This window comes from Citrobacter sp. CK199 (assembly GCF_030333285.1).
Classification (GTDB): domain Bacteria; phylum Pseudomonadota; class Gammaproteobacteria; order Enterobacterales; family Enterobacteriaceae; genus Citrobacter_B; species Citrobacter_B koseri.
The window spans coordinates 302,004-359,674 of record NZ_JAOWGF010000028.1 but is presented as its reverse complement, the minus strand read 5'-3'; the positions used below and the strand labels follow the sequence as shown (position 1 = coordinate 359,674).

Here is a 57,671-nt window from a genome sequence, read left to right as displayed (position 1 = left end):
GATCAGAATGCGTTTTCCCGCCAGTTGCAGATACCAGGAGGAATGGCCCAGCCAGATGAGCGTGTCCCGATCGCGCGGTACGCTGGCGAGATCGGTGTTTACCAGCGGCAACGGTTGGGCAGGCCGCGCGTTTTCACGTTTAGCGACCAGAAACTCCCACCATGCGGCGAGCATCCCCTTATCCCCGGTGTAACCGGGAGTGGGTAACTGATTATGAAACTGTCCATCACGATAGTGTGGAGACTGTTCCACCAGGCTCAGTTGAGCGCCCTGCGGCACCTGACCAAACCCGGCGTTAAGGACAAACGGCAGACTCGCTGTAGAAGCAATAAGCATAATAACAACCACACAAATTGTGAGACGCTTCATATCCTGATCCGAAAACGCGCCCCTTTCCGCTGGTTTGCGCGACTGTCACTTGATTATGAGTGAGTAAGCACTCATTATAGAAAGCGAAGGAATCTCGTCAAGATGATTTTCAATCTTTGACATTCACCGTTGCGGCGCTGCAAAGAGCGTGTTTCAATCATGTTTTTTACATCATTAAGGGTAAAGTGTAGTGGCTCGTCCGAAGAGTGAAGACAAAAAACTGGCGTTACTGGAAGCCGCAACAAAAGCGATCGCGCAATCCGGCATTGCCGCCTCCACCGCCGTCATTGCTCGCAACGCAGGTGTTGCTGAGGGAACATTGTTTCGCTATTTCGCGACAAAAGATGACTTAATCAACGAGCTTTATCTGCATTTGAAGCAGGATCTCTGCCAGTCGATGATGGCGAATCTGGACCGTTCAATCACCGACACCAGAACCATGACGCACTTCATCTGGAACAGCTACATCAACTGGGGCCTGAACAACACTAACGGACACCGCACCATCCGCCAGCTTGCGGTTAGTGAGAAAATCACGAAAGAAACCGAGCAACTGGCGGACGATATGTTCCCGGAACTGCGCGATCTCTGCCATCGCTCGGTTCTGCCCATTTTCATGTCTGACGAATACCGCGCCTTTGGCGATGCCCTGTTCCTCACCCTGGCGGAAACCACGATGGAATTTGCCGCCCGCGATCCGGCCCACGCAAATGAGTACATCTCGCTGGGTTTTGAAGCAATGTGGCGCGCCCTCACCCGCGAGGAAAAATAATGGACGGCCAGACGCTGCATCATTGTGCGAAACGCATCGCGCTCGAACTGCCTTTCACCGAACACTGCTGGCCGTTCGGCCCGGAGTTCGATGTCTTTAAAGTCGGCGGCAAGATATTCATGATCGTTTCTGAACAACGCGGCCGTCGGTTTGTGAACCTGAAGTCCGATCCACAGAAATCCCTGTTAAATCAGCAGATTTACCGCAGTATTGAACCCGGTTACCACATGAACAAAAAACACTGGATTTCCGTTTACGCAGGAGACGATATCACACCGTCGCTGCTTGCCGACCTGATCGGCGACTCCTGGAATCTGGTGGTGGATGGTCTGGCTAAAAAAGATCAAAAGCGTCTGCGCCCCGCCTGATTTATCGTTGATATCGATAAGTGTTTTCGCACTTTTCTCTCTTATCTTTTATGCGCTAACCCTGTACCCTGCTGGCACGAAAACGCACCCGCAGGGTATTAAAAAACATCAGGAGTATTTATGGATATCGTTTCTGTCGCCTTAAAACGCTACTCCACTAAGGCGTTCGATCCCAGCAAACAACTGACCGCAGACGAAGCGGAAAAACTCAAAACATTGCTGCAATATAGCCCTTCCAGCACCAACTCTCAGCCGTGGCATTTCATCGTCGCCAGTACCGAAGAAGGGAAAGCGCGCGTTGCGAAATCCGCCGCCGGTAATTTCGTATTTAACGAGCGCAAAATGCTGGATGCTTCCCATGTCGTCGTGTTTTGCGCAAAAACCGCAATGGATGACGCCTGGCTGGATCGCGTTGTCGATCAGGAAGATGCCGATGGCCGTTTTGCCACGCCGGAAGCCAAAGCGGCAAATAACAAAGGCCGTCGCTTTTTCGCGGATCTGCACCGCCGCGACCTGAAAGATGACGATCAGTGGATGGCGAAACAGGTATACCTGAACGTTGGCAACTTCCTGCTGGGCGTCGCCGCGATGGGTCTGGACGCCGTACCGATTGAAGGCTTCGACGCCGCGGTTCTTGACGCTGAATTTGGCCTGAAAGAGAAAGGTTATACCAGCCTGGTCGTGGTGCCTGTCGGCCATCACAGCGTAGAAGATTTTAACGCTGCGCTGCCGAAATCCCGCCTGCCGCAGGAAACCACCCTGACGGAAGTCTGATTTCTTGTTATGCCGGATGGCGGCTGCGCCTTATCCGGCCTACGGAGCACACGTTATTGTAGGCCCGGTAAGCGCAGCGCCACCGGGCATATCGCCTTATCCGGCCTACGGAGCATACGTTATCGTAGGCCCGGTAAGCGTAGCGCCACCGGGCATTTTACTGCTTATCCAGCCACGCCAGCGCCTGTTCTCCGGCCTCATCCATCGGTAAATACACCAACAACCGGGAGCCGTTACGCGGTGCGGAATACCAGTACATCTGCTGCAAACTAAAACGCCCTAACCGGGGATGGAGAAAATTCTTCACCTGGTTTTCCACGCCACGCACCTCATAACGCTGATGCCATAACGCTTCAAACTCAGAAGATGCGGCGAAAAAGCGCGCCAGTTTATTTTCCCACCCCGGATCGCCACGGTGTTCCGCCATTGCCGCACGAAAATAAGAGACAAACGTCGGCAGCACGTCGCGGTTTTCTATGCGGCTGCGCCAGGTTTCGTTGGTGAGGTAGAGGTAAATACAGTTGCGATCGTCATCCGGGATCGTGGCAAAATCCACGCCCATCAGCCGACAAAAACTCTCATTCCACGCCACAATATCAAAATTAGGTTTCTGAATGCTGGCTGGCTGCGGCATCAGGCTGTCAAGCATACGGCGGGTTCCCGCACTGATCCCCTCGCACACGGTGATCTGCGTCGATTCCGGCGGCGTCAGCCCGGCCAGTACAAACAGGTGTCGGGTTTCCAGCGGGCTGCATTGCAGCGCATTCGCAACGCCAACCAGTACCGACTCAGAGGGATTCACCTCCCGCCCCTGTTCCAGCCAGGTGTACCAGGTCACGCCAACTTCCGCCAGCATCGCCACCTCTTCGCGGCGCAGACCAGGCGTTCGCCGCCGACCGACGCGCGGCAGCCCCATACGTTGTGGATCGAGGCTTTCCCGCCGGGCGCGTAAAAATGCGCCGAGCTGCTTCCGGTTGTCTGCGGGTTGCATCACCGTGGGCTCACGTCGCGTCATCACCGTCATATTACCTCCAGCATGGTAGTACCAATACCAGTATAACCAGGAACTGGTACCCGTTTAATTCTTCAGTAATGCTACGTCCATCTGTTGAATGACGCAATGGAGTTACCATGAATACGTCAGTCGTTTCACTCAGTCGCACCGGGCTATCGCTCTTGCTGACAGGCCAAATGCTGCCGCTTATTGATACATCGATTACCAACGTCGCCCTGGAGTCCATTACCCGCTCTTTGCAGGCGACGACGACGCAACTGGAGTTAATTGTCGCCCTCTATGGGATAACGTTCGCGGTCTGTCTGGCGCTGGGGAGCAAGCTCGGCGATAACTACGGTCGCCGCCGCCTGTTTATGTGGGGAGTCGCATTCTTTGGCGTCGCCTCCCTGCTCTGCGGTCTGGCGAACTCTATTCACATGCTGCTGGGCGCCCGTATTTTGCAGGGGGCTGGCGCGGCGTTGATCGTGCCGCAAATTCTCGCCACGCTTCACGTCACGCTAAAAGGAAGCGCGCACGCAAAGGCCATCAGTTTATATGGCGGTATTGGCGGCATTGCCTTTATCGTCGGTCAAATGGGCGGTGGCTGGCTGGTCTCGGCGGATATCGCCGGGCTTGGCTGGCGCAACGCATTTTTTATTAATGTCCCGGTCTGCCTTCTGGTACTGGCATTCAGCCGCCGCCACGTTCCCGAAACGGCCAGCGAAACCCGCGCCGACATCGACTGGTTGGGCACCGTCTGTCTGGCCGCCATCCTCTGCTGCCTGCTTTTTCCTATGGCGCTGGGGCCAGAAACCGGCTGGCCCTGGCAGGCTCAGGCGGCGCTATTTGCCATTCTCCCGCTGGGATGGTGGATGCGTAAAAATGCGCTCCGGCAGGAGCTGCGCCACCAGCACCCGCTTCTGCCGCCGCGCCTGTTACGGCTGACCAGCATCCGTTTCGGCATTCTGATCGCATTGCTGTTTTTTAGCGCATGGTCGGGTTTTATGTTCTGTATGGCGCTGACTCTGCAAATGGGTCTGGGGATGGCGCCGTGGGAATCCGGCAACAGCTTTATCGCCCTCGGCGCGACCTATTTCATCTCGGCCTGCTACGCACCGCGATTGATTGCGCGCTACAGCATGGGGCGTATTCTGTTGATGGGTCTGGCGATTCAGATAGTCGGCTTAGCCGGGTTAATGATGACCTTCTGGCATTCGGGCATGCAAACATCCACCTTCGCGCTGGCGCCGGCAACGGCCCTGATAGGTTATGGACAGGCGCTGATCGTGAACAGCTTTTATCGTATCGGCATGCGCGATATCAGCACGCAGGATGCCGGAGCCGGAAGCGCCATTTTAAGCACGTTGCAGCAAGCCACATTGGGGCTTGGCCCGGCGGTGCTGGGGGCGTTATTTTTGCATCTGCAACACAATAGTCACGGCGATTATACGCAGTCGGTGATCGGTTTTCTGGCCGTCGAAGCCGCCATGATGCTCAGTCTGGTTCTGGCGACATTATGGTTTCGCCGCGCATTGAATATCAATGCAGCCCGCCCCTGTATGGCGTCAAAATAGCAAACCTGCATCGTGCAATTTGCATAATATCCGCACAGCGGTCATCATAGACCGCTGTTTATAAAGGAGACGTTATGCAGGAATTAATATCTCAGGTAGAAGAACTCGGGATCGAAATGAATCACACCACTTCGCTGGTGATGATTTTTGGCATTATTTTTCTCACTGCCATCATTGTGCATATTATTTTGCATTGGGTGGTGCTGCGAGCCTTTGAAAAGCGCGCCAGCGCCAGTTCACGCCTGTGGCTGCAAATCATTACCCAGAATAAATTATTTCACCGCCTGGCGTTTACGCTCCAGGGGATTATCGTCAATATTCAGGCTGTGCTCTGGCTACAAAAGGGGACTGAGGCAGCTGAGATATTAACCACCTGCGCACAGCTGTGGATCATGATGTATGCCCTGTTATCCGTCTTTTCATTACTGGATGTTATTCTCAACCTGTCGCAAAAATTCCCGGCGGCGTCTCAGCTTCCGCTGAAAGGGATATTCCAGGGCATCAAGCTCATCGGCGCCATTATCATCGGTATTCTGATGATCTCCCTGCTGATAGGTCAGTCTCCGGCTATTCTCATTAGCGGTCTCGGCGCGATGGCCGCCGTCTTAATGCTGGTGTTTAAAGACCCCATTCTCGGTCTGGTCGCGGGTATACAGCTTTCAGCGAACGATATGCTGAAGCTGGGCGACTGGCTGGAAATGCCGAAATACGGCGCGGACGGCGCGGTGATCGATATCGGCTTAACCACCGTGAAAGTGCGTAACTGGGATAATACCATTACCACCATCCCCACCTGGTCCCTGGTTTCGGACTCTTTCAAAAACTGGAGCGGCATGTCCGCCTCTGGCGGTCGCCGAATTAAACGCAGCATCAGTATCGACGCCACCAGCATTCATTTTCTTGATGAGGATGAGCAGCAGCGTTTATATAAAGCGCATTTGTTAAAGCCCTATTTAACCACCCGCCATCAGGAAATCCAGGAATGGAACCAACAGCAGACTGCGCCGGAATCCGTACTCAATCATCGTCGGATGACCAATATTGGCACTTTCCGCGCCTACCTGAATGAATATTTACGCCACCATCCGCGTATCCGCAAAGATATGACCATGATGGTACGCCAGCTTGCGCCGGACGATCAGGGTTTACCCATTGAGATTTACGCGTTTACCAATACCGTGGTGTGGCTGGAATATGAAAGTATTCAGGCCGATATTTTCGACCACATTTTTGCCGTGGTCGAAGAGTTTGGCTTACGGATTCACCAGTCCCCTACAGGAAACGATATTCGCGCGCTGTCCGGGGCGTTTCAGCGCTAATATTCAGGTACTGGCGCGGGAAATATAGCGCCAGTCCATCATCACCCTTTCGGTTGACGCATCCGGGTGTTCAATCCGGTTCAGCAGCAGCCCGACCGCTTTACGGCCAATATCGCGGGAAGGCTGCTCGATAGTGGTCAGTTGCGGGGAGACCATCTCCGCCAGTTCCGTACCGTCAAAACCCACGACGGCGATATCCTGCGGGATGCGCAATCCGGCGTTGGCAATAGCGCGCATGGCCCCTGCCGCCAGGGTATCCGATACCGCAAAAACCGCATCCGGGCGCGTTTCGGCCGCCAGCAAAACGTCCATCGCCGCCATTCCGGCGCTGGAACTCAGTTCGCTGGCATACTCTACCGCCTGATAATCCAGAGACCAGGCATGAAGCGCCGCCTTATACCCCCGCTCCCTCAGACGCGCATATTTATAGCTTAAGTCATGGTTGATCAGCGCAATCCGCTGATACCCCTTTTCGACCAGATGGGAGATGACCGACTGTGCGGCATCAACGTCATTGATCCCCACACAGGAGACCGCGCCTTTATCGGCGTATTCCGCGCACTGCACCCACGGCGCATCGCCGATCATGGTGGTCAGCTCCGGTAATTTTGAAAACGCGTCCATAGTGATAATGCCATCGACAATTTTCCCCGAGAGCAGTTTCAGCGCCGATTTTGAACGCGCCATATCCGATCCTGAATTACACAGCAGAATGCGATACCCGTTTTTCTCCGCCTCTTCTTCAATGCCCTTCACCACTTCTGCGCAAAAAGGGTTCGCAATATTTGAAACCATCACCAGAATCATTGAGCTGCGCGCGGTGCGAAGCTGGCGCGCCAGCAGGTTGGGCTGATAGTTACTTTCCTTGATGGCTTGCAGCACGCGCTCGCGGTTTTTGGCTTTGACGGTATCACTGTTATTGAGCACGCGTGATACCGTCGCCACCGACACACCGGCGAGCTGGGCGATTTTTTGAATAGACATAACGGCGACACATCCTGCGGTTTGCGCTTTGTGTTGAGGCTACCATAAAATCGCCCTCCGGCGAACCGGGCGAAGGTTTACCGCATCACGCTCACCCACCGCTGGTGTTGATGGCTTTTCACAATGGCGTCAATGATATACATCACGTCAGCACCGTCCGCGAACGAGGCAAAACGACGCACCTCCGGCGCGGGCATTTTTCCTGCCTGCACCGCAAGATAAAACTGCTGCATCATGTTTTTAAAGGCATCCGGCCAGCCCTCAATATGCCCACCGGGAAAGTGCGCGCTGCCAGCCACATCCGCGTTCATTAATCCGGGGTCGTCCGTCAGGATCTGATTCGCCTGCTGCCGGTGGCCGATCCACAACTGCTGCGGCACTTCCTGATCCCAGGCCAGCGAACAGTGACTGCCGTTAATCTCAAATGTCAGCTGGTTTTTCCGCCCGGCGCTCACCTGTGAAACGCTGAAACAGCCTTTGCTGCCGTCATCAAAACGCACCAGCACCGCACCTCTGTCTTCCGTGCTGACCGGTTTATCTACCCACTGGCGTTCCGTGAGCGGCTGAGTAAACGTCGAGCCCCCTTCCACGCTGGCCTTACGCGTTGGCCAGACCGTGGCAAGATCCGCCATCACCTCCACAATCCGCTTTCCAGTAACAAACTGCACCGTGTCGCACCAGTGTGAACCGATATCCGCCACCGCGCGTGAGCTCCCGCCAAGCGCGGGGTCTACGCGCCAGTTATAGTCGGTTTCCAGCAGCATCCAGTCCTGCAAATAACTGCCCTGCACGGAAAACTGCCGCCCGACGCTCCCGGCGCGTACCATGCTGGCGGCCTGCTGCACCATCGCAAACTGCCGGTAGACAAAACTCACGCCATGCACCACCCCCGCCTGCTCCGCCAGCGCGGCCAGTTCACGCGCTTCATCCGGCGTCATGCAGAGCGGTTTTTCGGAGAACACAGACAACCCCGCCCGCAACGCCTGGCGATTAATGTCGGCATGAAGATAGTTCGGCGTGCAGTTGTGTACCACCTGCAATCCCGGATGCGCCAGTAATGCCTCCACGCTGCCGTAAGCGTGCGGAACGTTTAGCGCCCGGGCTTTCTCCTGCGCCTTCTCCAGCGAACTGTCGCAAAGCGCAACCACCGATACGTTTCCCGGTCGGCGCAAGGCTTCAATATGCGCAGGGCCAATAAACCCGGTTCCGATAATACCAACCTGAATCATTTACGTACCTCATCACCCGCAGCGAAATCATCAAACGCATGCTCAGAAACCGGAATAATATGACGGCGAATAAATTCACTGCCCTCACGCGCGCCGGTGGCGGCTTCTTTCAGGCAGCACTCCCACTCCAGTACCGCCCAGCCGGGGTAATCATATTGGGCGAACTTGCTGAACAGCGTTTTGAAATCCACCTGTCCGTCGCCCGGCGAACGAAACCGCCCGGCCCGTTCAATCCAGGGTTGATACCCGCCGTATACGCCGCTACGGCTGCTGGCGCGATACTCGGCATCTTTCACATGAAACGCTTTAATGCGCGAGTGGTACACATCCACAAAGCCCAGATAATCCATCTGTTGCAGCAGCAGGTGGCTGGGATCGTACAGAATATGGCAACGCGGATGATCGTCGACCAGCGCTAAAAAACGCTCGAACGTGACGCCATCGTGCAAATCCTCGCTGGGGTGAATCTCATAACACACGTCCACGCCATGCTCATCAAAGCAGTCGAGAATCGGTCGCCAACGGCGCGCCAGTTCGCTGAATGCCTCGTCAAAACGCTGACGATTATGCGGCGGCCAGGGGTAAAAATAGGGCCAGGCGAGCGAACCGGAGAAGGTGGCATGTGCGGTCAGCCCCAGTTTTTGCGAAGCGGCGGCAGCCTGTTGCAACGTCTGCGTCGCCCATGCCTGTCGCGCCTGCGGGTTTCCGCGCACCGACTGCGGCGCAAAACCGGCAAACGCCTCATCATAGGCCGGGTGTACCGCAATCAGTTGACCTTCAAGATGGGTCGATAATTCACTGATGACCAGGCCGTGATCCGCCAGCATCCCGCGAATATCATCACAGTAGGTCTGGCTCACGGCGGCCTGTTCAACATCAAACAACGCTTTATGATTGCAGGGGATCTGCAAGGCCTTATAACCCAGCCCTGCCGCCCAACCGGCCAGCCCTTCCAGCGTATTAAACGGGGGTTGCCCCCCGATAAACTGCGCCAGAAAAATACCCGGTCCCTTAATGGTTCTCATAACCCCTCCTGAAAATTACGCCTGCTCTTTCTCGTCATACTTGAAAGCGAAAAGGAAAATCGCGGCAATCACCGCAGCGGCCACTGCCGGGAGCCACCAGAACGTTACCCAGGCCTGAGGAACCGCCTGCCCCGCCACCAGGCGGTTGTACAGCGCGCCGGAGATCTGCGAGCCGAGCAGCATACCGATGCCATAGGTAAACATGACGATCATACTTTGCGCCTGCCCCTTCACCTTTTCTCCGGCAATACGATCGGTATAGATAAAACCCACGACAAAGAAAAAGTCATAGCACACGCCATGAAGCAAAATACCGAGATAGAGCAGGAAGCGCCCCTCTTCGCTGATGCCGAGCGCAAAGAAGGCATAACGGACAAACCAGGCGCACATCCCGATCAGCAGCATGTATTTCACCCCCAGGCGGCGGAACAAGAAGGGGATCACCAGCATAAAGACGATTTCGGACATCTGGCCGAATGACATCGCGGTGCTGACATCGCCCACGCCAGCATCCGCCAGGAACGAGGCGGTATAGGCGTAGTAAGTTCCCAGCGGCACGGAGATTAACGTCGCGCAAAGCGAGAACACAAAGAAGTGGCGGGTCTTGAGTAATGCAAACGCATCAGCGCAAAAAAGATCGCGTATCTTCACCGGCAACCCCTTCGCTGGCGCAGGGGTGTGCGGCAGCGTCAGGCTGTAGAGCGCCAGAATCACAGAGCAGAGCGCGGCAAGCGTGAAGATCCCGGTGGTGTCGGAAATCCCCGTCACGCCGATAAAAATACCGGCCACAATCCAGCCAATCGTGCCGAACACGCGTACAACCGGGAAGGTTTTATCTTTATCTGACAGGCTATGAAAGGCGATGTTGTTGGTCAGCGCCAGCGTTGGCATGTAGCACAGCGTATAGCCAAACAGCAGCCCGATGAGCAATGCCCCGTTTTGCGCCACCAGCGCCTGCGGCACAAACCACAGAATCGCCGCCCCCGCCACATGCATCACCGCCATCACTTTTTGCGACGCAAAGAAGCGATCCACCAGCATCCCCAGTACAAACGGCGACAGGATGGAGGCGATCGGCCCGGCGGAAAACGCATCGCCAATCAGCAGCGACATGTTGTACTGGGTCATCACCAGCCCCAGCGTCACCGACCAGCTCCCCCAGATGAAGAACTGTAAGAACATCATTAACGACAGTCTCGGCACCAGCAGCCGGTACTGTACGGTCTGTTTTCCACTACTTTCGGTTGTCGACACCATTTTTTTGCCTCACCTTTAAAAAGTAATCGATTACAAATAAACTCAAAATAAAAAGTAATCGATTACAAAACAAAGATCCTGCGGATCAAATAAGAATTGCGAGGAGAGTCACGATAAAGGTGAAGTGTGGCGCGGCGCGCGATGTTGCGGGTGGCGGCTGTGCAGGCCCGGTAAGCGCAACGCCACCGGGCAGCAGGATTAACGGGTTTTACGGCGCAGTAATTTAAAGGCAACGAACAGGAACAGTATCCATACCGGCAGCAATATCGCCGACATGCGCATATCGTCAATGGTACACATCAGAACCAGAATCATCGCCAGAAAAGCAATGCACAGGTAGTTCCCGGCAGGGTACAGCAACGCCCTGAACTGCGTGTCGCGACCTTTGCGCCGCATCGCCGCGCGAAAACGCAGGTGCGCCAGGCAGATCATAATCCAGTTCAGCAGCAGCGTGGCGACCACCAGCGCCATCAGTAAGCCAAAGGCTTTCTGCGGCAGCAGATAGTTGATGAGTACCACCAGCGAGGTGATAGCGCCAGAGAGCACCAACGAGTTCACCGGTACGCCACGGCGACTGACGCGGGTTAAAAACTTCGGCGCATTTCCCTGAACGGAAAGACCGAACAGCATACGGCTGTTGGAATAGACGCCGCTGTTATAAACCGACAGCGAGGCCACCAGAATGACAAAGTTCAGCGCAGAAGCCACCACGTTACTGTCGAGATTATGGAAAATCATCACGAACGGGCTGCTGTTGGATTGCACTTCCACCCACGGATAAAGCGCTAACAGCACCACCAGCGAGCCGATATAAAACAGCAGAATACGGTAAACCACCTGATTCACCGCTTTTGGAATGCTTTTATGCGGATCGCGTGCTTCAGCGGCGGTGATCCCAATAAGCTCAAGCCCGCCGAAAGAGAACATGATCACCGCCAGAGAGAGGATCAGCCCGTTCCAGCCGGTAGCGAAAAAGCCGTTGTAGCGCCAGAGGTTCTCGATACTGGCATGTTCTCCCCCGTTACCAGAAAAGAGCATCCACAGGCCAAAGCCGATCATGCCGATAATCGCCAGCACTTTGATTAGCGCAAACCAGAACTCCGTTTCACCGTACAGGCGCACGTTCACGAGGTTAACGGCGTTGATGATAATGAAGAACGCGGCGGCCCAGATCCAGGTTGGAACATCGGGAAGCCAGTATTGCATATAGATACCGGCGGCAGTCAGCTCCGCCATCCCAACCAGTACGAACATGACCCAGTAGTTCCAGCCGGAAAGAAAACCGGCGAAGGGGCCCCAGTATTTGTATGCAAAGTGCGCGAAAGAGCCGGAAACGGGTTCTTCAACCACCATTTCACCCAGCTGGCGCATGATGAGGAAAGCGATAATTCCGGCGACGCCGTAACCCAGCAGAACCGCCGGGCCAGCCATTTGAATGGCGGGGCCAATTCCCAGAAACAGACCTGTACCAATTGCGCCGCCCAGCGCAATCAATTGAATATGGCGGTTTTGCAACCCCCGTTGAAGCGTCGGCTCTCCGTTCGACGCAGCATCAGGCAAACTGTTGCCAGATGCAGTTGACGCGTTTTTCACGCCCTACCCCTGTATCGTTTTTATTGAAGGGGCACCTTTTAACATTTCGCTATAGTTGCCGCAAGGCACAATCCTCAGGGATGCGCCAGGCATCCCTGCCTGACGCCCCGAGGCGACGCTATTTATTATTTGTTCAGATCAATACGCACCACGCTGTCTGGCGCATCAGTCGAGTGATCTTTATTGAATTTCTGTTTCACCGTGACATACAGCGTCTGGCCATCGGCGGACAGCAGCAGGCTGTTTGGATTCGGCGGCAGATCCCAGGATTTCTTCACGCTGTAATCCGTCGCGTTGAGGCTGAGCAACTTCCCGGACTCACGCTGAGAAATATAAAGTTCATTGCGTTTCGGGTTGAATTTCACCGATAAGGAATCGCCCACATCCAGCTGTTTGATGAGTTTGCCCGTATGGATATCCAGCACCAGCGTGGTTTTCGCTTTGGAGTTGTCGGTAACAAACAGGCGACCGGTTTGCGTATCTTCCGCCATATTCAGCAGCAGCGCCGGTTTATCACCCAGCGGTTTCCAGCGTTTTTCTACGCGCTGCGTGCGAGGATTGATAACCAGAATTTCACCGCCGCCATTCGCGGCATAGATACGCTGCGTGCTGTCAGAGTAGTGCAGACCGGTCATCCATTTACCGGTATTTTTGATGCGGGTTTTCAGCTTCAGGGTGTCGGCATCGACGACCCAGATCACCGCCGGATCGGCAACGGCGCCGATATACAGCAGGCCGTTATGCAGCAGAACCTGACGCGCGCCGTACGGGAATCCTTCCGGGTTACGTTCCGGGAAGAGCACACGGTTTTTCACTTTGCCGTCGGCGGTATTCAGCGCGCTCACGCCACCATCCAGCGAATTGGTGACATAGACGGTTTTACCGTCCGGCGAAATCGCCATACCGAAGTTTTTCAGGTCAGTGTGGCTGGCGCCAATGGTTTTCAGCGTCTTCGGGTCCAGTTTGTAGACCACCCCGCCCTGCACATCTTTAAAACCTTCGGCGCTGGCAACGTAAAGCGCATCGCCTGACGGGCTTAACGCCATTTCATACAATCCATCGGCTAAATCACGTTTCTGAACATCGGTCGCAACGGCTGGCGCAGTCGGCGTTGCCTGCGGCGCAACGGGGGTTGAAGAGCCGGAAGTGGCCGCACAACCACTTAATGCAACGGCAATCAGCAGGGCCAACGCGGATGTTGTCTTTTTCATTTTGGAAATCCTTACCTGGGTAATGTGAACCATGTGAAAAAAGCCTGATAACGTCCTTTGCACGCGGCAGTGACGTGATGAACCATCCGTGTAGAGAGGGAAAGTCTTACGAACCGTAAGCGCATTCGCCGCCAGGCCATTAAATAATAAAGAGAATGAGAACTATACTTATTCTCTTTAGCGAAGCAAGAATAATTCACCCGAAAGACGAAATTTCAAAACGGTGGTTTGAAGTACAAGTCAGATAGACATACCTGGGCACGTCGTATAATTTTCGTGAATTGTTCTGGACGAAAAGGCTTCACACACCACAGAATATGTTTTAATTTTTTTTCTATATTTTCAAACGCGTGAGTCGGATCTACTATCTGTCACTCGTTTTTGAGTCACGTCGGGCATCGGCTGTCATGAATAAAATCATTAAACGGTTAGAGATCGTCAAAAGCGCCATCGAACTTGAGGATGAGGAGATCATCCATCAGCAACTTGCGCACCTGAAAGACGCCTCTCTGGATGCGGCCATCGGCACCATTGCCCTGGCGATCGAGGAGCGACGTTTCGGCGACGCGATGCGTGAAATTGCCGCCTGGTTACAGTCCCAGCGCGCCGTCTCGACGTGGCAGGACCCCGGCATCGCCGCCAGCAAGCTGGAACTGAAGGCGCTCGAAACGCAGCTACGCGAGCTGATCGACAAACGCAATGCCCGCATCCAGATCCTTGACGACTTCAACGATTTGTATCACTTGCGCCTTGGCCCGCTCATGGGCCGTATTCTGGAGCTGCGCAAACAGCTGGCCGCCAGCGCGCAGCGTAGGCAAGAGGCCGAACTCAGACGACGTGAAAAGGACTATCAGTCCTGCCAGCAGTATATTTCTCAGGCTATCGATCAGTTAGTGAAGCTTAAACAGCACTGGGTAAGCCTTAGCTCAACCTCCCGGGAAGCGGTGGAAACCAGAGAGCGTATTCAGCAGCAGACGGAACTTATCACCTCCCTGCTGGCGGAAATTCGCGAGCTGGAGAATGATTTCTCGCGTCAGGATGACAGCGCAACCCGACAGGCGCGTGAAGAGGCCGATCACGAATATGAGGAATATCAGGAGCAGCATCAGGATGCGCAGCACCGCTATGCGCGCGATCAGCGCCTCTCTGCTGATGAACGTAATGAGCTTAAACGCCTGTGGCGCCAGGCCAGCCGACTCTGCCACCCGGACGTGGTCGCCGATGAGCTGAAAGAAAAAGCGCACCAGATGATGGTTCAACTTAACCAGGCCCGGCAGAATGCCGACCTGGCCACGATCCGTTCGCTACTTACCCAGTTGCAAAGTGGTCTGGAGCCGATGCTGGCGAGCGACAGGCTGAACAATCTTGCCCATCTGCGCAGTAAGATAGAGCAACTCAGAACGCAAATTAACGCCCTGCTCAAAGAGATAAGCGAGCTGGAAACGGAGAACGCCTGGCGTCTTGCCACATCCGTAACCGACAAAGAAGCGTACTTTGCCGAGCAGGAGCGCGCATTAGCGGAAATTCGCGATACGCTGGAAGTTCAGGTAAAACATGCGGAACAAGAGATCCTCGCAGGGTAAGGCGGAGCGTCAGGGAGGCAGGGATACCGTTGCTCACAACATCATCATGACCACCCTTTACCCTTTATAGCCGTCGAACTTTATTGCCCATTAAAAAACTAATGATGATTCTTTCGATCTCTGCTTCTTCACGCGAATTTTTAAAATCAAAACGACAGGAGACCTGATAACAGGAATACAGCTGATTCTCTGCATCAAATTCATTGACCATCACCACATCCACCACTTTTAAGTCGAGTTGCAAATAGCCGAATTGCTCAAAATCCAGAGACGCGCCTTTTATGACGGCATCTTTATAGAGAAAACGCGTATTCGCATCCTGCGCAATTAATGCGCATCCCCCCCTGGACATATTTTTAATTTTGAAAGAATAATTCTCTCCATTTTTATATCGTCCAAAGCAGTTGAAACTGTGTCCCTTCAGGAAGGAGAAGCGCTGATGCTGGCGTCGTTGTATAAGAAAGACCATCTCGGGAATGAAATACGCCAGCGCATTCTCCATGCCGTCTGACATTTCCTGATCAATTCTGGCGTTAAATTTTATAATTCCATTTTCACTGTGAAGAATAAACGTTTGGATCTTTTTGGTGACAATATCCTTATGGTGAGGGATAACAAAATGTTCAAAATCAACTTTTTCCAGCTGCGTGACCACACTAGTGTTGGCATATTTAAGCTCTAGTTTAGTCTTCTTTAGTAGCTCTTCACGGAAAACAGCGATAATTTCAAACTTGTTATCCTTCATCAATCCAAAACTCATCAGCAAGTCCTTATTTTTTATTCGAGATACATCTCATTCTCGTTTATGTGAAAAACGCAAAATCGTCCCCCATCCCTGGCTTTTGATTACCATAATGGATTCCAGATCAAATAATTCGTGAGAAATTAAGTTTTTAACTATTTTTGCCGTTTTATTGATACATAAAAACATTCATAAATGATTAAAGTTAGCGTAACTTATGTGCTACACAATACAAATTTAACTCAAAATTATAACAATTTGGAATAACATCGCTGCTCGTGCCGCGATTCTGAAATAAAAAAAGAGGGATTGCAATATAAACTAAAGGAGTAGACTGTCGGATTTTTTCATTATGCGTGGAATTTATACTGCGGCATCGTCTTTAATATTGAAGAAGATCTGGAGAACAAAAATGTAACGTCAGGAGGGAAAAAATAATAATGAACCTGAGTAGAGACACTTAAAATAAATTAACCTGTTAAGGCTTACTTTCTTTATGGCAATAAAGACAAAATATTCACAACGCAACAGTAATAAATTGATTTTAAAAGACAAACATAATTCACCGTTCAATACGCTATGGCATCTCATCCGGCCCATGAAGCGTACTCCACGGGCCGGACGACTGGCGCAGCAGGTATAACGTTATGAGCGCTTATGTTGATGCGTGCGCAACCACATCAGTTTATACGCCGCCGGAATGATAAATAGCGACAGCAGCGGCGCGGTGATCATACCGCCAATCATCGGCGCGGCAATACGGCTCATCACTTCTGAACCCGCCCCGGTTCCCCATAAAATAGGTAACAGACCGGCGATAATCACCGCCACGGTCATGGCCTTTGGCCGCACGCGGAGAACCGCACCGTGGTACAGCGCCTCATCAAGTTTCTCTGCCGTAAAGGTTTGTGGATTATCCAGAGACGGCTCCGCTTCAATCGCATGACGCAAGTACATCAGCATGACCACGCCAAACTCTGCGGCGACGCCTGCCAGCGCGATGAATCCTGTTCCGGTGGCAACGGACAAATGAAAGCCCATCCAGTACAGGAACCAGATCCCGCCGACCAGGGCGAAAGGAACGCTGGTAATGATCAGCAGCGCTTCCCCCACCCGACGAAACGCCAGATACAGCAGAACGAAAATAATCATCAGCGTCATCGGCACCATCAGCTTCAGCTTATGGCTGGCGCGTTCAAGCAGCTCAAACTGCCCGGAAAACGCCACGCTGGTTCCCGGTTTCAACTGCACCTTTTCCGCGATCGCTTTTTTCAGATCGTTAACTACCGACACCATGTCACGATCGCGCGCATCAATATAGATCCAGCTTGCAGGTCGGGCATTTTCGGTTTTCAACATCGACGGTCCTGGCGCGATCTTCACGTCCGCCACATCCGCCAGGGTAATTTGCTGCTGCATTGGCGTCAGAATCGGCAGTTGACGTAAGGTTTCCGGGCTGTCGCGATAACGTTGCGGGTAGCGCAGGTTAATAGGATAACGCGCAATCCCCTCCACGGTTTCGCTTACCATCGCCCCACCAACTGCGGAGGTAATAAACAGTTGTACATCACCGACGGTCATCCCGTAACGGGCGGCTTTTTCACGATGAATGTCGATATTGAGGTAACGGCCTCCTTCCAGCCGTTCCGCCAGCGCCGACGCAACGCCCGGTACGGTTCTGGCAACCTCTTCGATCTGCTCCGCCGTGGCATCAATATCAGCCAGCACGGTGCCGGACACTTTAATACCGATCGGGCTTTTTATCCCGGTAGACAACATGTCGATTCGGTTACGGATTGGCGGCACCCACAGATTCGCCAGCCCCGGTAATCGCACCGTTTTATCCAGTTCTTCGATGATTTTGTCCATCGTCATTCCCGGTCGCCACTGATCCTGCGGTTTCAGTTGGATCGTCGTTTCCACCATCTCCAGCGGCGCAGAGTCGGTGGCCGTTTCCGCCTTGCCGGTTTTGCCGAACACGCGCGCCACTTCCGGCACCGTCATGATCAGCTTATCGGTTTTTTGCAGCATATCCGCCGCCTGCGCCGCCGAAATCCCCGGTAGCGTGGAAGGCATATACAGCAGATCGCCCTCGTTAATTTGTGGTAAGAACTCCCCGCCCACTTTATTAAGCGGCCAGATGACCGTCAGGATCGAAAGTACCGCCACCAGCAGCGTGGTCTTCGGCCAGTGCAGCACTTTCAACAGCAGCGGGTGATAAATGCGGATCAAAAAGCGGTTAAGCGGATTACTGCTCTCTGCCGGGATCTTGCCGCGAATCCAGTAGCCCATCAGGATCGGGATCACCACGATCGCCAGGAAGGCCGCCCCTGCCATCGCATAGGTTTTAGTGAATGCCAGCGGGCCGAACAAGCGTCCTTCCTGCCCTTCGAGGGTAAAAATCGGGATGAACGACAGGGTAATAATCAGCAGGCTGATAAACAGCGCCGGGCCCACTTCCACCGAGGCGTTCGTGATAACCTTCCAGCGCGTTTCGTTATCCAGCGGGTCGCCGGGATGCTGGTGCCCCCACTCCTCCAGCCGTTTATGCGCGTTTTCGATCATCACAATCGCGGCATCCACCATTGCCCCTACCGCAATGGCGATCCCGCCGAGCGACATAATATTGGCGTTCAGCCCCTGAAAATGCATCACGATAAAGGCAATACAGAGGCCCAGCGGCAACGAAATGATCGCCACCAGCGCAGAGCGGACATGCCACAGGAACAGCGCGCAGACCAGCGCAACCACAATAAACTCTTCGAGCAATTTGTAGCTGAGGTTATCAATAGCGCGGTCAATCAGCTGGCTGCGATCGTAGGTTGTCACGACGTCAACGCCTTCCGGCAGGCTGCTTTTCAGCGTTTCCAGCTTCGTCTTCACGGCGGAAATAACGTCCCGGGCGTTTTTACCGGAACGCAGGATCACCACCCCGCCCGCCACTTCGCCTTCGCCGTTCAGTTCAGCAATGCCCCGGCGCATTTCCGGGCCAATCTGTACGCGGGCGACATCGCGAAGGTACACCGGAACGCCGTTCTCACCGGATTTCAGCACAATGTTGTTGAAGTCATCGAGGGTCTGCAAATAGCCGCTGGCGCGCACCATGTATTCCGCTTCTGACAGTTCGACGGAGGAGCCCCCCGCCTCCTGGTTGGACATATCCAGAGCCGACTTCACCTGCGCAAGGCTGATGCCATACTGCGTGAGTTTCATCGGGTCGATAACGACCTGGTACTCTTTCACCACGCCGCCGACCGAGGCCACTTCCGCCACATTCGGAATGGTTTTCAGCTCATACTTTAAAAACCAGTCCTGTAAAGAGCGCAGTTCCGCCAGATCGTGTTTACCGCTGCGATCCACCAGCGCATATTCAAATATCCAGCCGACGCCGGTGGCGTCTGGCCCCATTTCCGCGCTGACACCCGCAGGCAGTTTCCCCTGCACCTGATTGAGGTACTCCAGCACGCGGGAACGCGCCCAGTAGGGATCGGTGCCATCTTCAAAAATGACGTACACGTAAGAATCGCCAAACTGCGAGAAACCGCGCACCGTCTTCGCGCCTGGCACCGACAGCATGGTGGTCGTCAATGGATAGGTCACCTGATTTTCAACAATCTGCGGCGCCTGTCCCGGATAGCTGGTTTTCACAATCACCTGCACGTCAGACAGGTCAGGCAGCGCATCAACCGGCGTGTTAATGATGGTCCAGGTTCCCCAGATGCTGAGGAACAGCGCCCCCATCACAACCAGAAAACGGTTCGCTACGGAGCGGCGGATAATCCATTCAATCATTTGTCATTCCCTCAATGTGAATGGGCCGCATGATCGGGCGCAGCAGAGGAAGATTGCGCCCGCATACGATCCAGCGCGCCGGAGATATTGGCTTCTGAGTCAATCAGGAACAGTCCGCTGGAGACCACTTTTTCACCTTCGGCAAGCCCGGCGCGAATCGCCGTCACACCTTGTGATTCATGGAACACCGAGACCTGTTTCGGCACAAAGCGACCATCGTTGTCAACGGCGATCACCCGCTGTTCCGTTCCATTATCAATCAATGCCTTAGACGGGATTAGCAGCATCGGTTCGCTTTGCGTTTTCAGCTTCAGGTACGCATTCATTCCAGGCTTGAGCGCTTCATCCGGGTTATCAACCTGTAAGCGCAACTGGAGGGTACGGGTGGTGGCGTCCACGCTTGGCAGAATCGCCCATTTACTGATGGTGAAGCGTTTATCCGGCCACGCGGGCACGGTAATATCGAACTGCGAGGCATCTTTAATCAGCCATGCGATGGATTCAGGAACGGCCGCGCTGATCCACACCGGGTCCATCCCCTGGATTTTCGCCACCACGTTATCTTTGGCGATATTCATCCCGGCGCGCAGATCGAACGCGGTGATCACCCCATCAATAGGCGCTTTCAGGGTAAAGCGGGTTTGAATTTTACGGGTCGAGACTAAGCGGCGGATATCCTCTTCCGGCATCCCGGCCAGACGCAGTCGTTCAAGAATGCCTTCCACCTGCGTTGCCGTACCGCCCGTTTCCCGCAGCAGTAAATATTCACTCTGGGCTTCAACCCAGTCAGGAATGGTCAGGTCGATCAGCGGCGTTCCTTTCTTAATTTTATCCCCCACCGTCAGCGGCCAGACTTTATCGATAAAGCCAGCGGAACGCGCCTGCATAATCACAAACTGGTATTCATTGAAACTGACGTTAGCCGGAAAAGTTTGCGCGTAGCGCAGCGGCCCACGGCGGACAGCCTCCGTCTTTAACCCTAAATTCTGCGTCTGTACCGGATCGATACGCACGCCTGGCGCAGAGGTCGTGTCTGACTCTTCGTCAGCGTATTTCGCCACCAGGTCCATATCCATAAACGGCGATTTACCGGGCTTATCAAAGCGCGTATTCGGATACATAGGGTCATACCAGAACAGAACCTTACGGGCCTCTTTTTCGGAGGCAGGCGCAGTATCGACAGGCTGATGCGCAGACGAAAAATAAGCGTAAACGCCGACCGAGATAATCCCTCCGACGATCATACTGCCGAGAATAAGCGCGGTAGTTTTTATTTTTAAAGACGCCATAGTGACTTCCATTCGATCCATTTTCTGGATCAGTTACGCGGGAGAAATGCCCGCGCTTCTGTAAACCCGGGCAAGAACAAAGAGACAGCGAATACGCTTTACTGGCTGACCTGAATATCGCGTAATAAAGAGAGATTGCCCTGCTGAACGAAAGTAAACGCCACTTTGTCGCCGGGTTTAATGTCACCGGAACGGGTTTCCGGGGTCAGGGTAAAGCGCATCGTCATCGCAGGCCAGTTGACCGCCGGAATAGGTTCATGATCGATAGTCACTTTTTTCGTGTCTTTGTCGATGGCTTTAACCACGCCGGTTGAATGAATCACCTGCTCCTGCTGCGCCGCTGACGCGTTATTCATCATCTCGCCGTGGTGATGTTCATTCGCCTGAACGTTAAATACCACGGCGGAGAACAGACCCAAAATCGCCGCTTTTACTGTATTGTTCATCATGCTTTCTCCTGAAAATAACGATAAATTTTTATTCCACCCAACCGCCGCCCAGCGCGGTGAACAGCGTAATTTCATTAGCCTGTCGGGCGTAATTCAGATCGAGTAACGTTTGCTGGGTTGAAAACAGAGAGCGCTCCGCATCCAGCACTTCGATATAGCTGACCGCGCCATGCTGATAGAGCGCTCTGGCGCGTTGCAGCGTAATACGCAGCGAGCCCAGATAACGCTGTTGCGCGGTTATCTGGTCGGCCAGGCTCTGGCGCAAAGCCAGCGCATCCGCCACCTCTTTAAACGCGGTCTGGATCTTCTGTTCATAATTCACAACCGATTGCTGCTGGCGAATTTCCGCCAGATCGAGGTTGGCCTGATTACGTCCGGCGTTAAAAATCGGCAGTTCCACTTTCGGGATAAAATTCCACATCCCGCTCGCGGCATTAAATAAACGGGAGAGATCGCTGCTGCTGCCGGACACCCCGCTGGTCAGGGTAATGGTGGGAAAAAAGGCCGCGCGCGCCGCGCCAATATTGGCATTCGCCGCCATCAACGTATGTTCAGCTTCCATAATATCCGGGCGCTGCAACAAGATTTGCGAGGAAAGCGACGGCGGGAGCGTCACGTTTTTAATATCTCCGCTATCGCGCGCCCTGTCATCCGGCAGCGCAGAATAAGTGCCCAACAGCAATTGCAGCGCATTATTGGCCTGCGCCAGCTCGCCCTGTCGTTTCGCAATATCGCTGCGGGTGCTTTCAATCACGCCCCGCGCCTGTTCCAGCGCCAGCACGGTCGTGCTGCCGGTCAGCAACTGCTTTTCTACAAATGCGTAAGAGCGTGTATAGTTTTCCAGCGTTTCTTGTGCGATTTGCAACTGCGCGTACGCCAGCCGTTGATTAAAATAACTTTGCGCCACGTTTGAGATTAATAAGATATGCACTGCCCGGCGCGCTTCTTCGCTGGCAAAATAGTTCTGTCGGTCAGCCTCACTCATGTTTTTCAGCCGGCCAAAAAAGTCCAGATCAAAACTCAGATTCAGCCCGGCTTCATATTCGCGGGTACTGCTGCTGTCACCCTTTAATTTTCCTTCCCAGCTTCCGCTGGCATCGGAATTAAGCTGCGGATAACGATCGGCATCCGTCACCCGGTATTGCGCTCTGGCTTCCTGCACTTTCAGCGTCGCCATGCGCAAGTCACGGTTATTGCGTAACGCCTCGCCAATCAGCAACTTTACTTGCTCATCAACAAAAAAGGTTCGCCAGCCGGTCTCCTGATACCCCGCAGGCGCAGAAACCAGCGCATTCTGGCTCAGGGAGAATTGTTGCGGCACCGGCAACGCGGGCCGCTGATAGTCCGGCGCCAGCGAACAGCCCGTCAGAACAAGCATCACGCTGAGGGTAAGAAGCTTAAATTTGCGCATAGCGTTTCTCGTCCCAACGGGACTGATAACCATATAGTGAATGTGAATTTATGCCCTGTACCTTAACGAAGTGACTCTGTTCGGCCCGTGACAGGAAAATGACAAAGTTGTCATTTTCCCAATAACCGATTGCTATCCGATCCTGCTCCTCTAGAATTGAAAACCCGCCCAACCTTTGCGTGAAGGAAGACGTGATGAAGATTCTGATAGTCGAAGACGAGAAAAAAACCGGTGAATACCTGACCAAAGGTCTGACGGAAGCGGGCTTCGTGGTGGACCTGGCGGATAACGGGCTTAACGGGTATCACCTGGCGATGACGGGAGATTACGATCTGCTGATCCTCGACATCATGCTGCCGGATGTGAATGGCTGGGATATTGTCCGTATGCTGCGCACCGCCAACAAAGGCATGCCAATCCTTCTTCTTACCGCGCTGGGCACCATTGAACACCGGGTAAAAGGTCTGGAGCTGGGGGCTGACGACTATCTGGTTAAACCGTTCGCTTTCGCTGAATTACTGGCTCGCGTCAGAACGCTGCTGCGTCGCGGCGCGGCGGTGATGGTCGAAAGTCAGTTTCAGGTCGTGGATTTGACGCTCGATCTGGTCAGCAGAAAAGTGACCCGCAACGGCATGCGCATCACGCTCACCAGTAAAGAGTTTACGCTACTGGAGTTTTTCGTCCGCCACCAGGGAGAAGTCTTGCCCCGCTCGCTGATCGCTTCCCAGGTCTGGGATATGAACTTTGACAGCGATACCAACGCGATTGACGTTGCCGTTAAACGGCTGCGCGCGAAAATCGATAACGAGTTCGAACCGAAACTCATCCAGACCGTGCGCGGCGTGGGCTATGTGCTTGAGGTACCGGATGGTGACTAAACGCTTTCAGCGCCCTTTCTCGCTGGCGACGCGCCTGACATTTTTCATCAGCCTCGCCACCATTGCCTCTTTTTTCGCGTTTGCCTGGATCATGATTCACTCCGTAAAAGTGCATTTTGCCGAGCAGGATATCAATGACCTGAAAGAGATCAGCGCGACGCTGGAGCGAATCCTCACGCATCCCGACGAACCGGAAGCACGCCGACTGGAAATCCTAAAAAACGTTGCCGCCGGTTACTCGAACGTCATTATTTCGCTGGAAGATGCCAACCAGCGGGCGATTTTTCACTCTCCCGGTTCACCTGATCTTCGCCAGTTTATCGCCAAAGCCACGCCGGATAGCAGCGCGCGTAACGGCGATGTCTTTTTGTTGTCCAGCCCGGACTTACAAGGCAAGAGGCACGCTAACGGGCACGGTGCTCATTCCGCATGGCGCATGATTCGCCTGCCGGTCGGGCAACTCGCGGACGGGCAACCGGCCTACACGCTCTATATGGCGTTATCGATCGACTTCCATCTGCACTATATTAACGATCTGAAAAATAAGCTGATTATGACGGCTTCGCTGATTAGCATGATGATCATTTTTATTGTGCTGTTCGCCGTCTACAAAGGCCATGAACCGATTCGCAGCGTCAGCCGCCGGATTCAAAATATTACGTCGAAAGACCTCGATGTGCGTCTTGACCCGCAGGCCGTTCCGATTGAGCTGGAGCGGCTGGTGCTCTCGTTTAACCATATGCTTGAACGCATTGAGGATGTTTTTACCCGCCAGTCGAATTTCTCTGCGGATATCGCCCATGAAATTCGCACCCCGATTACGAACCTGGTGACGCAAACAGAGATTGCGCTAAGCCAGACCCGCAGCCAAAAAGAGCTGGAAGACGTACTCTACTCCAACCTCGAAGAGTTTGGCCGTATGTCGAAGATGGTAAGCGACATGCTGTTTCTGGCTCAGGCCGACAATAACCAGCTCATCCCGGAGAAAAAGGCGCTCGACCTGGCGGATGAAGTCCACAAGGTGTTCGACTTTTTTGAAGCCTGGGCAGAAGAACGCGAAGTGCGTTTGCATTTTGAAGGACGCGCATGTTGGGTATCCGGCGATCCCATCATGTTACGCAGAGCGCTCAGCAACTTGCTGTCTAACGCCATGCGCTACACCCCGAAAGGCGAAGCCGTTACCGTGCGGCTCAAAGAAATGGACAGACAGGCGCAGATTACCGTTGAAAACCCCGGCGCCCCCATTGCGCCAGAACATTTACCGCGCCTGTTTGACCGCTTCTACCGGGTTGACCCTTCCCGACAGCGTAAGGGCGAAGGCAGCGGAATTGGGCTGGCGATTGTCAAATCAATTGTCATCGCCCATCAGGGAACCGTGTCCGTAACGTCCGATCTGCGCGCAACGCGCTTTATTCTGACATTGCCGAAACATGGCGATTGAAATGCAGTGATAACGACGCAGCGAAATGAAGTCTGACAGAAAGGCGAGAATAAAGACTGGCGCGCCCTGCAGGATTCGAACCTGCGACCCACGGCTTAGAAGGCCGTTGCTCTATCCAACTGAGCTAAGGGCGCACTGTGTGAAGCGATGGCTTCATGCGGATGAAACGCGTGAATTATACGGTGAGCGCCTGCTGAGTCAATGGCTTTTGTTCTGGTTGCTGAGGAAGTGTACGAATATCTTTTTTTCTGGCGCTACGCAACTATCCAGGAAATCACCTGGTAAGAACTCGGCCTGCATAAAGTGGCATTTTAAGGATAAATGTATTTAGAAAATTAATGCGTTTACTTACTATTTCCTCCCCACTTCCCAGCTGTTCAGGATATTTTTTATGCTGAGTGTCGCCATAAAAGAACAAAATAGCCATTTCGAACACGGTCTTAAAATCATCATGACTCGTCTGACTCATCAGTGGCATCAGAAAATTCAATTTCTACCTGCTGATGATATAGACAAAGCGGACATCGCATTTTTATCGCTGGATGAAGACTGGTTTAGTGCCGGATGTTATCAGATACCGGTACATACCCGGCACCAGCAGAGAGTCATTATTTGTAATGAATACGATAAAGACAAACTCATGTTCAGGCCGTGTCTCTATATGCTGCCGCATATTTACCGGGAGGACGATGTTGATGAGATAACCAAAAAGATGGTGCTTATCCTGCATAAACGGGCACTTCGCCGCAACGTTCCCCCTTCTGTTTGCCATTACTGTACGACTCGCCATTTCTCCATTCTGGAACGCCAGTTTTTAAAGATGGTCGCCCGCGGGCACCGGTTAAGCGAAATTGCCGTACTCCTTTCGCTGAGTGAAGAACAAACCAAATCAATTCGCCGTAGCATCATGAAGAAACTGCACGTAAAAAATGAACAGCAGTTCTTAAATTACATCAGAGTTAACCTGGGTTTTCTGCAAGAATAGACATATTCTCAATTTTCCATCCATCATGTTGAGAAATATCTCACAGATGATTAAGTAACGTCATCTACAGCGATTTTTCGCATACTGCCACAATGACACTTATCATATTTCCTGATTGCACAACCGTCAGGAACCGAAAATATTCGGCGGCATTCTTTATGCCTACAGGAGTGTTTTTGTGGCAACTCGCCCGGTATTACAGGGAAATATTCTTGACTCTGCAACATTGCGCACTCAAAAGGAACGTCCTTTTTGTTGGGAATATCCTTTAAAGCTTGAGCCGATAGTCCATTTATCTTCTGCACGCACCTTTGGCTATGAAGTTCTGACTCAGGTTCCTTTTCATGTCAATACTGAGCATTTTTTTCACCACCTTCCGCCAGAAAAAATAGTGGCGTATTTTTATCAGCAAGTCGCCACTATTACGCATTATCCCAAAGGCGTACATTATTTTCTTAATTTACCGCTGAAGGTATTTTTACACCTGGATTTTTTTAATTCAGGAGTAACCCCCTGCCCGTCCAATCTGATCCTTGAAATCCAGGACCCAGAAACGCTTTTTTCACTTAATAGCCGCCAGCGTTCCCAACTCTATGAAAAAATAAAACAGGTTGAGTCTATCGGAATTCCCGTCTGGCTGGATGATGTCGATGAAAATTTGATCAAAGAAGTGGCTGCCGCCCGCTGGCGTTTTAGTGGTCTGAAACTGGATAAAAATGCGTTCTGGGATCTAATTCTGCATCCTCAGAAACTGCGCCAGGTGATTTTTATGGGGTATAACATTGCAGATGTCATACTCATTGAAGGTATTGAAAATCATGCGCAAAAAGAAATTGCTTTTCATTCTGGCGCCCAATTAGGCCAGGGATACTTATGGCCCGCGCTTTTGCAAAACAAAGAGTAGAAAAACGGAAAGGGAAAGGATGCGCAGCGCACTTCGCAAAGAAAGACATCGCCGTTTAAGAAATACTGATTGCACTCACCACTACCATCACCTTGAACCACAGGTATTTGATCGTCTGGAATATCTGACCCAACGTCTCAATTATGCCCTACCGGACAATACAATCTCTCAGGTTATTATCACGACGGATAACTATCTCGGATATACACTGAATCGCTATTTATTTTCTGGAAAACGCACGGCGGTGTTCAACTCTCTGGAATCACCCTCACGCAGGCTGGAAGAGACGGGCATCAGACAATTGATTGTTGATATGGCTGGACTGGCAGTCTCCTGCTACGAAACGCTTGAGCGATTACGCCTGCTTATCCGAGAGCGAAGCGATATCCAGGTTTACTTACTGGTGCCGGATAAGGATGTTAGTCTGACGCGTTTTATGCAAAAAGCCGGTAAGTTTTATATTCTGCAACGTCGCCAGAATCTCTCATCATTACGTAACGCCTTATTATCTCCCCCCTCCGTTCAAAATACTGATGGCACCTTTAGCCATACTGACTGGAAGATCATTTCCGCGTTATCCCAGGGTATGTCTTTAAAGGAAATCGCGCTTTTACTCAATACGCCTTATCACCGGGTGATCTATCGACTCAATCAACTTATTACTCAGTTGGATCTGCCGCATCGACACAGTTTGCTGTATCTGATACACCGCCTTAGCGTCACTTCTCTTCACTTAATTTAACACGCTAACCTCTTAAGCTATAAGATTTTTTAAGAAATTACTTATTTTAACGCCTGACTAAATGTAAATTTTTTACATAAAATTAATATTTACAACTATTCCTGGTATCATAGGAAAATCCCTCTTTCTCTATAATCCTTCAATTGACGGGCTCTCACGGCCTCATCGTTGAAAATTCGCCCAAAAATCACATAACAGAAACTAAACAATTGGTTTTTTGTGTTGTTTTTATATTTAAAAAAAATACTTTTAGCCACAGAACATTGATTCAACAGAGAATAAAACCAAACGCTATTAAACAGTCTAAAACATGCAGAACATCCTAACAGCCAGCACCGATTTGTGTACCGTAAGCCTTTTCCGAAAAAATAGACCAGGTATAATCTCCCTATTCTTAGTTAATCAGAATTTTCTTTTTTGTTGGTGCGAAATGGATATTCCCCACGCTTATTGCTCTTACGCAAAATAGTCAGTTAACAAGGATGGTATTACCTTCACCACTTCCCAGGTTCGTGAGGTATATTCTGGCTATTTGATAATTAATAGTGTCTGACGCTTATCCGCAAACGGAAGACGCGCAAACAGTCTGAGGCATACAACAATGAAACCTGCATCCGTTATCATTATGGACGAACACCCTATTGTCAGAATGTCGATAGAAGTGCTTCTCGAAAAGAATAGTAATATCCAGGTTGTCCTGAAAACCGATGACAATCGTACCGCGGTAGATTATCTGCGCACATATCCTGTGGATCTGGTCATCCTGGATATAGAGCTGCCGGGTACAGATGGATTTACACTGCTTAAACGAATCAAATCAATACAAGAAAATACCAAAATTCTTTTCTTGTCGTCTAAATCTGAATCTTTTTATGCCGGGAGAGCTATCCGGGCAGGCGCAAACGGATTTGTCAGTAAAAGAAAGGATCTCAATGATATTTATAACGCAGTGAAAATGATCTTATCAGGATATTCTTTTTTTCCTTCAGAGACGCTAAATTTTATCAGTAATACCAGTTCACGAAAAGGTGAGCACAATGATATGCCGCTCTCAAACAGGGAGGTTACGGTACTGCGCTATCTCGCCAACGGTTTATCGAATAAAGAAATCGCAGAGCAACTCTTGCTGAGTAACAAAACCATCAGCGCGCATAAAGCGAACATCTTTTCGAAACTCGGCCTGCATACCATTGTTGAGCTTATTGATTACGCGAAGGTACACGACTTGCTGTGATCGTGGCTGACTCCCGACGAGAGATCGTTCGGGAGTACGTTATTGGGATCGGGCTTCAGTTGTAATTGATCATAAAAGTCGCATCCGCCTTTGCGACTCCTGGCTGAACGCCATCGGCCAACGCAATGTAATTCGCATAAAACGTCAGCGTAGCATTACCGTTTTCATCAACGCTTACCGCCTGGCTGGCTTGCTCAAGCGGTAATCTGCTGCGATCGCTGTCGCGGATCTCAATGGCCACTTTTTGCGCCATGACCGCATCATCCAGCGCCAGCAGCGACGTCCCCGCCGCTGGCGTTCCTGAAAAGGTCATCGACGCCGCGCCCGGCGGGCAGCCCTCAAGTTTGATGCTGAAAGGCACGGGCTGGGTAGTATCGCCGCTGGTTTTCAACTGCTTCGTGGGCCAGGTGCCCAGCTCGACCGTTTTGTTACTGTCACCGGTCACTGCGGTGCAGGTGAAGTCCACAACATTACCGCGCAGTTCAATATTAATCTCGCCCAGAGCGGTGTCAGCCCGGCAAAGCGGGCTCAGCAACACGCTGCAAAAAATAGCCAGCAAAAGTCTCATGGCTGTGCGCTCCCCTTAGTCGTAATCCACACGCAGATACCCACGAGCGGTAAAAGGCCCTTCCGTCGGTTTACTCCCCGTGATGCTTACCGGCCATGCGCGGATCCCCACGCTGGCGGCGGCGCTGTCATCCAGACGGAATGGAATTTTGCTGGCCAGATTGTTAGGCGTCAGCGGCACGCCGCCGCTGTCGGAAACGATAAAGCCTAGGTCGGGATTATCAGAGACCATCGCCTGCCCGGAGATTTTCTCCGCCTCCAGACGCATCGACAAATAGGCCTGCGCCGCGACGTTCGTACATTTTATGGCGACCGTTTTTGTCTGCGGCGTCACCCCTTCCGGGCGATTTCCCGCCCCGGCTTTGCTGAACAGCGCGGCGCCGATATCGCCAAAATCAAATTCCACAACCTGCCCGGCATTCACTTCACAGCTTTGCGGAACCTCGACTTTACCGCTGTAGCTGATGGTATAAACCGGCGTGCTCAGGGCATCGCCGGTGCTGGTGGTGACATACACCGAGAACATGGTCTGGCGGGGAATCGGCACCATGTTGATAAAAGGCCGTATCACTTTGAGTTTAAAGATCAGCTTAGAGTCCATCACGCCGAAGGGCTTTTGTTTCGGTACATTGGGGTGCGTCCCCATGCGAATATAATTACGGGGCGGATAAAATAATCCGGCATAGCTGTCGGTGATGCTCATCGCCCCCAGCAGATAGTCATTGAGCTTGAGATACTGGAATCCCCCTTCCGTACTTTGCACGGGAAGTTCGGTCACATAGCTTCGAAAGGTATAATCCACATTCGTACCAGCAGGACACGTCGCCTGTACGCCAACCCAGCCCGATTTCTCCGGCAGCGTCACCACCTGTCCTACCTGATTATTGCTGCTGGTAAAAACATTCGACAGATCGTAAAACACATCGGTCGGCGTACCGTTCGAGTTATGGCAAACCGTCGCCCATGCCGGATTCGCCAGCAATAATGCGATGGCGCCCGGCAACAACCCTGATTTCATTTTCATCTTTTCTTACCTTTCATGACGACGGACGTTTACAGGTCGCATTAAGCAGCGTCACCGCCTGCTTCAGGCTCTCTTCAGGCAGGGAATAATGCGCCACGCAGCGGGCGTTCGCTCCCTCTCCCCACTGAATCAGCAGTTCCCCTTTCAGCGGCAGTCCGCTCAGATAAATTTGCCCGTCATCGCCCGCCATACTGGTGACGCCGCTGGCGGTTTCGCGCACAATTGAGCCAAACGGCACCGGGCGATCGCCCTGTTTTGCGGTGACAATTGCGCGCACGCCGATTCGCGTGTCAAAGGCAGCGCGTACCAGCGCCCCTTGCGTCGGCACCACGCTGCTGACGTTATTTTCCACATCGGTGTGGTTATCCATTGAGTTGGTATCCAGCGCGACACGGTTATAGCGATATACGGTGGCGTAAGGCATGACCGCATATCCGCGCCAGTCGGTTTGCACCCCGGTCTGGTTTTCTATATGCACCCCTTCGGCGCCTGGCGCTTTAATCAGGACGTTGGTATCGCCTAAAGGCTGACTGAGCGTGATGCCGTCCGCATGACCGACCACACCGCCAGACAGCTGCCAGTTGTAGTCATGCTGGTCTCGATCGTAGTTGTACCCCACGCCGAGCGTCCCGTAAGCCGCCTGCCAGTTCGCGCTGGCGCTGCCGCTGTAGCCATTGGTGCTGCTGTGTCCCTGGTTCACGCTGTAGCTCAGGTTACGCCCGTCTAACAATGTCCCGCCGATGCCGGTCTGCCAGCTGTTCTGCCCATTGCTGTTCCGGTTCGCGTTAAAGGTGGCGTAGGTGCGATCCAGGGCATTGTCGCGCGAGTAGCGCCGCCCGGTGAGCACGCTGAACGGAACCGACATGTTGAATGCCAGAATGCGATCGGTGCCGGAAATCCCTACGGATTCATTCCACGACCAGGAAAGGGAGTAGCTGATCCCTTGCCAGCCGCTGGCATACCCCAGTTGATACCAGGTATTGGCATCCGACGTGTTCCAGTATGTTTGCTGACTGCCGGAGATATACAGCGAGCCGTAATCCCCCAGATTCTGTGAAATGTTGACCTGGAATCGGCCTTTTTTGCTGTAGTTCAGGTTGTGATAGCTCTGCACTACCGGCACTTTATGACGCTTACCTTCGCTGTCATATTCATACTCGTACCCTTCCATACTGCGGTACGCCACATCGTCAAGCGTGTAGAATCCGCGCGTGGAATAGCGATAGCCCAGTAACTGGAAGTTAGTGCCGTAGTTGTTCAACGACTTGGCGTACAGGAAACGCAGCGACTGCCCCTGGTGGGTGCTGTCATCCGCCAGTTGGCTGCGGGCGTGGGTGACGTCTACCGAAACCGCGCCCCAGTCGCCCAGGTTCCGTCCGGCCCCCAGCACCACCGAGCTGTAGCGCGAAGCCAGCTGCGTGCCGCCATAAGCAGTATACCCTTCAGGCAGACCGGCGATCAGCGTTCCCTGGAAGAAGAATGGCGAAGATTGCTGGCTATTGCCGCTGCGAAAATCCCCCGCCACCAGGTCGAACTTCATACGTCCTTCGCGCTGCAACAGCGGAACGGTGGAGTAAGGCACCGTATAGCGCTGCTGACTGCCGTCTTTCTCATCAACCGTCACTTCCAGGTCGCCGCTTGAAGACGTTGGGTTGAGGTCTGTGATCGCGAAAGCGCCCGGTGAGACATAGCTTTGATAGATCACATAGCCGTTCTGGCGGATAGTCAGTTTTGCGGCGGTACGGGCGATCCCACGCACGGTCGGCGCATAGCCTTGCAGGCTATCAGGGTACATATTGTCGGAAGAGTAGAGTCGCGCCCCGCGAAAGCCCACGCTGTCAAACACGTCGTTGCCGGTGTTGCTGTCCCCCATCACCAGTTCGCTTTTCAACGGGATAATGGCGCGTTGTACCCAGGTGCCGATGTTTTTCCAGCTTTGCGAGTGGTATCCGTCGCCTTTGGAATAGCTCCACGCGCCGTTGTTACGCAACCGCCACGAGCCATAGTTCAGGCCGCTCATCAGGCTTAAAAAATAGCTGTCGCTGTTCGTCCCGCGACTGCCGGTAAAACTGTAGTTGATAAGCGCGGCGGGAATCCCTTCATCCCACTCTTCCGGCGGGATATACCCGCGCGCGCTGTTCAGCATTGACGCCTGCGGAAGACTGATATTTAAACGCATTGAGGAAAAATCAAAAGCGATTTCAGCGCCGGGAATCGCCTCTGGCAAATTGATGCAGGTCTCCTCCTGGCTTTGCCCAAGCGCAGGAAAGGCGGTGGTATTTACCCCCAGCCTTTTGATCCACGCCAGATCAAAACAGGGCATTAATCCGCCTGATTTTTCACCGGTTTTCGTCGACGAGGTTTCAAAGCGAATATCCTGGGTCGCGACGAACTCATCGTTGCGCCAGATATCCACCCGATAGATGCCCGGGGGCTGGTGATTGCCTTTCTCAAAACGTGACAAATCTGCCACGGACGCAGCATCTGCCGACAAAAAAGCCGGGTTAAAGTAACTTTCGCCATGACTTATCGCCGGATAGAGCGCCGCCAATATGGACAACGCCACCCCCGTCAGATGTGGCGTATACCCCGGCAGTGAACCGGGAAGATACGTTATCTTCTTCATCGTTTTCTCAGTGTGGCTTCACACGTTCCGATCAGCGCAAGCTAACCGTTTTCGCCGGTGTCAGCGCACCGTAATCATTTACCGTCTGGAATGTCACACTTCCCTGCGCGCCTGCCGGAAGCAGAATCTGGGTATTGTTCTTCGGCGCGACCATGACGTTATCAACCTTCTGACTTCCCACTTTGAGATTGACCAGCGTGAGATAGTAAGCAGACGGATTGGTGATTTTCAGGTGGTTCCCGGAACGGGAGAATTGCAGCATTCCTGGCGCGTCTTCCTGCACCTGCGGCAGATTGGCAGGGCGAACAAACAGCTTAATGCGCGACAGGATCGCCAGTTGCAGGACGTTTTTGCCTTCAAGGCTGTTTTTATCCACCGACGGTATCGCTTTCACGTTCATCCAGAACAAAGACTCCCGATCGGCAGGCAGGGGTTGTCCGGCATAAATAATACGCAGCGTGTTTTCACTTTTGGGTTCGCTGACAAACAGCGGCGGTGTAACAACGAACGATTTTTCTTTGACGCCGGCGCTGTTCTCAATCCATGAATTAACCAGATAACGCTCTTTCGATGCGCTGTTGCTAATTGCCAGCGAGGTCTGTTTGGCGTCCGCCGGATAAATAACGCGGGTGGCGCCTAATGCAATTCCCCCGGCCGCCTGCGCACTCATTGAAGTCAATAAGGCAATAAAAATAATAAGGCCTGATTTTATATAATTAAGCATGGCAAAAAATACCTTTTGCGTTTTATCAACGCCCGGAAAACAAATCAGGGGTAAACCAGCGTAAACCACACATCTGAATGAATACTTCCCGGCGTCATATTTTCCGAGATTGCCCGATAGCGAGCCGTGAAATGAAATGTCATTTCTTGCGTTAAAATAGGGGCATAATGAAGCGGCAAGGAATTGGGTATGATTTGCCGTTGTTCTTCATCAAATAATGCCAGACCAATACCGGAGGTCGCCGCCGTGTCGCTGCGCGCCAGGAATACCTGCGGATCTTCTGCGGGAGTCACACCGGAAAAAGCGATCCCAACATGGCTATAAACCTCTGAACTACAATCGGTTAATCGCAGCGCGAAAGGAATACTGGTCGGGGCGAAACTCCCGGCGCCAGAAAAGACATTGGTGCGGTATTGCCCCATCTGTACACGGAGATCCTGGCTTTCGGAATTCACCGCGCAGGCGCCGTTTACCAGTTGGCCTCGCAGGTGAAGATTACCGCTCTCCAGTATCACCGTATGCGCGAATGCGGGCATCGCGCAAATCAGCCCCACCAGCGCCACGCCTTTGCTAATCATCTGCTGTATCACTTATCGTCCCCGGATAGCGCCTCATCCATTGAGGCTTGCCACATCCCTGAATCCCTGGTGGGTTTATTCGTACTTCATGATGAAGGTTGCGTCGGCGTTAGCCTGACCCGGCGTGGTGTCCGCAGCAGTCGCTTTATAACGCGCGGTGAAACGCAGCGTGTTGCTACCTTCTACCAGCGCCTGAGCCGTAGAGAAGGTCGCGCCGTCTGGCTTCAGCGGAGAAGAGGTGTTATCAAGAATTTCGATCCCTACGCCGCCTGCCGTGGTGCCATTGTCACCAGACACGACTGCCAGCAGGCTGTCGTTTGTACCGTCAGCCTGACCAGAGAACGCAACGGCAGCGGTCGCTGCTACGCTCGGATCGCAGTCATTCAGTACAATGGTGAACGGAATCTGTGCGCTGGTATCGCCAACAGCGGTAAAGCTGGCGGTACGATACTGGCCCAGGGTCACGGTCTGATCGGCAGATTTCGTGCTAACGGCACACGCTGCATTGACCAGCTCACCTTCGAAGTGAACCGTACCGCCGCTAACGCTTACCGGATCGGCATGAGCCGCACCAGCAGCAAACATCAGGCCAGCAATAACGGAAGAGGTCATTAATTTAAGTTTCATGGATTTCCCTTGAATTACGCACATTCGGCTCCAGTTTCCTGCGGGAACCGTTTGAATCAAAATCGACATAATAATGTCAGGCTAATTATCTCTGCATCCTGTAAAGATATATATCGAAAGAGAATTAGCTAACCTTTTTACCCCAACTCTCCTGAGCATTAGATTCACTAATTAATCTTTACGAATATGACAATTCGTCACAGGGATAAATTAAACATTTCAATAAGTGAAAAATACCTTCAATCTCTTTAATTAGCCCAGGTAAATTCTTATTGGGATATAGGACAGGTCTAAGCCTTTTTTATATAAAAGTGTTCAATATCACACTTAACGCCACGTTTTTCGCGGCATTCCCCCTAATTTTAGCAGGGTGATGAATTGTTTCTTTTAGGTTAATTTTGATTAGGTTGCTCATTAATCACCCACAGGATTTTGCCCCTCGCCGCAGCCCGTATCGCAGTGGTCACTGCACCGATCACACGTAAAGACGCAAACGATAACTGACAGCGCGCCCCGCTTCTGACAAAATAGCCACATCCCCTTCGACTTAATGTAACAGACGGAATCCTCTCTCTGATGGCAGCAAAGATTATTGACGGTAAAACGATTGCGCAGCAGGTGCGCTCTGAGGTTGCTCAAAAAGTTCAGGCGCGTGTCGCGGCCGGACTTCGCGCCCCAGGGTTGGCCGTTGTATTGGTAGGCAGCAACCCGGCTTCGCAGATTTATGTGGCGAGTAAGCGCAAAGCCTGTGAAGAGGTGGGATTCGTCTCCCGCTCCTATGACCTGCCCGAAACCACCAGCGAAGCAGAACTGCTGGAACTGATTGATACGCTTAACGCCGACAACACTATCGACGGTATTCTGGTGCAGTTGCCGCTACCGGCGGGCATCGATAACGTCAAAGTGCTGGAACGCATTGCGCCGGACAAAGACGTAGACGGTTTCCATCCCTACAACGTAGGCCGTCTGTGCCAGCGCGCGCCGCGTCTGCGCCCCTGTACGCCGCGCGGCATCGTCACGCTGCTGGAGCGTTACAACATCGATACCTTCGGACTGAATGCCGTCGTCATCGGCGCCTCGAATATCGTCGGTCGCCCGATGAGCATGGAACTGCTGCTGGCAGGCTGCACAACGACCGTGACTCACCGCTTCACCAAAGATCTGCGTCGCCATGTTGAACACGCCGATCTGCTGATTGTCGCCGTCGGCAAACCCGGATTTATTCCCGGCGAGTGGATTAAAGAAGGCGCCATCGTGATTGATGTCGGAATCAACCGACTGGAAAATGGTAAAGTGGTCGGCGATGTGGTCTTTGAAGACGCTGCCGCGCGCGCATCCTATATCACCCCGGTGCCGGGCGGCGTCGGTCCGATGACGGTCGCAACACTTATCGAAAACACGCTACAGGCGTGCGTTGAATATCACGATCCACAAGGTAAATAACATGGCAACATTCTCTTTAGGCAAGCACCCGCACGTTGAGTTGTGCGACCTGCTCAAACTGGAAGGCTGGAGCGAAAGCGGTGCCCAGGCGAAAATTGCCATTGCAGAAGGTTTAGTGAAGGTTGATGGCGCGGTTGAAACCCGCAAACGCTGCAAAATTGTTGCCGGGCAAACCGTCAGCTTCGCAGGGCAAAGCGTTAACGTCGTCGCCTGATTCAGAGTGCCGGATGGCGACGCTATCGCGTCTTATCCGGCCTACTGGTTATGCCAGTGTAGGCCGGATAAGGCGTTAGCCGCCATTCGGCAATGACGTTATTTACGGCGCCAGGTTGTCCCTTGCGGACCATCTTCCAGCACGATGCCCATCTCATTCAGACGGTCACGCGCCGCATCCGCCGCCGCCCAGTCTTTGGCTTTACGCGCATCCAGACGCTGTTGAATTAACGCTTCGATTTCAGCCACTTCGCCGTCATCCGCCTGCGCTCCGCTTTGCAGGAACGCTTCCGGCTCCTGCTCCAGCAGCCCCAGCACGCCGGAAATTTTACGCAGATGTGACGCCATCGCATTCGCGGCAGCCATATCCTCACTCTTCAGACGGTTCACCTCACGCGCCATATCAAACAGCACGGAGTAGGCTTCCGGGGTGTTGAAATCGTCGTTCATCGCCTCCACAAAACGCGCTTCAAACGCTTCGCCGCCCGCAGGCGCAACGGTTTTGTCCGTTCCGCGCAGCGCGGTGTACAGACGCTCCAGGGCGGAGCGCGCCTGCTTGAGGTTCTCTTCGCTGTAGTTGAGCTGGCTACGATAGTGGCCGGACATCAGGAAGTAGCGAACGGTTTCCGCGTCGTAGTATTTCAGCACATCACGCACGGTAAAGAAGTTGCCCAGTGATTTCGACATCTTCTCACGATCCACCATCACCATGCCGGAGTGCATCCAGTAGTTCACATACTCACCGTCGTGCGCGCAGGTAGACTGGGCGATTTCGTTCTCATGGTGCGGGAACATCAGGTCGGAACCGCCGCCATGAATATCAAAATGGTTGCCCAGCTGTTTGCAGTTCATGGCGGAACATTCAATGTGCCAGCCTGGACGACCCGCACCCCACGGCGACGGCCAGCTCGGTTCGCCCTCTTTGGACATCTTCCACAGCACGAAGTCCATCGGGTTGTGTTTTACGTCAACGACGTCAACGCGGGCGCCCGCCTGTAGCTGTTCCAGATCCTGGCGCGACAGCTGACCGTAGTTCGGGTCGGTCGGCACGTCGAACATCACGTCGCCATTGTCCGCCACATAAGCGTGACCTTTGGCTATCAGCTGTTCGGTGATCTCAATAATTTCGGCGATATGGTGCGTTGCACGCGGCTCCAGATCCGGGCGCAGAATATTCAGCGCATCAAAATCTTTGTGCATCTCCGCAATCATACGATCGACCAGCGCGACAAAGCTTTCACCGTTTTCGTTCGCCCGTTTAATGATCTTGTCGTCGATATCGGTAATGTTACGCACGTACTTCAGCGTATAACCGAGGAAACGCAAATAGCGCGCGACGACGTCGAAGGCGACAAACGTACGCCCGTGACCGATATGACAGAGGTCGTAAACGGTAATACCACACACGTACATGCCGACTTCCCCGGCATGAATAGGTTTGAATTCCTCTTTTTGGCGCGTCAGTGTATTAAAGATTTTTAACATCGAAGATTCCGTATAGACGTGTGTGGGTAATAATATCCGTATGATACATATTATTCGTAATCGAAGCAGCACACTTTGCGAGGTGATCGCAGCGTGCGGTTATGCTATAACACCCCCCTATATGTGACCCTTATCGGGGTCGAAGCACCACTATATCGGAACAGGATGCAAAAATGGTTACTTTCCACACTAATCACGGCGATATCGTAATCAAAACGTTTGATGACAAAGCGCCTGAAACAGTTAAAAACTTCCTGGACTACTGCCGCGAAGGTTTTTACAACAACACCATTTTCCACCGTGTTATTAACGGTTTCATGATTCAGGGCGGCGGTTTTGAACCTGGCATGAAGCAGAAAGCGACCAAAGAAGCGATCAAAAACGAAGCCAACAACGGTCTGAAAAACACCCGTGGCACGCTGGCAATGGCGCGTACTCAGGCTCCACACTCCGCAACGGCGCAGTTCTTTATCAACGTGGCCGACAACGACTTCCTGAACTTCTCTGGCGAAAGCATGCAGGGCTGGGGCTACTGCGTATTCGCTGAAGTCGTGGAAGGCATGGACGTGGTTGATAAAATCAAAGGCGTATCAACAGGCCGCAGCGGTATGCATCAGGACGTGCCGAAAGAAGACGTTATCATCGAAAACGTGACCGTCAGCGAGTAATCGTGGCAACACTGTTTATTGCAGATCTTCACCTCTGCACGGAAGAACCGGCGATCACCGCCGGTTTTCTGCGTTTTTTAGCCGGTGACGCGCGCCAGGCCGATGCGCTGTACATTCTTGGCGACCTTTTCGAAGCCTGGATAGGCGACGACGATCCCAACCCGCTGCACCGCGAAATGGCCGCAGCCATTAAAGCCGTTGTAGATTCCGGCGTACCCTGCTTCTTTATTCACGGCAACCGTGATTTTTTGATCGGCAAACGCTTTGCCCGTGAAAGCGGAATGACGCTATTGCCGCAGGAAAAGGTGCTCGACCTCTATGGCCGTCGCGTATTGATTATGCACGGCGACACGCTCTGCACCGACGATGCCGGTTACCAGGCGTTTCGCGCCAAAGTTCACAAACCCTGGCTACAGAAGCTGTTCCTCGCCCTGCCGCTGTTTATCCGCAATCGTATTGCCGCCAGAATGCGCGCAGGCAGCAAAGCCGCTAACAGCAGCAAGTCACTGGAGATCATGGACGTTAATCCACAGGCCGTGGTGGCCGAAATGGAAAAACACCATGTGCAATGGCTGATTCATGGTCATACTCATCGCCCGGACGTTCACGAACTGAGCGCTAACGGCAAACCCGCGTTCCGCGTTGTTTTAGGCGCCTGGCACAGCGAAGGGTCGATGGTCAAAGTCACGCCAGATGACGTTGAGCTTCTCCATTTCCCGTTTTAACCTCGCCCGTGAATTGACGACGTCATAAGGTACGCAACCGTTTTCCTTGGCGTATTTCCGTGCTATTCTCTGTGCCCTCAAAAGCCGAGAGTTGTGCACCACAGGAGTTTTAAGACGCATGTCTTCCCGCAATAATCCGGCGCGTGTCGCCATCGTGATGGGGTCCAAAAGCGACTGGGCTACCATGCAGTTTGCCGCCGAAATCTTCGATATCCTGAACGTTCCACACCACGTTGAAGTGGTTTCCGCACACCGCACCCCCGATAAGCTGTTCAGCTTCGCCGAAAGCGCCGAAGAGAAGGGTTATCAGGTGATTATTGCTGGTGCTGGCGGCGCGGCGCATCTGCCGGGAATGATTGCGGCAAAAACGCTGGTGCCGGTACTGGGCGTGCCGGTGCAAAGCGCTGCGCTGAGCGGCGTGGACAGCCTCTACTCTATCGTCCAGATGCCACGCGGCATTCCGGTCGGCACGCTGGCGATCGGCAAAGCGGGCGCGGCAAACGCGGCGCTGCTGGCAGCGCAAATTCTGGCGACACACGATAAAGACCTGCGCCAACGTCTGGCGGACTGGCGTAAAGCCCAGACCGATGAGGTGCTTGAGAATCCCGACCCACGAGGTGCGGCATGAAGCAGGTCTGCGTACTGGGTAACGGCCAGTTAGGACGGATGCTGCGTCAGGCGGGCGAACCGTTGGGCATCACCGTCTGGCCTGTCGGGCTGGACGCGGAACCTACCGCCGTCCCGGTTCAACAAAGCGTGATCACAGCGGAAATCGAACGCTGGCCGGAAACCGCGCTGACCCGCGAACTGGCGCGCCACCCGGCTTTCGTCAACCGCGACGTTTTCCCGATTATTGCCGACCGCCTGACGCAAAAGCAGCTTTTTGACAAACTCTCGCTGGCGACGGCGCCCTGGCAGTTGCTGGCAAGCCAGGACGAGTGGCCCGCCATATTTGCGCGTCTGGGCGAACTGGCTATCGTCAAACGGCGCGTTGGCGGTTACGACGGCCGTGGGCAGTGGCGTTTACGCGCGGATGAAACCGCTCAGTTCCCGGACGACGGTTACGGCGAGTGCATTGTTGAACAGGGCATTAACTTCTCTGGCGAAGTGTCGTTAGTCGGCGCACGCGCCCATGACGGCAGCACCGTGTTCTACCCGCTGACGCACAACCTGCACCAGGACGGGATTCTGCGCACCAGCGTAGCGTTCCCGCAGGCCAACGCGAAACAGCAGGAACAGGCGGAAGCCATGCTCTCCGCCATCATGCATGAACTGGGTTATGTCGGCGTCATGGCGATGGAGTGTTTTATCACGCCGGAAGGGTTGCTCATCAACGAACTGGCGCCGCGGGTACACAACAGCGGGCACTGGACGCAAAACGGCGCCAGCATCAGCCAGTTTGAGCTGCATCTGCGCGCGATCACCGGCCTGCCGTTACCGTCACCGGTCGTGGACAGCCCGTCCGTGATGGTGAACCTGATTGGCAGCGCTCTGAATTACGACTGGCTGAAACTGCCGCTGGTACATCTGCACTGGTACGACAAAGAGGTTCGCGAGGGGCGTAAAGTGGGCCACCTGAACCTGACCGACAGCGATACCGATCGCTTAAGCGCAACGCTGGAGGCCTTAGTTCCCTTGCTACCGCCGGAATACGCCAGCGGCATCATCTGGGCGCAAAGTAAGCTTAAGTAATACATAAAATGCCGGGAAAGGAATCTTATCCTTTTCCGGCTCCTCCTTCAGCGCGTAAAATCCCCATCATTGCCGTTTGTTTTTTTTCAGGATTCCACAATGAACGATGGGACGGACTATCGCGCCATTCTGGCGGCCGATACGCCTTTAATCGACGTTCGCGCGCCGATAGAATTTACGCAGGGCGCCATGCCCGCCGCGATTAACCTGCCCTTAATGAATGATGAAGAACGCGCGGCAGTCGGCACCTGTTACAAACGCCAGGGGCCGGAAGCGGCACTGGCGTTGGGCCATAAACTCGTTGCCGGCGACGAGCGTCAACGGCGGCTGGAGGCCTGGCGAAAAGCCTGTATTCAACATCCCCGGGGTTATCTCTGCTGCGCGCGCGGCGGTCAGCGTTCGCATATCGTACAACAATGGCTACATGAGTCCGGCGTGGATTATCCGCTGATCCAGGGCGGCTACAAAGCGCTCCGCCAGGCGGCCATGCACATCACCAACACGCTGGTACAAAAACCCATGATCTTAATTGGCGGCTGTACCGGCAGCGGAAAAACACAGCTGGTTCGACAGCAGCCGAACGGCGTGGATCTGGAAGGGCTGGCGCATCATCGCGGTTCGTCATTCGGCCGCACGCTGAAGCCGCAGCTGAGTCAGGCCAGTTTTGAAAACCAGCTCGCCGTGGAGATGTTGAAAACCGACGCCCGTCAGGAGTTGCAGATGTGGGTGCTGGAAGACGAAGGCCGGATGATTGGCGCAAATCATCTGCCCGAATGTCTGCGCGAACGCATGGCGCAGGCACCCATTGCGGTTGTGGACGATCCGTTCGAGCTGCGTCTGGAACGGCTGCGCGAAGAGTATTTTATCCGCATGCATCGCGATTTCACCCATGCCTGCGGGGAAGAAGACGGCTGGCAGGCGTACAGCGACTATCTGCATCATGGGCTTTCCGCTATTCAGCGCCGCCTTGGTTTGCAGCGTTTTAAAGAGCTGACGGTAAAACTAGACGCTGCGCTGGCCATGCAGCAGGCCAGCGGCAGTACCGACGGGCATCTGGCCTGGCTGGTGCAGCTCCTCAACGAATACTACGATCCGATGTATCGCTATCAACTGGAAAAGAAAGCCGCGAAAATCGTCTTTCGCGGCATATGGCAGGACGTTGCGCAGTGGCTTCAAAACTAGCGATTGCGGGCATTCTGCCGGATGGCGGCTAACGCCTTATCCGGCCTACAAATATTATGCCCTAATGTCTGTCGCGTTTATCGGCGCGTTTCGCCAGCCAGTCGCCGAGCATCTGTACAACCTGCACCAGAATAATCAACGCGACCACGGTGACAATCATCACCTGGGTTTCGTAACGGTAATAGCCGTAGCGAATCGCCAGGTCGCCGACCCCGCCGCCGCCGACAATCCCGGCCATCGCGGAATAGCCAATCAGACTCACCAGCGTGATGGTCAGCCCGCGTAGCAGACCGGCGCTGGCCTCTGGCAGCAGTACGGTGCAGATAATGCGCATCGGGCTGGCGCCGAACGCTTCTGCCGCTTCGATAATCCCTTTATCCACCTCACGCAGCGCGCTATCAACCAGACGCGCATAGAACGCTATCGCCGCAACAGAGAGAGGGACGGAGGCGGCAATCGGCCCGATGGTATTGCCGAGCAAAAATTGCGTGAGCGGCAACAGCAGCACCAGCAAAATCACGAACGGCACCGAGCGGATAATGTTCACCAGAACCGAACTCACCAGATACACGAAGCGATTCTGCCAGAACAGATTCCGGTCGGTGACAAAGATAAGGAAGCCGAGCGGCAGCCCGCCGACAACCGCCAGCACCGTTGAAATGCTCAGCATTTGAAAGGTTTCATTGAACGCCAGCGTTAAATCCGGCAGTAAATCATCCACGAATCACCTCCACCTGCGCAGTACGTTGCCGAATATGCGCTACCGCGGCATCCACCGCTGACGGGTTGTGCGGCGCAGTCAGTTGCACCACTAAAATCCCCAGCGCGCGTTCGCCGATATATTCAATTTTGCCGTGCAGAATGTTCACCGCTACGCCGAACTTTACCGCCACATCAGACAACACCGGCTGCTCCGCCGAATCACCGATAAACAGAATTTTCAGTAACTGACCGGGCAAATGCTGGCGCAGACGTTCCGGTAACGTCAGATTGAGGGTGTGCGACACCAGCTGCTGTGTGAAGGCGTGCTGCGGATGAGCGAAAACATCAAATACGTCGCCCGACTCCACCACTTTGCCGCCGGACATCACCGCCACGCGATCGCAGATGGACTTGATCACATTCATCTCGTGGGTGATCAGCACGATCGTGATCCCCAGCTGTTCGTTAATCTGTTTGAGCAGCGCCAGAATGGTCGCTGACGTTTCCAGATCCAGCGCGGAAGTCGGTTCGTCGCAGAGCAGTACATCTGGATGGTTGGCGATCGCGCGGGCAATCCCCACTCGCTGCTTTTGACCGCCGCTAAGCTGTACCGGAAAGCGGTTCGCCTTATCCGCCAGCCCGACCAGCGCCAGAATTTCGGCGACGCGCGGGGCGATCTTGCTGCGCTCCCATCCGGCGGATTTCAGGCTGAAAGCGACGTTTTGCGCCACCGTGCGGGTATGCATCAGATTAAAGTGCTGGAAAATCATCCCAATACGCTGGCGGGCTTTACGCAGATTCGCCCCTTCCAGCGCAGAGATCGCCACACCGTTCACTTTCACGCTTCCCTGACTCGGGCGCGTTAAGGCATTAAGGGTACGCAGCAGCGTACTTTTTCCCGCGCCGCTGGTGCCGACAATGCCAAAAATTTCGCCCGCCGCTATCCGCAGGCTGACATCATCCACCGCGCGGGTCGATGCGCCACGGCCTGCCGTAAAATCCACGCAGACCTTTTCAATCTCAATCATGCTCACCTCAGAAATGCGAAAAGGGCAGTCGCCGCTGCCCCGTTAATTCCCTTGCGCAGCGATTATTTGTCTGCGGTCATCCATTCCGGTTTCTGGAAGGCGCTGTAAATATTCTTCGGATCGTCAATAACCGCACGGTAGGCCGGAGATTTCACCGCATCGACAATATCTTTCGCGAACGGCTTGTCGGCATCTTCACTGCGTACAGCAATGATATTTTTCAGGTTTTCATCCAGTTGCTCTTGTTTTAGCGCGCTGGAAAGATCCAGCCCCGCCGCAACGGCGAAATTACCGTTAACCAGCGCGCCGGTCACGCCATCCAGCGTGCGCGGCAGCTGCGCCGCTTCCAGCGGTTTAAACACCAGCCCTTTCGGGTTGCTGGCGATATCACGCTCGGAGGCTTTCGTCGGGTCGATATTGTCTTTAATGGTGATAAGACCGATTGATTGCAGGAAACGCAGACCGCGCGCCAGATTGGTCGGGTCATTCGACAGGGTAATAATGTCCCCTTTCTTCAGCTCGTCCAGGCTGTTGATTTTACGGGAATAGAACCCCATTCCGGCCGTCGGCACGACGATCAGCTTCGTCAGTTTCAGCCCTTTATCGGCGGTGAATTTTTCAAAATAGAGCGTATGCTGGAACAGGTTAGCGTCAATGCTGCCGTTGGATAACGCCATGTTTGGCTGAACATAGTCGCTAAATTCGCGCACCACGACCTTGTAGCCTTTCTCTTTCAGCGTTGGCGCGATGGCCTGTTTGACCATATCGCCATACGGACCCGGCGCGACGCCGAATACAATAGTCTGTGGATCGCTATTAGCATGAGCAAATTGCAGGCCGCAGGCCAGCAAAAGCACCCCGGCGGCAACGCGTAAACTCTGACGCAGTCCCATAACTTCTCCCTTTTAAATGTTGTGATGCAGTGCAGTACGCCGTGCGATGCGACGTTGTTCATTTGGGCCTGAATACAAGGCTATTTGTTAACATGACACAGTTCACAACCTGTTGTCCTTGAAATTATTTCATGATGTTGCAGAGTATGTCGTTGAAAGGGGATGGGCAGAAATGAAAAAGCCGGATAGCGGCATAAATGTCTTATCCGGCCTGGACGCTCTATTATTACGCTGCACTCGTAGGCCCGATTAGCGCAAGCGCCATCGGGCATTCGGTTTGGCAGGTGCCAATTAGAAGTCGTAACGCAGACGAACCAGGTTCATATCGCCCAGATCGTCGGTGCTGGAGGTGAATACGTGTTCGTAATCCACGCGGAAACCATAATCCAGCTGGAAGCTAATACCGACGCCATTATCAATACGCTGGTAGTTACGGCCGTTCACATATTCAATACGGTCACCCATAAAGTACGGCTGAATAGATTTCACCGCATACTGGTTGATCGGGAATTTATAACCGGCAAAGTATTCAATACCCCATGCGTCGCCCGCAAAGTAGTCATGCGCGTCTACGCGTTTGGTGGTCATGAAGTTCTGATACCAGCCGCCGCCCAGCGCGAAAGTCCAGTTATCCGGCGTCCAGCTAAGCGCAGTACCAACGATATTTTGATCGTAGTCTTTACCGTCGCCGCCGTTACCTGGGCGCATTTCCGCACGCGTATAGTTCCACGCCGTACCCCAGGTCAGATCGTCCGTGATGTGGTAATCCGCACCCAGAGAACCGCCGCCTTTACGCTTGTAGCGCAGGCCGTTGTTCGGGTTGTAATCATCGCTGAACAGATAAGACGCGTAGAGATCGACGTCGCCGACTGTTTTCTTATACTTCAGGGATTTACGGGTACGGTAAGAACCGTCGTAGTCGCCGTTGATACCGTTGCCTGGCGCCTGACCAATCATGTCATAGTCCCAGATATCGGTTTTCACGCCAACCACATCATAATAAACGCTGTTCTGTTGACCGAAAGTCAGCGTACCCCAGGTATCGCTTTTCAGACCGGTGTACAGCATACGACGAGTGGTGTCGTTCGCGCCGTCTGCGTAGTGATTATCCCAGTTGAACATCGCCGGGAAGTTAACGCCCAGCTCGTAGTAGCTGACCCAGCTAATGTCATCAAACAGATAGTAATCAGCCGCGAAACGGAAACGGGTGCCGCCATCGAAGCCATTACGTTTGTAACCATTTTTACCGTCGTCGCCAGCCATATTCTGGAACTGAGGACGAATACTACCGCCAACGGTGAAGTTAAGACGGCTCAGCGGATTACCCGCCTGTGGATCTTGTTTCAGAACAGTGATTTCCGCCTGAGATGCGAAAGACGTTAATGCCACTGCCGCGCCGATCGATGCCGCCAGCGCTGTTTTTTTTATTGTCATTATATTTTCCTTGATAGATTTACCCGCCATTATTCGCACTGCCGGCAAAATACCGGCAACGTAAAAAACAACGGGCATAGCCCGCTAACTATTTAGCAATTAAATATTAACTGGTATTAATCCTGTCGTGTTGGCGGGTTTTTAATGTTTTGTGCTACTAAAAATCGAGGGGTTAACAATTCGTGCCACATAGGGAGTACACACCAGTATAAACACCGGTGCGTAATCATCACGTATATAAATTATATTATTAAAACTACACACCGGTATAAAAACCGGTGTGTGATCATCACATCTATAAATTAATTATTAAATTGGCGAAATAACGCTTTGCCTTTTAACAGACGCGCGCCGAGCCATCCGCCGCATAATGAAAGTAATAATGCGCCGCAGACGGGCAAAATAATCCACACGCGCCAGTCCGGTTCCCACGGAAAATCGAACACCTGACTTTGCAGCACCGCCAGCGCAGTTTCCGCGCCGATCGCCGCCACCAGCCCGGAGACCATACCCAGCATGGCAAATTCACACCAGAGCGTGGTGCGCAGCAGTTTTTTGCCCGCGCCTAAGGTGCGCCAGACCACCAGTTCCTGATGACGTTGACGCATTCCGACCTGAACCTGCGCCAGTAACAACAGCATGCCGCAGGCCGTGACCAGCACCACCATCACCTCCAGCGCCCGGCTGACCTGCTCCAGCACCTGACCGACCTGTTTCAGGATCGCGCCGATATCCAGCAGGCTGATGGTCGGAAACTCGCGATTAAGCTGCGTCAGCATGCCGTTGCCATTTTCCCAACGGAAGCTGGTAAGCCAGCTCTGCGGCTGCCCGTCCAGCGCGCCGGAGGGGAAGATAAAGAAGAAGTTAGGGCGCAGACTTTCCCAGTCTACTTTGCGCAGGCTGCTGACCGTCGCGCTAAAGTCCTGGGTATCGCCCATAAAGGTCACGCGATCGCCGAGTTGTATATTCAGCCGCTTCGCCAGCCCTTCCTCTATCGAGACCTCTCCCGCTTTTGGCGGCCAGCTTCCGGCGGTAATCGGATTATGATCCGGGCGCGTATCCTGCCACGTCAGATTCAGCTCACGGTTAAGCGCTTCGTCCTGATTTCCTTCGGTCGGCAGACCATTAATCTCCGTCAGTCGCGCCCGCACGATCGGGAAGAATGCCTCCGGGATCACCTGATGCTCAGACAGGAAGGCCTTCAGCGGCACCACCTGTTCAGAAGCGATATTGATGAGGAAATAGTTCGGACTTTCCGGCGGCAGTTGTTGTTGCCAGCGATCCAGCAGATCGCCGCGCAGCACCAGAAGAAGCGCCAGCAGCATAAAAGAGAGCGAAAAAGCCGAGAGCTGGCTTAACGTGGACCACGGCTGGCGCAGCAGTCGGCTTACGGCCAGGCGCAGAGGCAGCGATGTCAACGTCATACCACGCAGCACGTTCAACAGCATCCAGCCCAGCACACCGCAAAGTAGCGCCAGCACCACCGCGCCGGCCAGCACCGCCCACAGCAACATGCTGCCGCCCATCAACCCCGCGAGCAGCGCGACGACGACAACCGTGACCACCGGAAGATACATCTTCAGCGGCCAGACACGCGCAACCACATCACGCCGCAGCACACGCAACGGCTGCGTCGCCAGCAGCAGACGATACGGACGTAGTCCAACCAGCAAAGAAATGATGATCATCGTTCCCAGCGCCCACAGCCACGGCCAGAGGCTGGCTGGCGGCAGAACGGCGGGTAACACCGGTTTGAGCAGCACCATCAGCACATTCTCGAACAGTAACCCAATGGCGCCTCCCGTCACGGCGGAAAGAGTCAGCAGCATCCCCCACTGCCCGACGATCAGCTTGCGCAGCTGCGCCCTGCCCGCCCCCAGCGTTTTGAGGATCGCAATCAGATCGTAGCGGCTGCGGCAGTAGTGGCTCATCGCCACCGCCACGGCCGCGACTGCTAACAGCAACGTTAACAGCGCCGACAGCAGCAGGAACTGCTGCGAGCGTTCAAGCGATTTGCCCAGCGCGCCTTCATCTTGTTCCAGTCCGTACCAGCGATGTTCAGGCTTAAGCTGCGGCAATAGCCACTTTTCATAGCCGTCCAGCTGCTGCGGCGTACCGCCAAACTTATAGCGCCACGTCACGCGACTTCCCGGCTGTACTGCGCCCGTTTTTTCAACATCCGCAATGTGCATCATCAGGCGTGGCGCCATCTGGAAAGGGTTAAACCCGGAATCCGGCTCCTGTACCACCTCGCCAGCAATACGCAGCGTGGCGTCGCCGACGTCGATGCTGTCACCCGTTTTCAGGTTGAGGAGCGCCATCAGTCTTGGCGCCAGCAACACGGAACCCGGCTGCGGTTTTAACCCCGGCGGATTCGTTTGCAGCTCACCGTACATCGGATAAACGTCATCCACCGCTTTGACGCTGGCCAACTGCGGCGTATCGTCCGCGAAGGTCATGGTGGCGAAGGTCATCTGTTCGCCCACTTTCAGACCGCGTTTGCGCGCCTCATCGATCCACGCCAGCGGCACCTCGCGCGAACTGCGCAGCGCCCGGTCTCCGGCCATAAAATCACGGCTTTGCTGACTTAAACCCTTTTCCATGCGGTCGCTGATATTGCCCAGCGCCAGCACGCAGGCCACCGCCAGACTCAGCGCCAGCCAGACAATCAGTAAGGAAGGTGAGCGCCATTCGCGCCAGAACCAGCGTGCAATCATGCCTCCTCCTGCAACTGCCCATCCACCAGGCGTAATCGTCGGTCGCAACGCGCCGCCAGCTGCGGGTCGTGCGTCACCAGAATCAGGGTGGTGCCATGTTCGCGATTAAGCGAAAACAGCAGGTCGGCGATTTTATCCCCGGTCTGCCGGTCAAGGTTTCCCGTCGGTTCATCGGCAAACAGCACGTCCGGCCGCCCGTTGAACGCTCTCGCCAGCGCCACACGCTGCTGCTCGCCGCCGGAAAGCTGGGCCGGAAGATGATCAAGACGTTTCCCCAGGCCTAACTGTTCCAGCAACGCTTTCGCGCCATCGCGACTTTTCCCGCTGTTCTCCCCCCGCAGCAAGGCGGGCAGTTCAACGTTTTCCAGGGCATTCAGCGTAGGAATCAACATAAAAGACTGGAAAACAAAGCCGACATGCTGCGCGCGCAGCTGCGCCCGCGCCTCTTCATCCATCGTGTGCAGAGACTGCCCGACCAGATTCACCTCGCCGCTGCTGCCATCATCCAGCCCGGCCAGAATCGCCAGCAGCGTCGATTTCCCCGATCCTGACTCGCCGATCAGCGCAATGGTCTCGGCGCGTTTGACAACCAGTTCAACTCCGGTAAGGATGGAAAGCTCATGCTCACCCTGACCGACGGACTTCTTAAGACGATGAACTTCAACAATGTTTTCCGCTGGCATTTGCCCTTCCTGTTTCTGGTCCTGTTAACGTTCCGCGCCGCCGCAGCGGACACGTTATTAATTCTGGGTGACAGCCTGAGCGCCGGATACCGCATGTCCGCCAGCGCGGCCTGGCCTGCGCTGCTTAACGACAAATGGCAGGACAAAACGCCGGTCATCAATGCCAGCATTAGCGGCGACACCTCGCAGCAAGGCCTGGCGCGTCTGCCTGCGCTGCTGAAGCAGCATCAGCCCCGCTGGGTTCTGGTCGAGCTTGGCGGCAATGACGGCCTGCGCGGTTTTCAACCTCAGCAAACCGAGCAAACCCTGCGTAAAATCCTGCTGGATGTGAAGGCCGCAAACGCCGAACCGTTGCTCATGCAAATTCGTCTGCCCGCAAACTATGGTCGCCGTTATAATGAAACCTTTAGCGCCATCTACCCACGGCTTGCCAAAGAGTTTGATATTCCGCTTCTGCCCTTTTTTATGGAAGAGGTTTATCTGAAACCACAATGGATGCAGGACGACGGTATTCATCCTAATCGCGACGCCCAGCCGTTTATTGCTGACTGGATGGCGCAACAACTAACCCCATTAGTTAACCACGACTCGTAAATCAACGGAGATCCTGACAGGTAAAGTTATGCAAAAATCGGTCTTAATTACAGGATGTTCCAGCGGAATCGGTCTGGAAAGCGCTCTTGAACTGAAACGTCAGGGTTTTCAAATTCTGGCAGGTTGCCGTAAACCCGATGACGTCACGCGGATGAACAGCATGGGATTCACCGGCGTGCTGATCGACCTCGACTCGCCGGAAAGCGTGGATCGCGCCGCAGACGACGTGATCGCCCTGACCGATAATCGTTTATATGGGATCTTTAACAATGCCGGATACGGCGTGTATGGCCCGCTTACCACTATCAGCCGCGCGCAGATGGAGCAGCAGTTTTCCGCCAATTTCTTTGGCGCGCACCAGCTCACTATGCGCCTGCTCCCTGCTATGCTGCCGTACGGCGAAGGGCGTATTGTGATGACCTCATCCGTGATGGGGCTGATCTCCACGCCAGGGCGCGGCGCCTATGCCGCCAGCAAATATGCGCTGGAAGCCTGGTCTGATGCGCTGCGCATGGAGCTGCGCCACACGGGGATTAAGGTCAGCCTGATCGAACCCGGCCCGATTCGTACCCGGTTTACCAATAACGTCAGCCAGACCCAGAGCGACAAACCGGTAGAAAATCCGGGGATTGCCGCGCGTTTTACGCTCGGGCCAGAAGCCGTTGTCGCTAAAGTCCGCCATGCTTTTGAGAGCGACAAACCGAAATTACGCTACCCGGTTACGATGGTGACGTGGGCGGTCACGCTGCTGAAGCGCGTGCTGCCGGGACGCGCAATGGACAAAATTTTGCAGGGTTGAGTTGAAGCGCGCGCGTCAGCCCCCATGTAAAAGAGAACCAGACATAAAGAGAGTGACTCCATGTCCGTACAAAATATTGTCAATATTAACGAATCTAACCTGCAACAGACCCTCGAACAGTCGATGACCACCCCGGTTCTGTTCTATTTTTGGTCTGAACGCAGCCAGCATTGTCTGCAACTGACGCCAGTGCTGGAAAGCCTTGCCGCACAGTACAACGGCCAGTTTATCCTCGCGAAGCTCGACTGCGACGACGAGCAGATGATCGCCTCCCAGTTTGGCTTGCGCGCTATTCCGACCGTGTATCTGTTCCAGAACGGTCAGCCGGTCGACGGCTTCCAGGGGCCGCAGCCGGAAGAAGCGATTCGCGCGCTGCTCGACAAAGTGCTGCCGCGTGAAGAAGAGCTGAAAGCGCAGCAGGCGATGCAACTGATGCAGGAGGGCAACTACATTGAAGCGCTGCCGCTGCTGAAAGACGCCTGGCAGCTCTCTCATCAGAACGGCGAGATCGGCCTGCTGCTGGCGGAAACCCAGATTGCCCTCAACCGTACGGAAGACGCCGAAGCCGTGCTGAAAACCATTCCGTTACAGGATCAGGACACCCGCTATCAGGGCCTGGTCGCGCAGATTGATTTACTGAAACAGGCGGCCGACACCCCGGAAATCCAGCAACTGCAACAGCAGGTTGCGGACAATCCAGAAGATGCGGCGCTGGCGGCGCAACTGGCGCTGCAACTGCATCAGGTCGGGCGTAACGAAGAGGCGCTGGAGTTATTGTTCAGCCATTTGAAGAAAGATCTCGCCGCCGCAGACGGTCAGGCACGAAAAACGTTCCAGGAGATCCTCGCCGCGTTAGGCACCGGCGATGCGCTGGCGTCGAAATTCCGCCGCCAGCTGTACGCGCTGTTGTACTAATCCGCTGCATTTTGCCCGATGGCGCTACGCTTATCGGGCCTACAAACGCTAAAAATACCGATCCTCCCGGCATCACATCTTCTTTAAATGCGTCACCACCAGTTGGTGGCGCAAATTATAGAATTTCCGGTAGGTTAAATAGCAGGCGATAATGGTCGACAGGCTTGCTGTGGATAGCAGCATAAAAGTCACCATTATCTGATACTTAATCGCTTTTACCGGATCGATACCGGCAAAAATCAACCCGGACATCATCCCCGGTAAGCTCACCAGCCCAACCGTTTTTGCCGAATCAATGGTCGGGATCAGCGACGCGCGAATACTGTCGCGAATAAGCCCCGCAGACGCCGTTTTCGGCGTTGCGCCCAGACTGAGCTTCTCCTGAATTTGCTGCTGCTCGCTGCTGAATCGCTGGCCCAGATTGTTGTAGCACAGCCCTACCGCCACCATCGCGTTACCCGCAATCATGCCGGAAATCGGGATCACCTGCATCGGCGTAAACTCGATAGATCCTGACAATACCAGTACCGCCAGCGTCAGCCCCGCTCCGGTCGTAATCGCAATAAACGACGAGGTAAACGCTTTATCAATATATTTACTGCGTTTTTGCGCGTTATACGCCGCGTTAAAACAGATAAACAGCACCATCAATAATGTCAGGATGGCGTGATTGACGCCAAAAATGTATTTCAGAACATAGCCGACGATAACAAGCTGGATTACCGCACGGGCAACGCTCCAGAGAATATCTTTTTCCAGCGCCAGTTTCTCTTTGTGGCTAATCAGAATAGCCACAACCACCAGCATCATCGATAACGCCAGCGACTCATTCGTTATATTATGCTCGTTCATAGGTAGCTTCCTGCATTTCTCCGGCATGAGGCTGAAGCGTAATCACATTATCCGCATGATTAATTTCATCTTTATCGTGTGTTACCCACAGCACGGCAATATTTTTATCGCGAACATAGCGATGAATAATGTCATTCACATTCTCTTTATTACGCTCATCCAGCGCACTGGTGATCTCATCCAGCAGCAGAACCTGCGGCAGAAACTGTAAATTACGGATCAATGAGATACGTTGTTTTTCCCCGCCGGAAAGCGCCGTAATGTTTTTCTGTAAAATGGTTTCCGGTAGCTCAAACTGCGCCAGATCGGCAAGAAAAGCCTTCGGTTCCGGCGTTTTGTTGCGGATCTGCCAGGGAAAAATCAGGTTGTCATACACCGTATCGCCAAACAGCACTGGCGTCTGGGCGCAATAAGAGACCTGCTGGCGGTAAGTTTCGGGCTTAAGCGTGGCAATCTCTTCGCCTTCAAACAGGATATCCCCCGTATCCGGGCTGATTAATGACGCCACAATCTTTAGCAATGTGCTTTTACCGCACCCGGATGGGCCGGTAATCAGTTTAAATTCCCCGGCATTCAGCATGAAACTGATGTTATTGAGAATTTTCGTGGCGCCAGCCTGGTATCCCACCTTTCTTAGCTGGAGCAAAGGGCTGCTCTCTTTCATCTCACATCCATTTTTCACATCTTTAAAGTAAACAGTGTATCCCTGTAATTTATAAGAGGGGAACTCACTTTGATTAATCGGGTATAATTTGATTAAACAGACCGCAAAGACCGTTTTTTTACATGGACAGCACGACAGGAGGTTTATCAATGCTTATTTTTATCCCTATTCTCATTTTCGTGGCGTTGGTGATAGTCGGCGCAGGCGTCAAAATTGTCCCACAGGGATACCAGTGGACCGTGGAGCGTTTTGGCCGTTACACCAAAACCCTGCAACCAGGCCTGAGCCTGGTGGTGCCGTTTATGGACAGAATTGGTCGCAAGATCAATATGATGGAACAGGTACTCGATATCCCGTCGCAGGAGGTTATCTCAAAAGATAACGCCAACGTCACCATTGACGCGGTGTGCTTTATTCAGGTTATCGACGCTCCGCGCGCGGCCTATGAAGTCAGCAATCTTGAGCTGGCCATTATCAACCTCACCATGACCAACATCCGTACCGTACTGGGGTCAATGGAGCTGGATGAAATGCTTTCCCAGCGCGACAGCATCAACACGCGCCTGTTGCACATTGTCGATGAGGCCACCAATCCCTGGGGCGTCAAGGTTACGCGTATTGAGATCCGCGATGTTCGTCCACCGGCGGAATTGATTTCATCCATGAACGCCCAGATGAAAGCAGAACGTACCAAACGCGCCTACATTCTGGAGGCGGAAGGGGTGCGCCAGGCTGAAATTCTGAAAGCTGAGGGTGAAAAACAGTCGCAGATCCTGAAAGCGGAAGGCGAACGCCAGTCTGCCTTCTTACAGGCTGAAGCGCGTGAACGTTCCGCCGAAGCGGAAGCCCGCGCCACCCAGATGGTCTCTGAAGCGATCGCCGCCGGGGATATTCAGGCGGTGAACTACTTCGTGGCGCAGAAATACACCGAAGCGTTGCAGCAGATTGGTTCGTCGGGCAACAGTAAGGTTGTCATGATGCCGCTGGACGCCAGCAGTCTGATGGGCTCCATTGCCGGGATCACCGAACTTATCAAGGACAGCACCAGCGAACGGAACAAATCATGATAGCGATGATTCTGGTTCACCCGCATATTTTCTGGCTGAGTCTTGGTGGGCTACTGCTGGCCGCCGAGATGCTGGGAGGGAACGGCTACCTGCTGTGGAGCGGTGTCGCCGCCGTGATTACTGGCCTGGTGGTCTGGCTGGTGCCGCTCGGCTGGGAGTGGCAAGGCGTTATGTTCGCCGTATTGACGCTGCTGGCGGCCTGGCTGTGGTGGAAGTGGCTGGCACGGCGCGTGCGTGAGCAAAAACCGGCTGACAGTCACCTTAATCAACGCGGGAAACAGCTGGTAGGCCACCGCTTTATTCTGGAAACCGCGCTGGTCAACGGACGCGGCCACATGCGCGTCGGCGACAGCTCCTGGCCCGTCAGCGCCGACGCGGATCTGAGCGCCGGAACGCAGGTGGAGGTGATTGCCATCGAAGGGATAACGTTGCGCATAAAGGCCGTGTGATCAACGGCGGGCTTTACCTTTGTGATGACAGCAGCCGGAAAGATTATCAATGATCGGGCAATCGGCGCTGTCATCACCCGGGCATGACTCCGCCAGGGTCAGTAATTGCGTGCGCATAGCCTGCAATTCGCTGATGTGGCGTTCAATCTCAGCGACCTTTTCCAGCGTACGTTTTTTCACATCTGCGCTATGGCGCCCCGGATCGTTAAACAAATTCACCAGTTCACCGCACTCTTCCAGGTTAAAACCGACCTGACGCGCCTGACGCAACAGCGTTAACTCGTTTAAATGCTGCTGGCTGTAAGTGCGGTATCCGTTTTCACTGCGCAGCGGCGGCGTCACCAGCCCTTTCTCTTCATAAAATCGAATAGCCTTGCTGGTTAAGCCTGTTTTTTTCGCAACATCGCTAATATTCACATCTCCCCCCGCAGAGCATGTTGATGCCGAAGCTCATTATAACCCACATCGCCCCCATGCTATCACGGGGTGGAATGCCCCTGGCGCCTGTGCAATAAATCCTTAGCAATCCTACTGTTATGTGCGATCTCGCTCACACTTATGGTTGTCTTGCTTGCAACATATTGATACAGATCAAAGGTGCATTAATTATACACCTTTCAACCTTGAACTTGTGGATACATCTTCTATATAAACGCGAATGATAATGATGATCATTTACATACTCATAAAGGTTCTCACATGTTGCCACGGATTAGCCAACGGCCATTTATTCTTTCGGCCCTGACATTATGCGTTTCAGGTGCTGTTTCAGCAGCCACGACAACTACAGCACAACATCATAAAGTATCGGATGACGACACGTTAATCGTCACCGCTAACCGCTCAGAAAGTAGCCTTTGGGAAAGCCCGGCCACGATTCAGGTTATCGACCGCCAGGCCATACAGAATTCCACCAGCGTGTCGATTGCGGACGATCTACAGGACATCCCCGGCGTTGAGGTTACTGATAACTCTCTGGCAGGACGCAAACAGATCCGCATTCGCGGCGAAGCCTCTTCACGCGTATTAATTTTGATTGACGGCCAGGTCGTCAGCTATCAGCGCGCCGGGCAAAACTACGGCGCCGGCTTGCTCATTGATGAATCGTCGCTTGAGCGTATTGAAATCGTTAAAGGCCCCTACTCGGTGCTCTATGGCTCGCAGGCCATTGGCGGCGTGGTGAACTTTATTACGAAAAAAGGCGGCGATAAGCCGCTTGGCGGAAGCGTCAAAGCCGTTTACAACTCCGCGACCGCAGGCTGGGAGGAGTCGGCCGCCGCCGGGGGCAGCATCGGCAACTTTGACTACCGCATTAACGGCAGTTATTCCGATCAGGGCAACCGCGACACGCCTGACGGCAGATTGCCCAACACCAATTTCCGCAACAACAGCCAGGGCGTCTGGCTTGGCTACAATCTCGATCGCCATAAATTTGGACTATCACTCGATCGCTACAAAACGTCTACCCAAACCTGGATTAGCGATGCGGATAACCAGTATGACGAATTCAGCGTCCGTATTCCGAAACTGGAACGCGAAAAGGTTGGCGTTTTCTATGACTATGATGCCGATGGCGATTACCTGAAAAAAATCCACCTCGACGCTTACAGCCAGACCATTGAGCGTAAATTTGAGAATCGGGTAAAAACCACCCAGGTCATCCCAAGCCCGATGATTCAGGCGCTGACAGTCAGCAATCAGACCAACACCAATGATAAACAGTACACGCAGGGTGTGACGTTACAGAGCAACTTCTCACTGCCAGCGAACAACGAACTGGTTATCGGGACGCAGTATCAGCACGACAAAGTGAAGCAGGACACCAATAGCAGCACGCGTCAGACAGCGGCAACCGGCGTCTTCGATATCCAGACCAATACCCTGTCACATATTGAGGCTGAACAAGGTAACGCCTCAATATTTGCGCAAAACGACTGGCGTTTTGCCGATGACTGGACCTGGACCGTCGGCGCACGTCAGTACTGGCTCTCTTCTAAACTGAACCGTAGCGACAGTCTGAGCGGCACAACCTGGCAGTCATCCGGTGGAAAGTCAGCGCATGACGATGAGTTAGTCACCTCAACCAGCCTGCGTTACTCCGGTTTTGATAATCTTGAGCTACGCGCAGCCTATGCTCAGGGATATGTCTTCCCGACGCTGGTTCAGTTGTTTATGCAAACGTCTGCGGGCGGCAGAATCACCTATGGCAATCCTGACCTGAAGGCTGAGCACTCCAATAACTATGAACTGGGTGCGCGTTACAAAGGCAATATGTGGCTGATTGACGGGGCGATTTACTACTCCGAAGCCAAAGACTATATCGCCAGTCTCGCCTGTTCAGGGCAAGCGATTTGTAATGGCAGCAGCACCTCATCCTACTACTACGACAACATTGACCGCG

54 protein-coding genes and 1 tRNA gene (2 of these 55 cut by a window edge) are annotated in these 57,671 nt (G+C 53.6%); 25 read left to right on the top strand and 30 right to left on the bottom strand.

Annotated features, from left to right (window positions below; translation table 11 throughout):
- Positions 1–369, bottom strand: the 5' end (the start) of a protein-coding gene (locus tag OGX75_RS16680) for an MBL fold metallo-hydrolase (RefSeq protein ID WP_012133420.1). It extends 732 nt beyond the left edge of the window; only the first 369 of its 1,101 coding nucleotides appear in the window; it begins with the start codon at positions 367–369; the stop codon falls past the left edge of the window.
- Between the two features lie 190 nt (positions 370–559).
- On the opposite strand from OGX75_RS16680, the gene OGX75_RS16675 reads away from it, so the two are divergent.
- The 3 genes from OGX75_RS16675 (at position 560) to nfsB (ending at position 2,283) form a co-directional block, all read left to right on the top strand.
- Positions 560–1,141 (top strand): TetR/AcrR family transcriptional regulator, encoded by a 582-nt coding sequence (locus OGX75_RS16675; protein WP_012133421.1) that lies wholly within the window; start codon positions 560–562, stop codon positions 1,139–1,141.
- Positions 1,141–1,509: an MmcQ/YjbR family DNA-binding protein gene (locus OGX75_RS16670; protein WP_012133422.1), complete on the top strand. Its 369-nt coding sequence runs from the start codon at positions 1,141–1,143 to the stop codon at positions 1,507–1,509. Before OGX75_RS16675 ends, OGX75_RS16670 begins: the two co-directional genes overlap by 1 nt.
- 120 nt (positions 1,510–1,629) lie before the next feature.
- On the top strand, positions 1,630–2,283 hold the full coding sequence (gene nfsB, locus OGX75_RS16665) for an oxygen-insensitive NAD(P)H nitroreductase (RefSeq protein WP_047458272.1): 654 nt from the start codon (positions 1,630–1,632) through the stop codon (positions 2,281–2,283).
- 157 nt (positions 2,284–2,440) lie between these two features.
- Here the strand turns inward: nfsB and OGX75_RS16660 are convergent, their stop codons facing one another.
- On the bottom strand, positions 2,441–3,307 hold the full coding sequence (locus OGX75_RS16660) for a helix-turn-helix transcriptional regulator (RefSeq protein ID WP_049010291.1): 867 nt from the start codon (positions 3,305–3,307) through the stop codon (positions 2,441–2,443).
- A 107-nt stretch (positions 3,308–3,414) separates the two neighbouring features.
- Here OGX75_RS16660 and OGX75_RS16655 point away from each other — a divergent pair, with 107 nt between their 5' ends.
- Both OGX75_RS16655 and OGX75_RS16650 read left to right on the top strand, forming a co-directional pair.
- A complete protein-coding gene (locus OGX75_RS16655; protein ID WP_200091922.1) occupies positions 3,415–4,851 on the top strand; it encodes an MFS transporter in 1,437 nt (478 codons plus the stop codon).
- 74 nt (positions 4,852–4,925) lie between these two features.
- Complete coding sequence (locus OGX75_RS16650) at positions 4,926–6,170, top strand: mechanosensitive ion channel family protein (RefSeq protein ID WP_012133427.1); 1,245 nt, start codon at positions 4,926–4,928, stop codon at positions 6,168–6,170.
- Between the two features lie 3 nt (positions 6,171–6,173).
- On the opposite strand, the gene OGX75_RS16645 is transcribed toward OGX75_RS16650, so the two are convergent.
- The 6 genes from OGX75_RS16645 to OGX75_RS16620 all read right to left on the bottom strand — a co-directional run bounded on the left by OGX75_RS16645 (position 6,174) and on the right by OGX75_RS16620 (position 13,469).
- A complete protein-coding gene (locus tag OGX75_RS16645) occupies positions 6,174–7,154 on the bottom strand; it encodes a LacI family DNA-binding transcriptional regulator (protein ID WP_071259815.1) in 981 nt (326 codons plus the stop codon).
- Between the two features lie 77 nt (positions 7,155–7,231).
- Positions 7,232–8,383: a Gfo/Idh/MocA family protein gene (locus OGX75_RS16640; protein WP_200030743.1), complete on the bottom strand. Its 1,152-nt coding sequence runs from the start codon at positions 8,381–8,383 to the stop codon at positions 7,232–7,234.
- Positions 8,380–9,408, bottom strand: a complete 1,029-nt coding sequence (locus tag OGX75_RS16635) for a sugar phosphate isomerase/epimerase family protein (protein ID WP_198448384.1) — start codon at positions 9,406–9,408, stop codon at positions 8,380–8,382. The genes OGX75_RS16640 and OGX75_RS16635 overlap by 4 nt, the downstream gene beginning before the upstream one ends.
- 15 nt (positions 9,409–9,423) lie before the next feature.
- Complete coding sequence (locus OGX75_RS16630) at positions 9,424–10,665, bottom strand: MFS transporter (RefSeq protein WP_049010302.1); 1,242 nt, start codon at positions 10,663–10,665, stop codon at positions 9,424–9,426.
- 198 nt (positions 10,666–10,863) lie between these two features.
- A complete protein-coding gene (pheP, locus tag OGX75_RS16625) occupies positions 10,864–12,258 on the bottom strand; it encodes a phenylalanine transporter (RefSeq protein ID WP_049010305.1) in 1,395 nt (464 codons plus the stop codon).
- A 125-nt stretch (positions 12,259–12,383) separates the two neighbouring features.
- A complete protein-coding gene (locus OGX75_RS16620) occupies positions 12,384–13,469 on the bottom strand; it encodes a YncE family protein (RefSeq protein ID WP_024130569.1) in 1,086 nt (361 codons plus the stop codon).
- 407 nt (positions 13,470–13,876) lie between these two features.
- Between OGX75_RS16620 and OGX75_RS16615 the strand changes: the two genes are divergently transcribed.
- A complete protein-coding gene (locus OGX75_RS16615) occupies positions 13,877–15,052 on the top strand; it encodes a coiled-coil domain-containing protein (protein WP_012133435.1) in 1,176 nt (391 codons plus the stop codon).
- A gap of 64 nt (positions 15,053–15,116) precedes the next feature.
- Here the strand turns inward: OGX75_RS16615 and OGX75_RS16610 are convergent, their stop codons facing one another.
- From OGX75_RS16610 to OGX75_RS16590, 5 genes are all read right to left on the bottom strand, one after another.
- A complete protein-coding gene (locus tag OGX75_RS16610; protein WP_012133436.1) occupies positions 15,117–15,812 on the bottom strand; it encodes a flagellar brake protein in 696 nt (231 codons plus the stop codon).
- 627 nt (positions 15,813–16,439) lie between these two features.
- A complete protein-coding gene (locus OGX75_RS16605) occupies positions 16,440–19,586 on the bottom strand; it encodes a CusA/CzcA family heavy metal efflux RND transporter (protein WP_200073842.1) in 3,147 nt (1,048 codons plus the stop codon).
- 11 nt (positions 19,587–19,597) lie between these two features.
- Positions 19,598–20,875 (bottom strand): efflux RND transporter periplasmic adaptor subunit, encoded by a 1,278-nt coding sequence (locus tag OGX75_RS16600; RefSeq protein WP_286451440.1) that lies wholly within the window; start codon positions 20,873–20,875, stop codon positions 19,598–19,600.
- A gap of 98 nt (positions 20,876–20,973) precedes the next feature.
- Positions 20,974–21,321: a cation efflux system protein CusF gene (cusF, locus tag OGX75_RS16595; protein ID WP_024130571.1), complete on the bottom strand. Its 348-nt coding sequence runs from the start codon at positions 21,319–21,321 to the stop codon at positions 20,974–20,976.
- A 31-nt stretch (positions 21,322–21,352) separates the two neighbouring features.
- A complete protein-coding gene (locus OGX75_RS16590) occupies positions 21,353–22,735 on the bottom strand; it encodes an efflux transporter outer membrane subunit (RefSeq protein WP_275055184.1) in 1,383 nt (460 codons plus the stop codon).
- A 194-nt stretch (positions 22,736–22,929) separates the two neighbouring features.
- Here OGX75_RS16590 and OGX75_RS16585 point away from each other — a divergent pair, with 194 nt between their 5' ends.
- Positions 22,930–23,613 carry a copper/silver response regulator transcription factor gene (locus tag OGX75_RS16585; RefSeq protein WP_275055185.1) on the top strand — a complete coding sequence of 228 codons (684 nt, stop codon included), beginning with the start codon at positions 22,930–22,932 and terminating at the stop codon, positions 23,611–23,613.
- On the top strand, positions 23,603–25,054 hold the full coding sequence (locus tag OGX75_RS16580; RefSeq protein ID WP_047458304.1) for a Cu(+)/Ag(+) sensor histidine kinase: 1,452 nt from the start codon (positions 23,603–23,605) through the stop codon (positions 25,052–25,054). Before OGX75_RS16585 ends, OGX75_RS16580 begins: the two co-directional genes overlap by 11 nt.
- Before the next feature lie 57 nt (positions 25,055–25,111).
- On the opposite strand, the gene OGX75_RS16575 is transcribed toward OGX75_RS16580, so the two are convergent.
- Positions 25,112–25,188: transfer RNA gene (locus tag OGX75_RS16575), tRNA-Arg, on the bottom strand.
- A 257-nt stretch (positions 25,189–25,445) separates the two neighbouring features.
- Here OGX75_RS16575 and fimW point away from each other — a divergent pair.
- The 4 genes from fimW to fimZ all read left to right on the top strand — a co-directional run bounded on the left by fimW (position 25,446) and on the right by fimZ (position 28,919).
- Positions 25,446–26,039: a fimbria biosynthesis transcriptional regulator FimW gene (gene fimW / locus OGX75_RS16570; RefSeq protein ID WP_275055186.1), complete on the top strand. Its 594-nt coding sequence runs from the start codon at positions 25,446–25,448 to the stop codon at positions 26,037–26,039.
- A gap of 178 nt (positions 26,040–26,217) precedes the next feature.
- Positions 26,218–26,943 carry an EAL domain-containing protein gene (locus OGX75_RS16565; RefSeq protein WP_275055187.1) on the top strand — a complete coding sequence of 242 codons (726 nt, stop codon included), beginning with the start codon at positions 26,218–26,220 and terminating at the stop codon, positions 26,941–26,943.
- Between the two features lie 19 nt (positions 26,944–26,962).
- Positions 26,963–27,685 carry a fimbria biosynthesis regulator FimY gene (fimY, locus tag OGX75_RS16560; protein WP_286451441.1) on the top strand — a complete coding sequence of 241 codons (723 nt, stop codon included), beginning with the start codon at positions 26,963–26,965 and terminating at the stop codon, positions 27,683–27,685.
- Positions 27,686–28,286: 601 nt separating this feature from the next.
- Entirely contained in the window at positions 28,287–28,919 is a 633-nt protein-coding gene (fimZ, locus tag OGX75_RS16555) for a fimbria biosynthesis transcriptional regulator FimZ (protein WP_012133449.1), read from the top strand.
- 55 nt (positions 28,920–28,974) lie between these two features.
- Here fimZ and sfmF read toward each other — a convergent pair whose 3' ends face one another.
- The 6 genes from sfmF to fimA all read right to left on the bottom strand — a co-directional run bounded on the left by sfmF (position 28,975) and on the right by fimA (position 35,065).
- Positions 28,975–29,487 (bottom strand): fimbria assembly protein, encoded by a 513-nt coding sequence (gene sfmF / locus OGX75_RS16550; RefSeq protein ID WP_047458317.1) that lies wholly within the window; start codon positions 29,485–29,487, stop codon positions 28,975–28,977.
- Between the two features lie 15 nt (positions 29,488–29,502).
- Positions 29,503–30,510 carry a type 1 fimbria D-mannose specific adhesin FimH gene (fimH, locus tag OGX75_RS16545; RefSeq protein ID WP_049011840.1) on the bottom strand — a complete coding sequence of 336 codons (1,008 nt, stop codon included), beginning with the start codon at positions 30,508–30,510 and terminating at the stop codon, positions 29,503–29,505.
- Positions 30,511–30,523: 13 nt separating this feature from the next.
- Positions 30,524–33,136 (bottom strand): fimbrial biogenesis usher protein, encoded by a 2,613-nt coding sequence (locus tag OGX75_RS16540; protein ID WP_275055188.1) that lies wholly within the window; start codon positions 33,134–33,136, stop codon positions 30,524–30,526.
- Between the two features lie 31 nt (positions 33,137–33,167).
- A complete protein-coding gene (gene fimC / locus OGX75_RS16535; RefSeq protein ID WP_199976715.1) occupies positions 33,168–33,860 on the bottom strand; it encodes a type 1 fimbria chaperone FimC in 693 nt (230 codons plus the stop codon).
- A 44-nt stretch (positions 33,861–33,904) separates the two neighbouring features.
- Entirely contained in the window at positions 33,905–34,438 is a 534-nt protein-coding gene (gene fimI, locus OGX75_RS16530) for a type 1 fimbrial protein subunit FimI (protein ID WP_049011846.1), read from the bottom strand.
- A 75-nt stretch (positions 34,439–34,513) separates the two neighbouring features.
- On the bottom strand, positions 34,514–35,065 hold the full coding sequence (gene fimA / locus OGX75_RS16525; RefSeq protein ID WP_024130577.1) for a type 1 fimbrial major subunit FimA: 552 nt from the start codon (positions 35,063–35,065) through the stop codon (positions 34,514–34,516).
- Between the two features lie 576 nt (positions 35,066–35,641).
- Between fimA and folD the strand changes: the two genes are divergently transcribed.
- Both folD and ybcJ read left to right on the top strand, forming a co-directional pair.
- Complete coding sequence (gene folD, locus OGX75_RS16520) at positions 35,642–36,508, top strand: bifunctional methylenetetrahydrofolate dehydrogenase/methenyltetrahydrofolate cyclohydrolase FolD (RefSeq protein WP_012133456.1); 867 nt, start codon at positions 35,642–35,644, stop codon at positions 36,506–36,508.
- 1 nt (position 36,509) lies between these two features.
- Positions 36,510–36,722, top strand: a complete 213-nt coding sequence (gene ybcJ / locus OGX75_RS16515) for a ribosome-associated protein YbcJ (protein ID WP_047458327.1) — start codon at positions 36,510–36,512, stop codon at positions 36,720–36,722.
- Between the two features lie 98 nt (positions 36,723–36,820).
- On the opposite strand, the gene cysS is transcribed toward ybcJ, so the two are convergent.
- Positions 36,821–38,206 carry a cysteine--tRNA ligase gene (cysS, locus tag OGX75_RS16510; RefSeq protein WP_049011837.1) on the bottom strand — a complete coding sequence of 462 codons (1,386 nt, stop codon included), beginning with the start codon at positions 38,204–38,206 and terminating at the stop codon, positions 36,821–36,823.
- A gap of 173 nt (positions 38,207–38,379) precedes the next feature.
- Here cysS and ppiB point away from each other — a divergent pair, with 173 nt between their 5' ends.
- The 5 genes from ppiB to mnmH all read left to right on the top strand — a co-directional run bounded on the left by ppiB (position 38,380) and on the right by mnmH (position 42,473).
- Positions 38,380–38,874, top strand: coding sequence for a peptidylprolyl isomerase B (ppiB, locus tag OGX75_RS16505; protein ID WP_003021875.1), 495 nt, complete (start codon positions 38,380–38,382; stop codon positions 38,872–38,874).
- 2 nt (positions 38,875–38,876) lie between these two features.
- Positions 38,877–39,599 carry a UDP-2,3-diacylglucosamine diphosphatase gene (lpxH, locus tag OGX75_RS16500; protein WP_286451442.1) on the top strand — a complete coding sequence of 241 codons (723 nt, stop codon included), beginning with the start codon at positions 38,877–38,879 and terminating at the stop codon, positions 39,597–39,599.
- Between the two features lie 118 nt (positions 39,600–39,717).
- Positions 39,718–40,227 (top strand): 5-(carboxyamino)imidazole ribonucleotide mutase, encoded by a 510-nt coding sequence (purE, locus tag OGX75_RS16495; RefSeq protein WP_049011469.1) that lies wholly within the window; start codon positions 39,718–39,720, stop codon positions 40,225–40,227.
- Positions 40,224–41,291, top strand: a complete 1,068-nt coding sequence (gene purK, locus OGX75_RS16490; RefSeq protein ID WP_275055189.1) for a 5-(carboxyamino)imidazole ribonucleotide synthase — start codon at positions 40,224–40,226, stop codon at positions 41,289–41,291. The genes purE and purK overlap by 4 nt, the downstream gene beginning before the upstream one ends.
- Before the next feature lie 99 nt (positions 41,292–41,390).
- The gene (gene mnmH, locus OGX75_RS16485; RefSeq protein WP_200030766.1) at positions 41,391–42,473 is read left to right on the top strand and encodes a tRNA 2-selenouridine(34) synthase MnmH; all 1,083 of its coding nucleotides are present in this window, start codon (positions 41,391–41,393) and stop codon (positions 42,471–42,473) included.
- Between the two features lie 61 nt (positions 42,474–42,534).
- Here the strand turns inward: mnmH and OGX75_RS16480 are convergent, their stop codons facing one another.
- The 6 genes from OGX75_RS16480 to ybbA all read right to left on the bottom strand — a co-directional run bounded on the left by OGX75_RS16480 (position 42,535) and on the right by ybbA (position 49,930).
- Positions 42,535–43,194 (bottom strand): methionine ABC transporter permease, encoded by a 660-nt coding sequence (locus OGX75_RS16480; protein WP_012133464.1) that lies wholly within the window; start codon positions 43,192–43,194, stop codon positions 42,535–42,537.
- On the bottom strand, positions 43,187–44,203 hold the full coding sequence (gene sfbB / locus OGX75_RS16475) for a virulence-associated ABC transporter ATP-binding protein SfbB (protein ID WP_012133465.1): 1,017 nt from the start codon (positions 44,201–44,203) through the stop codon (positions 43,187–43,189). Before sfbB ends, OGX75_RS16480 begins: the two co-directional genes overlap by 8 nt.
- Positions 44,204–44,265: 62 nt before the next feature.
- Entirely contained in the window at positions 44,266–45,096 is an 831-nt protein-coding gene (locus tag OGX75_RS16470; RefSeq protein WP_283315503.1) for a MetQ/NlpA family ABC transporter substrate-binding protein, read from the bottom strand.
- Positions 45,097–45,387: 291 nt separating this feature from the next.
- The gene (locus OGX75_RS16465) at positions 45,388–46,530 is read right to left on the bottom strand and encodes a porin (protein WP_024130578.1); all 1,143 of its coding nucleotides are present in this window, start codon (positions 46,528–46,530) and stop codon (positions 45,388–45,390) included.
- 302 nt (positions 46,531–46,832) lie between these two features.
- Positions 46,833–49,247, bottom strand: coding sequence for a putative ABC transporter permease subunit YbbP (gene ybbP / locus OGX75_RS16460; protein WP_286451443.1), 2,415 nt, complete (start codon positions 49,245–49,247; stop codon positions 46,833–46,835).
- Positions 49,244–49,930 carry a putative ABC transporter ATP-binding protein YbbA gene (gene ybbA, locus OGX75_RS16455; RefSeq protein WP_012133471.1) on the bottom strand — a complete coding sequence of 229 codons (687 nt, stop codon included), beginning with the start codon at positions 49,928–49,930 and terminating at the stop codon, positions 49,244–49,246. The genes ybbP and ybbA overlap by 4 nt, the downstream gene beginning before the upstream one ends.
- On the opposite strand from ybbA, the gene tesA reads away from it, so the two are divergent.
- The 3 genes from tesA to OGX75_RS16440 are packed head-to-tail and all read left to right on the top strand — an operon-like array spanning position 49,901 to position 52,238.
- A complete protein-coding gene (tesA, locus tag OGX75_RS16450; protein WP_024130579.1) occupies positions 49,901–50,524 on the top strand; it encodes a multifunctional acyl-CoA thioesterase I/protease I/lysophospholipase L1 in 624 nt (207 codons plus the stop codon). The two genes, ybbA and tesA, sit on opposite strands and share 30 nt — an antisense overlap.
- A gap of 28 nt (positions 50,525–50,552) precedes the next feature.
- Entirely contained in the window at positions 50,553–51,323 is a 771-nt protein-coding gene (locus OGX75_RS16445) for an SDR family oxidoreductase (RefSeq protein WP_286451444.1), read from the top strand.
- A 60-nt stretch (positions 51,324–51,383) separates the two neighbouring features.
- Positions 51,384–52,238, top strand: a complete 855-nt coding sequence (locus tag OGX75_RS16440; protein ID WP_286451445.1) for a co-chaperone YbbN — start codon at positions 51,384–51,386, stop codon at positions 52,236–52,238.
- 72 nt (positions 52,239–52,310) lie between these two features.
- Here the strand turns inward: OGX75_RS16440 and fetB are convergent, their stop codons facing one another.
- Both fetB and fetA read right to left on the bottom strand, forming a co-directional pair.
- A complete protein-coding gene (gene fetB / locus OGX75_RS16435) occupies positions 52,311–53,090 on the bottom strand; it encodes an iron efflux ABC transporter permease subunit FetB (RefSeq protein ID WP_286451446.1) in 780 nt (259 codons plus the stop codon).
- Positions 53,077–53,754, bottom strand: a complete 678-nt coding sequence (fetA, locus tag OGX75_RS16430) for an iron efflux ABC transporter ATP-binding subunit FetA (RefSeq protein ID WP_047458355.1) — start codon at positions 53,752–53,754, stop codon at positions 53,077–53,079. Before fetA ends, fetB begins: the two co-directional genes overlap by 14 nt.
- 149 nt (positions 53,755–53,903) lie before the next feature.
- Between fetA and OGX75_RS16425 the strand changes: the two genes are divergently transcribed.
- Both OGX75_RS16425 and OGX75_RS16420 read left to right on the top strand, forming a co-directional pair.
- Positions 53,904–54,821 carry an SPFH domain-containing protein gene (locus tag OGX75_RS16425; protein ID WP_012133477.1) on the top strand — a complete coding sequence of 306 codons (918 nt, stop codon included), beginning with the start codon at positions 53,904–53,906 and terminating at the stop codon, positions 54,819–54,821.
- Positions 54,818–55,270, top strand: a complete 453-nt coding sequence (locus OGX75_RS16420; RefSeq protein ID WP_047458358.1) for an NfeD family protein — start codon at positions 54,818–54,820, stop codon at positions 55,268–55,270. Before OGX75_RS16425 ends, OGX75_RS16420 begins: the two co-directional genes overlap by 4 nt.
- Here the strand turns inward: OGX75_RS16420 and cueR are convergent, their stop codons facing one another.
- Positions 55,271–55,687, bottom strand: a complete 417-nt coding sequence (cueR, locus tag OGX75_RS16415; RefSeq protein ID WP_012133479.1) for a Cu(I)-responsive transcriptional regulator — start codon at positions 55,685–55,687, stop codon at positions 55,271–55,273. It lies immediately after the preceding gene.
- Between the two features lie 282 nt (positions 55,688–55,969).
- On the opposite strand from cueR, the gene OGX75_RS16410 reads away from it, so the two are divergent.
- A protein-coding gene (locus tag OGX75_RS16410; protein WP_286451447.1) for a TonB-dependent receptor crosses the window boundary here: on the top strand, positions 55,970–57,671 show its 5' portion. The gene runs 425 nt beyond the window's last position; the window shows 1,702 of its 2,127 coding nt (coding positions 1–1,702); the start codon lies at positions 55,970–55,972; its stop codon lies off the right edge, out of view.

Bases quoted from the DNA above. Each gene is read 5' to 3' on its own strand.
- OGX75_RS16580 (WP_047458304.1), top strand. From the start codon at position 23,603: ATGGTGACTAAACGCTTTCAGCGCCCTTTCTCGCTGGCGACGCGCCTG.
- OGX75_RS16470 (WP_283315503.1), bottom strand. From the start codon at position 45,096: ATGGGACTGCGTCAGAGTTTACGCGTTGCCGCCGGGGTGCTTTTGCTG.
- fimC (WP_199976715.1), bottom strand. From the start codon at position 33,860: ATGCTTAATTATATAAAATCAGGCCTTATTATTTTTATTGCCTTATTG.
- OGX75_RS16630 (WP_049010302.1), bottom strand. From the start codon at position 10,665: ATGGTGTCGACAACCGAAAGTAGTGGAAAACAGACCGTACAGTACCGG.
- OGX75_RS16645 (WP_071259815.1), bottom strand. From the start codon at position 7,154: ATGTCTATTCAAAAAATCGCCCAGCTCGCCGGTGTGTCGGTGGCGACG.
- fimW (WP_275055186.1), top strand. From the start codon at position 25,446: ATGCTGAGTGTCGCCATAAAAGAACAAAATAGCCATTTCGAACACGGT.
- OGX75_RS16660 (WP_049010291.1), bottom strand. From the start codon at position 3,307: ATGACGGTGATGACGCGACGTGAGCCCACGGTGATGCAACCCGCAGAC.
- ybcJ (WP_047458327.1), top strand. From the start codon at position 36,510: ATGGCAACATTCTCTTTAGGCAAGCACCCGCACGTTGAGTTGTGCGAC.
- fimA (WP_024130577.1), bottom strand. From the start codon at position 35,065: ATGAAACTTAAATTAATGACCTCTTCCGTTATTGCTGGCCTGATGTTT.
- OGX75_RS16655 (WP_200091922.1), top strand. From the start codon at position 3,415: ATGAATACGTCAGTCGTTTCACTCAGTCGCACCGGGCTATCGCTCTTG.
- fetB (WP_286451446.1), bottom strand. From the start codon at position 53,090: ATGAACGAGCATAATATAACGAATGAGTCGCTGGCGTTATCGATGATG.
- tesA (WP_024130579.1), top strand. From the start codon at position 49,901: ATGAACTTCAACAATGTTTTCCGCTGGCATTTGCCCTTCCTGTTTCTG.
- fimH (WP_049011840.1), bottom strand. From the start codon at position 30,510: ATGAAAATGAAATCAGGGTTGTTGCCGGGCGCCATCGCATTATTGCTG.
- OGX75_RS16615 (WP_012133435.1), top strand. From the start codon at position 13,877: ATGAATAAAATCATTAAACGGTTAGAGATCGTCAAAAGCGCCATCGAA.
- purE (WP_049011469.1), top strand. From the start codon at position 39,718: ATGTCTTCCCGCAATAATCCGGCGCGTGTCGCCATCGTGATGGGGTCC.
- folD (WP_012133456.1), top strand. From the start codon at position 35,642: ATGGCAGCAAAGATTATTGACGGTAAAACGATTGCGCAGCAGGTGCGC.
- OGX75_RS16640 (WP_200030743.1), bottom strand. From the start codon at position 8,383: ATGATTCAGGTTGGTATTATCGGAACCGGGTTTATTGGCCCTGCGCAT.
- OGX75_RS16635 (WP_198448384.1), bottom strand. From the start codon at position 9,408: ATGAGAACCATTAAGGGACCGGGTATTTTTCTGGCGCAGTTTATCGGG.
- OGX75_RS16590 (WP_275055184.1), bottom strand. From the start codon at position 22,735: ATGCGCAAATTTAAGCTTCTTACCCTCAGCGTGATGCTTGTTCTGACG.
- purK (WP_275055189.1), top strand. From the start codon at position 40,224: ATGAAGCAGGTCTGCGTACTGGGTAACGGCCAGTTAGGACGGATGCTG.
- cusF (WP_024130571.1), bottom strand. From the start codon at position 21,321: ATGAACAATACAGTAAAAGCGGCGATTTTGGGTCTGTTCTCCGCCGTG.
- OGX75_RS16540 (WP_275055188.1), bottom strand. From the start codon at position 33,136: ATGAAGAAGATAACGTATCTTCCCGGTTCACTGCCGGGGTATACGCCA.
- OGX75_RS16585 (WP_275055185.1), top strand. From the start codon at position 22,930: ATGAAGATTCTGATAGTCGAAGACGAGAAAAAAACCGGTGAATACCTG.
- OGX75_RS16445 (WP_286451444.1), top strand. From the start codon at position 50,553: ATGCAAAAATCGGTCTTAATTACAGGATGTTCCAGCGGAATCGGTCTG.
- OGX75_RS16440 (WP_286451445.1), top strand. From the start codon at position 51,384: ATGTCCGTACAAAATATTGTCAATATTAACGAATCTAACCTGCAACAG.
- OGX75_RS16465 (WP_024130578.1), bottom strand. From the start codon at position 46,530: ATGACAATAAAAAAAACAGCGCTGGCGGCATCGATCGGCGCGGCAGTG.
- OGX75_RS16600 (WP_286451440.1), bottom strand. From the start codon at position 20,875: ATGGCGTCTTTAAAAATAAAAACTACCGCGCTTATTCTCGGCAGTATG.
- ybbA (WP_012133471.1), bottom strand. From the start codon at position 49,930: ATGCCAGCGGAAAACATTGTTGAAGTTCATCGTCTTAAGAAGTCCGTC.
- sfmF (WP_047458317.1), bottom strand. From the start codon at position 29,487: ATGAGACTTTTGCTGGCTATTTTTTGCAGCGTGTTGCTGAGCCCGCTT.
- OGX75_RS16670 (WP_012133422.1), top strand. From the start codon at position 1,141: ATGGACGGCCAGACGCTGCATCATTGTGCGAAACGCATCGCGCTCGAA.
- OGX75_RS16650 (WP_012133427.1), top strand. From the start codon at position 4,926: ATGCAGGAATTAATATCTCAGGTAGAAGAACTCGGGATCGAAATGAAT.
- fimI (WP_049011846.1), bottom strand. From the start codon at position 34,438: ATGATTAGCAAAGGCGTGGCGCTGGTGGGGCTGATTTGCGCGATGCCC.
- fetA (WP_047458355.1), bottom strand. From the start codon at position 53,754: ATGAAAGAGAGCAGCCCTTTGCTCCAGCTAAGAAAGGTGGGATACCAG.
- fimY (WP_286451441.1), top strand. From the start codon at position 26,963: ATGCGCAGCGCACTTCGCAAAGAAAGACATCGCCGTTTAAGAAATACT.
- cysS (WP_049011837.1), bottom strand. From the start codon at position 38,206: ATGTTAAAAATCTTTAATACACTGACGCGCCAAAAAGAGGAATTCAAA.
- OGX75_RS16420 (WP_047458358.1), top strand. From the start codon at position 54,818: ATGATAGCGATGATTCTGGTTCACCCGCATATTTTCTGGCTGAGTCTT.
- ybbP (WP_286451443.1), bottom strand. From the start codon at position 49,247: ATGATTGCACGCTGGTTCTGGCGCGAATGGCGCTCACCTTCCTTACTG.
- OGX75_RS16610 (WP_012133436.1), bottom strand. From the start codon at position 15,812: ATGAGTTTTGGATTGATGAAGGATAACAAGTTTGAAATTATCGCTGTT.
- ppiB (WP_003021875.1), top strand. From the start codon at position 38,380: ATGGTTACTTTCCACACTAATCACGGCGATATCGTAATCAAAACGTTT.
- OGX75_RS16620 (WP_024130569.1), bottom strand. From the start codon at position 13,469: ATGAAAAAGACAACATCCGCGTTGGCCCTGCTGATTGCCGTTGCATTA.
- nfsB (WP_047458272.1), top strand. From the start codon at position 1,630: ATGGATATCGTTTCTGTCGCCTTAAAACGCTACTCCACTAAGGCGTTC.
- sfbB (WP_012133465.1), bottom strand. From the start codon at position 44,203: ATGATTGAGATTGAAAAGGTCTGCGTGGATTTTACGGCAGGCCGTGGC.
- mnmH (WP_200030766.1), top strand. From the start codon at position 41,391: ATGAACGATGGGACGGACTATCGCGCCATTCTGGCGGCCGATACGCCT.
- OGX75_RS16605 (WP_200073842.1), bottom strand. From the start codon at position 19,586: ATGATTGAATGGATTATCCGCCGCTCCGTAGCGAACCGTTTTCTGGTT.
- fimZ (WP_012133449.1), top strand. From the start codon at position 28,287: ATGAAACCTGCATCCGTTATCATTATGGACGAACACCCTATTGTCAGA.
- OGX75_RS16425 (WP_012133477.1), top strand. From the start codon at position 53,904: ATGCTTATTTTTATCCCTATTCTCATTTTCGTGGCGTTGGTGATAGTC.